Consider the following 56,281-nt stretch of genomic DNA (forward strand, 5'->3'; position numbering starts at 1 on the left):
GAGCGTGTTGGCGGGGGCGTTGGCGACGCCGCGCAGCCTGGGGGAGGCGCCGAGCAGCCAGTCGGCGAAGCCCCAGATGAGGAAGCCGCCCTCGGCGTGCAGCGTGCGTTGCATCTCCGTGTACAGCTCGCGGCGCTTGGCCTCGTCGGGGCTGGCGATGGCCTGGTCGTAGAGGGCGTCGAACTCGGGGCGGGCCCATTTGGTGGCGTTCGTGGTGGAGCCGGTGAGCAGCCGCTGCGAGATGTGGGTCTCGATGGGCATGGCGCCGGAGCGGTAGCAGCAGATGGTGCCCTGGTTCAGCACGTCGGCCCAGTAGGTGTCCTTGTTGCCGACCTTCGCGGTCACCTCAAGCCCGGCCTGTCTGGCCTGGTCGGCGAAGACGCTGGCCGCCTCAAGGAAGCCGCTGGCCGCCGCCGAGGTGTCGAGCTGGATCTTCATGCCCTTGGCCCCGGCCTTGTCGATCAGCCACCTGGCCTTCTCCAGGTCGGGGACGCGTTGCGGAATGTCCCCGGCGTAGTAGAGGTAGTCCTTGCCGAACAGGTCGTTGCCCACCTGCCCGGCCCCGCTCAGCACGCTGTCGATCAGCTGCGACCGGTCGGCCAGCAGGAACATGGCCTGCCGTAGTTGGGGATCGTCGAACGGCGGCCGGTCCACCTTCATCGCGAACGCCTGCATGCCGCTGTTGTTCAGCCGCACGATCGACATCGCGCCGCCGCGCTCGTGGGTGCGGGCGGTGGCCGGGGTCAGGTCGTGGGCGTACTCGGCCTGCCCGCCCAGCACGGCGTTCACCCGGGCGGACTCCTCGTTGGCGATGAGGTACTCCAGCTCGTCCACGTACGGGGCGCCGTCCCAGTAGTCCGGGTTCCGCTTGAGCAGCAGCGAGCGTCCCGGCTGGAAGGAGCCGAACGTGAACGGCCCCGACCCGACCGGCCGGCTGAAGTCCTCGGCTCCCTCGGGCACGATGTAGGCGCCGAAGGCCGCCAGCACGTTGGGGAACTCGGCGTAGGGGCGCTCAAGCCGGAACTCCACCGTACGGTCCCCGACGGCGCGGCTGTTCTTGAGGTCGATGAGGGCGAGGTTCGCCTTGGCGCGGAAGGTGCGCTTGTCATCGGCGATGCGGGCGTAGCTGTGCAGGACGTCGGCGGCGCGTACCGGCCTGCCGTCGTGGAAGGTGGCCTCGCGCAGTGTGATCCGCCAGGTGGTGAGCTTGGCGTCGGACTCCCACTTGGAGGCCAGGCGCGGCACGATCGCCACGTCGGTCCCGTAGTCGGCGAGCTTGTCGAACATCGCCTTGGACCGCGACGCCTCAAGGAACAGGTTGGCCAGGTGCGGGTCCAGGCTCTCCTGGGCGCCGCCACCCGCGAACACCGCCCGCAGCCTGCCGCCCCTGACGGGCCGGGTTGACGTGGTGCCGCCGCCGGTGGGCTGGGCGGCGCATCCGGCCAGGGCCAGCGCGGTTGCGGACAGGAAGGCACGACGGTCTAGGCGCATGGCCGATAATGGTAACGATTTTCATTTATGGTGCAAATCTGGCATCGGGTCAGGGGGCGGGGGCGGTGCTCTCCCTGGCGACCAGGCGGGCCGTCGCGTCCTGGAAGGAGCCGGGCGACCCTCCGTCGAGCAGGCTCACGAGGGTGCGCGCCGTGTGCACCCCGTACGCCTGCACATCCCTGGACAACGCGGTAAGCGTCGGAAAGACCATTTCGCACAGTTGCGAGTCGTCCCCGGCCACGATCGACAACTCCTGCGGCACCCCGACGCCGAGTTGCCTGGCCACGCTCACCCCGGCGGTGGCCATGACGTCGTTGTCGAAGGTGATCGCGGTCGGCGGCGTGGCGGCGGCGAGCAGGTCGCGGGTGACGCGCGCGCCGGCCGCCCAGGTGTAGTCGGTGTCCACGACGGCGACGGGCGCGAGCCCGTGCCGCGCCATGGCGGCGTGGAAGGCGGCGGTGCGGACCTGCGTGTGCTCCAGCGCGGGCAGCCCGGCGACCCGGGCGATGCGCCGGTGACCGAGCCCGACCAGGAAGTCCACGGCCTCGGTCACCGCCGCCGCGTCGTCGTTCCAGACGGCGGGCATCCCACCCGGCCGGGGGCGGCCGACGAGCACGGCGGGGATGCCCATCGACTCCAGCACAGGCAGCCGCGCGTCCTGGCTCCACAGGTCCATCACGATCAGCCCGTCCACCCGCCGCTCGGCCCACCAGTCGTTGATGGCCTCGATCGAGCGGAGGTGGTCGGGCACGACCTGCAACAGCAGCGCGGTACGCGTCAGTGCCAGCTCGCTCTCCATCCCCGCGATGAACTTCATGAAGAACGGCTCCACCCCCAGCGTGTCGGCGCTGCGGGCGATGATCAGCCCCACGGTGTTGGCCCGCGACTCCGACAGGCCCCGGGCGGCGGCGTTGGGCCGCCACCCCATCTCGGCCGCGATCGCGAGAATGCGCTGCCTGGTGGACTCGGACACGCCGGGACGGCCGTTCAACGCGAAGGAGACCGCCCCGATCGACACGCCCGCGCGCTTGGCGATATCGCTGATCGTCAGCCGTTTCACGCGCCTATCGTAGGCGGACATCGGGCAGGGTCACTTGGTCGCTCCGGCGGTGAATCCGTTGTACACGAACCGCTGCAGCGCCAGGAAAATGACCAGCGTCGGCAGTATCACCAGCACGGCTCCGGCGGAAATGACCTCCCAGTGCGCGCCGAACGGCCCTTTGAACCGGAACAACGAGGTGGATATCACGCCCAGCTCCTCCGACGGCATGTAGAGAAACGGGATATAGAACTCGTTATAGACGGTGATCCCCTTGATGATGACGACCGTCGCGATGGCGGGCTTGAGCAGCGGCAGGATGACCCGCCGATAAATGGTGAACGAGGTCGCGCCGTCCATCCTGGCGGCCTCGTCCAGCGACACCGGAATGTTCCTGATGAACTGCAGGAAAATGTAGATGGCGACGATGTCGGTGCCCATGAAGAGCAGGATCGGCCCCCACCGGGTGTCGAACAGCCCGAAGGTGTCGATCACCTCGAACGTGGCCACCTGCGTGGTCACCCCGGGCACCAGCGTGGCGATGAGGAACAGCGCCAGCACGACCTTCTTCAGCCGGAAGGCGAAACGGTCGATCGCGTACGCCGCCATGGACCCGATGAGAATGGTCCCGGCGATCGAGAACAGCAGGATGAACGCCGTGTTCCCGAACGCCGCCAGCATGTTCCCGTTCGCGAAGGCGATGCGGTAGTTCTCGAAGTTGAACCAGCTCGCGGGCAACGCCAGGATGTCGCCCGCGGCCATCTCCGCCGGCGTCTTGAACGACGTGCCGAACATCGTCAGCAGCGGCAGCAGCACGACCGCCGCGGCCACGACGAGCGAGAGATACTTCAGCGCCGTCAGGGAAATGCGCGCTGTCACGACCCCTCCTCCGGGACGACCCGCCGCTGCACCCAGGTAATCAGCAGGATGATGACCAGCAGCACCACGGCCGCGGCCGAGGCCAGCCCGGTCTTGTTGAACTGGAAGGCCAGCTTCACGGTCTGGATCACGAACGTCTTGGTCTCGCCCGACCCGCCGGTCATGATGTACGGGATCTCGAACACCGACAACGCCCCCGCCACACCCAGGATGACGCTCAGGCTGATGATCGGCCGGATGCTCGGGATGATGATGTGCCACATGATCTGCGGCCGGGTGGCCCCGTCCAGCATGGCGGCCTCGTGCAACTCCGACGGCACGGACTGGATGGCGCCGAGGAAGAGCACGAAGTTCAGCCCCATGAAGCGCCAGACCGAGACCCCGGACAACGAGACGTTGGCCAGGTCCGGATCGCCCAGCCAGAGGATCTCCGAGTCGATCCCGACGAGCCCGAGCACCTGGTCGAGCGTGCCGCCTGGCTGGAACAGGTACAGGAAGACGAACGCGACCGCGACGCCGTTGAGCAGGTACGGGAAGAAGATGACGCCCTTGAAGAAACTACGCAAGCGCGTGTTGAAGCTGAGCACCGCCGCGAAGTAGAGCGCCAGCGCGATCTGCACGAAGGAGGCGACGAGGTAGAACAGGCTGGTGGCGAAGACGGAGAAGAGCTCGGGCCGGGTGAACAACTGCAGATAGTTCTCCAGGCCGACGTAGGTGCGGTCGGGGCTGACGCCGTCCCAGTCGGTGAAGCTGTAGGAGATCATGCTCACCACGGGCACGTACGTGAACGTCACCAGCATGATCAGCGGCGCGGCCAGGTACAACCAGGGGGTCACCCGCCCCCACCGGCGCGGCGGCGTCGCCGCGTGCCGGGCCGGTGGGGTCGCAGGTCTGCGCGTACGTACGGAGGTGCCGGTCATCGGGCTATCCGCCGATGGCCATGGCATCGGCCCACTTCTTGGCCAGTTCGCCGAAGGTGCCGTTCAGGTCGCCCTTGGCGGCTCCGCGGCCGATGTCCACGAGCTTCTGGCGGTACTCGGGCTTGGTCAGCCCCACCTCGGCGGCGTTGTCGATCGTGGTGACCTTGCCGGACTCGGCCTGGGAGAGCTCGAAGAACTCCACCCCCGCCTCCTCGAACGGCTTGAGCGCCGTCGGCAGCGGCGCGCCGCGCACGCTGGAGATGCCCTGGATGTCGGCGGTGAAGGTGGACTTGTCCAGCACCCAGTCCACCCAGGCCCGCGCCGCCTGCTGCTGCCCCGAGTTCTTGTTGATCGCGTAGACGTAGTCGGGGGTGGTGGGGGCGCAGAACTTGCCGTTCACCTGCGTGGGGAAGGGCATGTATCCGATGTTGTCCGCGCTCTTGCCGGCCTTCTCGGCCGCGGCCCGCATCTGCACGATCGACCAGGAGCCGAGGTACATGCTGGAGATCTTGCCGTTGGCCAGCAGCCCCTTGCTGTCCTCCCAGTTCGTGGTGGTCGGATCGGGCTCGGACAACTTGCGGTTGACGATGTTGAACAACAACGTGTCGGAGACGTTGAGGTCGCTGCCCGCCGCCCAGGGGTTGTCGGACGTGGCGAGCTTGTCGTTGGCCTTGGGGTCGCAGGTGATCGAGCCCATGGCGCCCTGCCAGCCGCTCAGCGGCCAGCCGTCCTTGTAGTTCGTGTAGTACGGGATCGTTCCCGTCTTGTCCTTGACCGTCTGCAACGCGGTGAGGAATTCGTCAGGCGTCTTCGGCCAGTCGGTGATCCCGGCCTTGGTCCACAGGTCCTTGTTGTAGACGAAGCCGTTGACCACGGCGAAGGAGGTCAGGCCGTACACGTTGCCGTCCACGGTGCTCTTCTGGGTGAACTGGTATTTCTTGCTCAGTTCAGCGGCGGGGCCGAGCGAGGAGAAGAACTTCGGATAGTCGGTCGGGCTGATGGTGGTGGGGATGAGTAGGACGTCACCGTAGTTCTCGGTGTTCATCCGGATTTTGACTTCACCTTCGTAATCGGTGATCCCGTCGAACTTGACCTTGATCCCGGGGTAGGTCTTGTTGAACTCGGCGGCGTACTTCGCCAGCGTGCCGTCGGTCACCATGTCGGTCCTGTTGGTCAGCATGGTGATCTCGCCGGTCGCCTTGGCCGGGTCGGCGGGGGCGGAAGCGCTGGCAGAGGGCTCGCCGGTGCTCGTGCCGCCGCCGCAGGCGGCGATCAGGAACACCGAGACCAGCGTGACGCCGGCCAGTGCTTTGCGTTGCATGTCCATGGTCTCCGTCCTCAGGGGGTTTCGCGCGGTGCCCCATGGACGAGGCGGGGCGCGATGAGGAACTAAAGCGCTTCAGTTCAGGTTTGGACGAGATCGTCCGCCGCGAATGCCGACAATGTAAAGCCCTGTTGCTTAACCGTTACATAAAACCAACCGTTGACCCGGCTCATGGCATACACGTAGAGTCTGGCGGGCTTAATCGGTTTAGTAGGGAGACTCAACGTGTACCGTCCGCTGCACGACGGCTGGATCCTCCGACCAGTTGGCGGAGATCCCGGCGAGATCCCGGCGGCCGTGCCGGGCAGTGTCCACACCGACCTGCTCGCCGCCGGGCTGATCGAGGATCCCTACCGCGACGACAACGAGACGCGGCTGGGCTGGATCGGCCGTACGGACTGGGTCTACACGACCACGTTCGACTGGCACGACGACGGCCACGAGCGCGCCGACCTCGTCTGCGAGGGCCTGGACACGGTCGCGACCGTGCTGCTGAACGGGCAGGAGCTCGGCACCACCGCCAACATGCACCGCACCTACCGCTTCGCGGCCCGAGAGCTGCTGCGGGAGGGCGCGAACCAGCTCGAAGTGCGTTTCCGCGCGCCCTACGCCTACGCGGAGGAGCAGCAGGAGCGGCACGGCGAACGCCCCGGGCCCTACGACGAGCCGTATCCGTTCATCAGGAAGATGGCCTGCAACTTCGGCTGGGACTGGGGCCCCACGCTGGTCACCAGCGGCATCTGGCGGCCCATCGGGCTGGAGAGCTGGTCGGGCGCGCGCCTGGCCGAGGTGCGCCCGCTGGTGCGCGGCGACGGCGTGGAGGTGCGTGTACGCGTCGAGCGCACCGGGGACGCGCCGGTCACCGTCACCGCCGAGGTGGCGGGCGTCAGCGTCGAGGCCAAGCTGGCGCAGGGCGAGAGCGAGGCCGTGCTGAGCCTGGACGTGCCGCACGCCGAGCGCTGGTGGCCGCGCGGCCACGGCGCGCAGCCGCTCTACGGGCTGACCGTGCGCGCGGGCTCCGACGAGTGGCGGCGGGAGATCGGCTTCCGCACGGTCGAGCTGGAGACGGACGCCTTCCGCCTGATCGTCAACGGCAAGCCGGTGTTCGTACGCGGCTTCAACTGGATCCCCGACGACTGCTTCCCCACTCGCGTCACCTCCGAGCGCCTGGCCGAGCGCTTCCGGCAGGCGATCGGCACCGGCGCGAACGCGTTGCGCGTGTGGGGCGGCGGCGTCTACGAGTCCGAGGACTTCTACACCCTGGCCGACCGCGAGGGCCTGCTGGTCTGGCAGGACTTCCCGTTCGCCTGCTCGGCCTACCCCGAGGAGGAGCCGTTCCGCTCCGAGGTCGAGGCCGAGGCCAGGCAGAACGTGGCCCGCCTGGCCGCGCATCCCAGCCTGGTGTTGTGGTGCGGCAACAACGAGAACATCGAGGGCCACCAGCACTGGGACTGGCAGGAGCCGCTGGGGGACAGAAGCTGGGGCTCCGCGTTCTACTACGACGTGCTGCCCTCGGTGGTGGCCGAGCTCGACCCGACGCGGCCGTACTGGCCGGGCAGCCCCTACTCCGGCGACCCCGGCCGCGACGCCCGCGACCCCTCGACCGGGACCGTGCACATCTGGACCGTGTGGGGCGGCGACCTGGGCTACCAGCACTACGCCGACTACACGCCGCGCTTCGTGGCCGAGTTCGGCTACCAGGGGCCGCCGACGTACGCCACGCTGCGCGCCGGCTCCTCCGACGAGCCGCTCACCCCCGACTCCTCGCACCAGAAGGCCCCCGGCGGGCAGGACAAACTGCTCAAGGGCCTGCGCGGGCACCTGCCGCAGCCGGAGAACTTCGCCGACTGGCACTACTACACGCAGCTCAACCAGGCCCGCGCGATGACGTTCGGGGTGGAGCGGTTCCGTGCGCTCATGCCGTACTGCATGGGCACGATCGTCTGGCAGCTCAACGACTGCTGGCCGGTCACGTCCTGGGCCGCCGTGGACGGCGAGGGCCGCAGGAAGCCCCTGTGGTACGCGCTGCGCCGCTCCTACGCCGACCGGCTGATCACCCGGCTGGGCACGGAGGTCGTGCTGGTCAACGACACCGACGAGGAGTGGGCGGGCACGCTGGAGCTGGCCGCGCGCGACCTGTCGGGCGAGGTGCTGGCGGGGCGCGGGGAGCAGGTTACGGTGCCCGCCCGCGGCACGCTGCGCCTCGACCCGCCGCAGGACGAGCGGGCGCGGTTGCTCACGGCCGAGCTGGGCGGTGACCGGAAGGTGTTCGCGCTGGCCGAGGATCCGGAGATGGGCTACCCGAAGGCCAAGGCCGTCACGTTCGTGGAACGGGTGGCGGACGGGTACACGGTCGAAGTCAGCGCCGGGACCATCATGCGCGATCTGGCGATCTTCCCCGACCGGCTCGACCCGGACGCGACCGTGGACGACCAGCTCGTCACGCTGCTGCCGGGGGAGAGGGTGACCTTCCACATCAGGACGGACAAGGAGCTGGACGAGGGCGCGCTCGTGTCGTACCCGGTGCTGCGCTGCGTCAACGAGCACTGAGGAAAACCACAGGACGGAACGGGCGAGCGCACCATTCCGGCGGCCGGGGCCGCGAACCTAGCGTTCCTGGTCATGAGAGGAAAGTTGATCGACGTCCCCCGCCGTGTGCTGGCGGGGGTGTCGGCGCTGCTCGTGTTGAGCGCCGTTGTTCTGCTGACCGCCATGTCGAACAGCACGATGCAGCCGTTGCCCGCCGGGGCTCCGGCGGCGGAGTTCAGCGCCGAGCGGGCCCTGCGGCATCTGGAGCGGTTCGCCACGAAGCCCCGCCCGATCGGCAGCGCGGCCGGCGACCGGGCCAGGGAGTACCTGGCCGGGCAGTTGCGGGCGGCGGGGCTGGAGGTGGAGGTCCAGAGCGCCGTGGGGGCCAACTCCTCGACGGGGCTGGCGGCGTTCGGGCAGGTGGACAACATCGTGGCCACCCGGCGCGGCACTGATTCCACCGGCACGGTGGTGATCGCGGCTCACTACGACTCCGCCGCGATGGGCCCCGGCGTCTCGGACGACGCGGCGGCACTGGCGGCGATGCTGGAGACCGTACGGGCGCTGGGGGATGTGAAACTCCGCAATGATCTCGTCTTCCTGATGACGGACGGCGAGGAGGACGGCGTGCTCGGCGCCGAGGCGTTCGCCAGGGAGCATCCGCTCGGCAGCAAGGGCGGGGTGTTGCTGAACTGGGAGGCGCGCGGGGTCAGCGGGCCGTCGCTGATGTTCGAGACCTCCAAGGACAACGCCGGACTGGTCGAGACGTTCGCCGGGGCCGTGCCGTACCCGAGGGGCGACTCGGTGATGGTCGAGTTGTACCGGTTGATGCCGAACAACACCGACTTCACCCCGCTGACGGCGGCCGGGTTCACCGGCATGAACTTCGCCTACATCCAGGACTCCTCGCGCTACCACACCGCCGACGACTCACTCGCCTTCCTCAACCGGGGCAGCCTGCAGCACCACGGCACGAACATGCTGGCCCTGGCGCGCTCACTCGGCGCGGCCGACCTGCCGACGCTGGGCACCGGCCACGACCTCACCTACTTCCGGCTCTTCGGAGTCATGATCACCTACCCGAACGCGCTGGTCTGGCCGCTGGCCGGGCTCGCTCTGGTGGTGGTGGCCGGGCTGGCGCTGCTCGCGTGGCGGCGGCGGGTGGCGGGCCTGGCCAGGATGACGGTCGGCGCGGTGACGGCGGTCGTGCCGATCGTGCTGGCGGTGGTGCTGGCCCAGGGGTTGTGGGAGGTGCTGGTGGCGATGCGGCCCGACTACTACGGGATGGGCGGGCTGCTGCACCGGCCCGAGGCGTTCCGCGCGGCCGTGATCGTGATGACCGGGCTGGCGGTGCTGGGGTGGTACCTGGTGCTGCGGCGCAGGGTCGGGCCCGCCGCGCTGGCCATCGGGGCGCTGGCCTGGCCGGCGGTGCTCGGAGTGGTGTGCGCGCAGATCGCGCCCGGCGCCTCGTTCGTGCTCACGCTGCCCGCGTTGTTCGCCGCCCTCGGTGGGCTGGCCGCGCTCGCACTGCGCGGCGCGGTGTGGCGGGTGGTGGTGCTGACGGCGGGGCTGCTGGTGTCGGCGGCGTTGTTGCCCGCGCTGGCTCTGATGGTGTTCGACGGCATGGGGCTGGCGCTCGGCGGGGCGAGCGCGGTGGTGCTGGTGTTGTTCGCGCTGACCGTGTTGCCGGCCCTGGAGTTGTGGCTGCCCGAGCCGGAGCGCCCGCTCGGCCGTCCCGTGGCGTTCGGGGTGCCGCTGGCCGCGGCCACGCTGGCGGTGGTGCTGGTTCCCGCCGGGCTGGCGCTGGACGGCTTCGACGCGGGCAATCCCCGCCGTACGCACCTGGCCTACGTGATGGACGCCGACAGCGGGAACGCCGGCTGGGTCAGCGCCGACCTCAACCCCTCCGACTGGACCAAGCGGTACGTCTCCGGCTCCGACACCTCGTTCCTGCCGCCCGGCTACGTCCGTGGAGATCTGCGGACCGGCCGCGCCCCGGCGGTGCGTATCGACGGGCCCCAGGTGAGGGTGCTGCGGCAGAGCGGCGACACCTACCGGCTGCGGGTCAGCGCGGGCAAGGGCGCGCGCTCGCTCACGCTGCGGATCGAACGGCCGATCGTCGAGGCCACCGCCAAGGCCGACGGGATGCGGCCGGTGACCATACCCGTCACCGGGACGCGGGCGAACACCTGGCCGGGCGAGGTGCGCTTCCGTGGCATACCGGAAACGGGCGCGGAGATCACCGTGCGGGTGTCGGGTACGGGTGGGTTCCGGGTGACCGCGATCGGCGAGCGGGACGGGTTCGCGGCGGTGCCCGGGTTCACGCCCATGCCGCCCGGACTGGTGGCCGCGACGCGCGAGGATGGCGGCATCGTCGCCGTGACACGGACGTACCAGCTCTGAGCGGCGTCGTCGCGATCACCCGGACCTACCCGCTTTAGCGGATGATGGCGCGTTTGAGGATCTTGCCGGTGGGGCTCATCGGCAGCTCGTCCACGCACGACACCCGGCGGGGGTATTTGTAGGCGGCCACCCGCTCGCGTACGTAGTCGCGCAGGTCCTCGCAGCTCACCGGCGCGCGCAGGGCCACCACGGCCTCGATCTCCTCGCCCAGCTCGGGGTGCGGCACGCCGAACACGGCCGCCTGCCGCACCGCCGGGTGCTCGTACAACACCTCCTCCACCTCGCGCGGATAGACGGTGTAGCCGCCGCGGATGATCACGTCGCGGCGGCGGTCCACCAGGAAGAAGTAGCCGTCCTCGTCGGTACGCCCGAGGTCGCCGGTGTGGAACCAGCCGTCCCTGATGACCTCCGCCGTGGTCTCCGGGTCGTTCCAGTAGCCCTTCATGACGTTGGGGCCGCGCACCACGATCTCGCCGATCTCGCCGGTGGGCAGCTCGCGGCCGTCCTCGTCGACGATCTTCATCTCCACGCCCCTGATGGGCCAGCCGATCGAGCCCGGCCTGCGGTGCCCGCCGCCCCGGTTGGTCGCGGAGACGGGGGAGGTCTCGCTGAGGCCGTACCCCTCGATGATCTCGCAGCCGAACCTGGCGTCGTAGGCGCGCAACACGTCCAGCGGCAGCGCCGCCCCGCCGGACGCGCAGACCCGCAGCATCGACATGTCGGATGCGCCCGGATGGTCCAGCAGCGCGATGAACATGGTCGGCACGCCCTGGAAGACCGTCACCCCGTCGCGCCTGATGACCTCCAGCGCCCGCCCCGCCTCGAAGCGGCTCAGCAGCGTCAGGCGCGCGCCCGCGTGCACGGTCGCGTTCAGCGAGCAGGTCTGGCCGAAGGTGTGGTAGAGCGGCAGCGCGCCCAGCACCACGTCGTCCACGCCGAGCGCGTGCATGCGGGCCACGGTGGCGGCGTTGCCCGCCAGGTTCGCGTGGGTCAGCTCGATGCCCTTGGGCCGGCCGGTGGTGCCGGAGGTGTAGTGGACGACCGCGGTGTCGCCGTCGGCCGTGGCGGCGACCTCGTGCTCGGCCGCGACGCCGCGCAGCAGCCGGCGGAACTCGCCGGGGACCACGAAGAAGCAGTCCGCCTTCGTGCCCGCCGAACCAGCCTCGGCCGTCTCGGCGAAGGCGTGCCAGGCGATCAGCAGCCGCGCCCCGCAGTCGCCCAGGTACGCGGCGATCTCCCGCCGCTTCAGCAGCGGGTCCAGCGGCACCACCACGGCCCCGACCCGCAGCACCCCGTAGTAGACGACGCCGAACTCCGGCACGTTCGGCAACATGATCGCGACCAGGTCGCCGGGGCCGATCCCGCGGCAGCGCAGCAGGGCGGCCAGGCGTGCGCTCAGCTCCTCCAGCACGCCGTAGGTGAGCTCCGCCTCGTCCAGCGTGAGAACCGCTCTGCCGCCGAGCCGGGCGGCGGCGGTGTGGAGCCGGTCAGCGAGGTTCATGGGAAGACCGTACGTCCGATCTCCCACGGCGCTCATTGGTCGCGGCGGCCAGTCTTTCCCGTCCCGCATTGGTGGGCAGAGTGTCCTGGAGGGCGATCGCGACGAGCAACTCGACGAGGTCGTTGATCGAGCGCAGGCTCCGCCCGGTGCGCTCCTGGATCCTGCGCAGCCGGTACTGCGCGGTGTTGGGATGGATCTGCAACTGCTCGGCCGCGGCCCGCAGGTTCAGGTCGGCCGCGGCGAAGGCCCTGATCGTGGCGGTCAGCACGCCGCCGCGCGCCCGGTCCTCCGACAACAACGACGTGATGCGCGGGTCCACCAGGTTACGCGCGGTGTCGTCGGCCTTCAGCGCCAGGTAGTGGAACGGCGTGATCCTGGGCAGCGCCGCCAGCCCGCCCTCCTCGGGCACGAAGTCCAGCACCGCCGCGGCCTCCTGGTAGGCGCGCGGGATCTGGGCGGCGCCGGCCGAGACGGTGCTGACGCCCATGGCCAGCCTGATGCCCTCGGCGGCCAGGCTCGTGACCAGCGCCTGGAGCCGGTCGCACAACTCCTCCGGACCGGTGCCGGGGCCGAGCACGGGGATGGCCACGATCTCCGACTGGCGCACGACCGACAGCGTACGTGCGCCGTTCCCGGTGATCCTGGCGACGGCCGCGCACGCGGAGTGCCGCGCGTCGATCCCCGCCTCGGGCACGCCGGGCAGCCCGGCGAGCACCGCGATCACCACGAGCAGCGGCGTGCGCGCGTCCGGGGCCAGCCCGTACGCCTGCGCCGCCGCCAGCTCCCTGCCCCGCGTCGGCACGGCCCCGGCCAGCAGCGTCTCCAGCAGGTCCCGGCTCTCCCGGGCCGCCTCCGCCGCCGTGTACTGCTGGAACTCCATGTACGCGTTGGCCGCGTGCGTACTGGCGAAGTCGCAGTACCGCATCAGCGGAGCCGCCAGCGACAACGCCGCCTCGCACCCGGCGAACCGGTGCCCGGCCCGCTCGACCACGGCCTCCCAGAACACCTGCTGCCCGACCCTGAAGGCGTTGATGTAGTCGGCCAGCGCCACCCCCGCCCTGGCCCGGCGCATCGCCGCGCGCCGGGTGAAGGTGATGTCCTCCAGCGTCACGGTGCGATCTTCGAGCAGCACGCCCAGCTTGGCCCGGTAGTGCTTGACCACCTGGTCCCGCACGTCGGCGTGGAAGGCCGGGCCCTGCGCCTCGTAGGCCGGGATCTCCTCGCGCATCGTCGTGACGGCGACGTCGGCCAGCTCCTGAAGGTCGCGCAGCAACTCGGACAGGATTCGGGTGCGTTCCGCGCGTACGGCGGCTTCCACGGTGCTCGAACCAGTGGACATGCCGGGATGATCCATGGCTATCGCCGCACGGTCAACGGGTCGTAACCGGTCCGAGACCCAGCATGTGCGTCGCGGACAACTCGCCGCGGACATCTTGGGTCACCGTGCCCAATGCGGCCCCTGACGAGCGGCTCCTACGCTGAGCCCAACTTCAGAACATTGTTCTCCAGGAGGCCGGATGCTGGAGGTACACGATCTTACCGTTCGCTTCGGCGGCATCACCGCGCTGGACGGCGTGGGGTTCGAGGTGGCGGGCGGTGAGATGGTGGGGCTCATCGGGCCGAACGGCGCCGGCAAGACCACCCTGTTCAACTGCATGACCCGGCGCTACGACCCCGACGCGGGCACGATCTCGTACGAGGGCCGGGACCTGACCGCCGTGGCCCCGCACGCCATCGCCGGGCTCGGCATCGCCAGGACCTTCCAGAACCTGGGCCTGTTCCCGCGCCTGTCGGTACGGGACAACGTGCTGGTCGGCGCGCACCACCGGGGCCGGGCCGGCTTCTTCTCCGCCGCGCTGCGGCTGCCGTGGGTGGGCCGCGAGGAACGCACGCTGCGTGCCGACGCCGACGAGGTGCTGGCCCGGCTGGACCTGGCCGAGGTGGCCGCGCACCCCGCGACCGGGCTGCCGTTCGGCACGCTCAAACGGGTGGAGCTGGCCCGCGCGCTGATCGGCCGGCCCCGGTTGTTGCTGCTGGACGAGCCGGTGAACGGGCTGAACGCGGCGGAGGTGGAGGAGTTCGCGGGCACGCTGGAGTCGATCCGCCGCGAGTACGGCCTGACGGTCATCGTGGTCGAGCACCACATGGGCTTCGTCATGGGGATCTGCGAGCGCATCGTCTGCCTGGACTTCGGCCGCAAGATCGCCGAAGGCCCGCCCGAGGAGGTCCAGCGGGACCCGGCCGTGATCGAGGCGTACCTGGGGACGGCGGCATGACCGATCTCGTGGTGGAAGACCTGGTCGCGGGCTACGGCGACGCTCGCGTACTGCACGGCGTGCGGTTCACCGTCCGCCAGGGGGAGGTCTGCGCGATACTCGGCCCCAACGGCGCGGGCAAGACCACGCTGCTGCGGGCCCTGTCCGGCATGGTCAGGGCACGCGGCACGGTCACCCTCGGCGGCACGAACCTGACAGGGCGTTCGCCCGACGCGGTGGCCAGGCTCGGTGTCGCGCACGTGCCCGAGGGCCGCGGCACGTTCATGCCGCTGACGGTCGAGGAGAACCTGCGGCTCGGCGCGTACGTGCGGCGCGGCCCCTCCGTCGAGGAGGACCTCGAACGCATCCACACCTACTTCCCGGTGCTGAAGACCCGGCTCAAGCAGGCGGCGGGCAGCCTCAGCGGCGGCGAGCAGCAGATGCTCGCGCTCGGCCGGGCCCTCATGCTGCGCCCCCGGGTGCTGCTGCTCGACGAGCCGTCGCTCGGCCTGGCCCCGCTGGTCACCCGGGAGTTGTTCCGCATCGTCCAGGCCATCAACGAACAGGAGCGGACCACCGTGGTCGTCGTCGAGCAGAACGCCCATCTCGCCCTGGGCATCGCCCAGCAGGCGCACGTCCTGGAGACCGGGCGGATCGTGTTGTCGGGCACGGCCGAGGAGATCCGGGCCGACGAGCAGGTCGCGCAGTCCTACCTCGGGTACCGGGTGTAGCGCGATGGCCGGATTCCTGCAACAGGTCGTCGAGGGGCTCGGCGCGGGCGCCATCTATGCCAGCCTGGCGCTGGCCCTGGTGCTGATCTACCAGTTCACCGGGATCGTGAACTTCGCCCAGGGCGAGCTGGCCATGTTCTCCACCTACATCGCCTGGCAGTGCGTGGCCGCCGGGATGCCGTTCTGGCTGGCCCTGGTGGTGACGCTGGCCGTGTCGTTCGCCGGCGGGATGCTGATCGAACGAGTGATCATCCGCCCGGTCGAGGGAGCGCCCGAGCTGACCATCGTGATCGTCACCGTCGGCCTGTTCATCTTCGTCAACGCCGCGGCCGGCTGGATCTGGACGTTCCTCATCAAGGACTTCCCGAACCCGTTCCCCGGCGGCGCGCTGGAGGCGGCCGGGATCGACGTGAACTTCTCCACACTCGGCGTGCTGGGCGTGGTGGCACTGGTCATGGGCCTGCTGTACCTGCTCTTCCAGCACACCAGGATCGGGCTCGGCATGCGCGCGGTGGCCGCGAACCCGGCCTCGGCGCGGCTGGTCGGCATCCGGGTGGGGCGCACGCTCGCGCTCGGCTGGGGCCTGGCCGCGACCGTGGGCGCGGTGTCCGGGGTGCTGGTGGCGCCGCTGCTGTTCCTGGAGCCGAACATGATGGGCGGCGTCCTCATCTACGCCTTCGCCGCCGCCACGCTCGGCGGCTTCGACAGCCCGCTCGGGGCCGTCGTCGGCGGGCTGGTCGTGGGCGTCGCGGAGACGCTCGCCGGGGCCTACGTCGGCGTCATCGGGTCCGACCTCAAGGTGGGGGTGCCGCTGGTGATCATTCTCGGGGTGCTGCTGCTGCGGCCCCAGGGGCTGTTCGGACGAGCGGTGGTGGAGCGGGCATGAGCGCGAGCAAAACCGCGGTGAAGCCCCCGCGGACCGCGGCGCTCGGGAAGGGGCCCGACCGGCGCTGGACCTGGATCGGCCTGGCCGTGCTGCTGGCCGCCGCCGTGTACGCGCCCTTCCAACTCGTCCCCTTCCACGTCTTCCAGCTCACGATGGTGCTGGTGTACGCGGTGGCGCTGCTCGGGCTCAACCTGCTCGTCGGCCATGCCGGGCAGATCTCGCTCGGGCACGGCGCGTTCTTCGCCGTCGGCGCCTACGCCTCGGCCATTCTGCTGGACCGCTGGGACCTGCCGTACCTGGTGACGCTGCCCGCCGCGGCGGCCGTGGCGTTCGTGCTGGGCCTGGCCCTGGGCGTGCCGGCGATGCGGCTGCGCGGCCTGTACCTGGCCCTCGTCACGCTCGCCATCGCGATCTTCCTCGTGCCGCTGCTCAAGCGCTTCGAGGAGCTGACCGGCGGGTCCATGGGCCTGACCCTGACCAAGCCCGCCCCGCCCGCGTGGAGCGGCCTGGCCGAGGACCAGTGGTTGTACTTCCTCACCCTGGCCATCGCCGTGGCCGCGTTCCTGCTGGCCGCCTCGCTGCTGCGGTCACGGGTGGGCCGGGCGCTGCACGCCGTCAGGGACAACGAGACGGCCGCCGAGGTGATGGGCGTGCGGCTGTCGTTCTACAAGACGCTCGCGTTCGCCTGGAGCGCCATGTTCGCCGGTGCGGCCGGATGCCTCTACACGTGGGTGATCGGGTTCGTCTCGCCGGACTCGTTCACCGTGAACCTGTCGATCACCCTGCTGGCCGGCCTCGTCGTCGGCGGGCTCGGGTCGCTGGCGGGGCCTGTGCTCGGCGGGCTGTTCGTGATGTTCGTGCCGAGCATCTCGCAGGACATCAACGACGCGGCGCCCGGCGTCATCTTCGGCCTGCTGATCATCGCGGTGATGTACGTGGCACCGACGGGGCTGGCCGGACTGGCCGGGCGCCTGATCAAGAAGATTCCCCGGAAGGAGTAAGAGGGATGCGAGTTTCTGCGATCGGCTGCACGGCGCTGCTCCTTTGCGCCGTCGCCGCCTGTGGGGGCCGCTCGGACACGGGCGGCACCGGTGGAAGCACCGCGGGCACGGCCGCGGCGGGTCAGTGCGCGGGCCAGCAGACCACCGGCATCACGGACAAGAGCATCAAACTGGGCGGCATCTACCCGCTGTCCGGCCCCGCCTCCGCCTACGGGGACATCCCCAAGGGCATCAAGGCGTACTTCGACTACGTCAACGCCGAGAAGAACGGCATCGGCGGGCGCAAGGTGGAGTTCGTCGTGCGCGACGACGGCTACCAGCCGCCCAAGGCCGTCGAGGAGGCCCGCAGGCTGGTGGAGCAGGAGCAGGTGTTCGCCCTGTTCCAGACGCTCGGCACCCCCTCGACCGCGGCGACCTGGGACTACGCCAACCAGCGCAAGGTGCCTCAGGTCTTCGTGGCCACCGGCGCCTCCCTGTGGGGCACCGACACCGCGCACCCGTGGACGATCGGCTGGCAGCCCAACTACATCTCCGAGGCGCGCGTCTACGCCGCGTACCTGAAGAAGGAGAAGCCCGAGGCCAAGGTGGCCGTGCTCTACCAGAACGACGACTTCGGCAAGGACCTGCTCGGCGGGTTCAAGCGGGCCCTGGAGGGCACGCAGGTCAAGGTCGTGGCCGAGCAGAGCTACGAGGTGTCCGACCCCAGCGTGGACCCGCAGATGCGCAACCTCGCCGACTCCAAGGCCGACGTGCTGCTCAACATCACCACGCCCAAGTTCGGCTCACAGGCGCTGGCGGCCGACGCCAAGAACGCCAAGTGGAACCCGTTGCACATCGTCAACAACGTCGCCGCCTCGATCACGGTGCTCAAGCCGGTCGGCTTCCCGAACGTACAGGGCGTCGTGTCGGCCACCTACTACAAGGACCCGAACGATCCCCAGTGGGCCAACGACGCCGAGATGACGCTGTACAAGCAGAAGATGCAGCAGTACGCGCCCGGCGCCGACGTGAACGTGCCCTACCACACCTTCGGATGGGCGGTGGCCAGCAGCTTCCACAAGGCCATGGAGGCGGCGGGGTGCCCGACCCGCGAAGGGCTGCGGGACGCCGTGCGCAACCTCAAGGGGGTCAAGGTGGACATGCTGTTGCCCGGGGTGACGCTGGACACCGCGCAGGGTGACGGGTTCCCGATCGAGTCGATGCAGCTCATGACGTTCAAGGGTGAGCGGTGGGAGTTGTTCGGCGAGGTGATCGACACCCGCAAGGAGTTCGGCCCGCTGACCGGCTGAGGATGCCCGGCGAATGTCCGGTTGATGCCCTGGTATGGCCCCTTTCCCCGCTCAAGAATCGGACGAGTTTCCATCCGAGTTGGAGAGAGGGGCCCGATCCGCAATGCGTGCACTGAAGAACGCCGCCTTCACCGCGGGGCTGTTCGCGATGACCATGTTCACCCTTCCTGCCATCGCCAACGCCGCCACCACCGCACAGTCTCCGCAGGAATGCCTCGCCTACCTCAACAGCCACGGCTATCCCACGACCCAGGCCAGGATCGACGCCTGCAACTCGCTCGTCAACGCCTTCTGCATCGAGATCCTTGAGGACAGCCAGGTCGCGTCCGAGCACGCCAGGGCCGCCTGCGACCTCCGGCGGGACTAGCCGTCAGGGCTTGATCGTCCCGGCCCCGACCAGCTTCAAGGCTTTATGGTTCCGGCCCTGACCAGCCAGTCCACCGCTTCCGCGGTGGCCTCCAGCGGGGAGTACCGGGGCCGGTGCCCCAGCAGCCGCGCCGCCTTCTCCATGCTGCAGTGCGGGCTGTGCGCGATGTGGTCGTAGGTCAGCTTCGCGTCGAACTCCGGCACCGTCTCGCGCCACTGCTCCAAGGGCAGGAACGTCAGCCGCGCCTTCCTGCCGAACCATCCCGCCGCCGCCTCGGCGTACCCGCGCAGCGTCAGGGCGGTGGCGGCGACGGAGTGGAAGCTCTCCCCGACGGCCGCCGACCGCCCGGCCATGGCATCCATGAACAGCCGGGCGACGTCGTCGGCGTGCACGTGGTGCACGGTCTCCATGCCCAGGTTGGGCAGCGTCACCTCGGCCCCTTCCGCCAGCGCCTGGAACACGGCCGGATTGATGTTCCCCTGCGGATTGACCGGCGCCCATCCGGGCCCGACGATGTGCCCGGGGTGAATGATCGTGGCCGGGAAGCCGTCGCGCTGGGCCCGGTCGAGCAGGAACGCCTCGATGGCCGCCTTCCGCACGCCGTACTCGCCGAAGGGCTCCCGCCGGCTGTCCTCGGTCACCGGCACCTCGGCGCTGGGCCCGTGCACCCAGATCGTCCCGCAGTGCAGGAAGTGCCGCACCCGCCCCGCGAGCGCGTCGGCGAGCGCCCTGGCGCTGTCCTCCTTGAAGCAGATGAGGTCGATGACGACATCGCCTCCGAGCTCGGCGATCCGCCGCCCGAACGCGCCGTCCGCCTCCTCCGCCTCCCGATCGGCGGTGACGGTCTCGACCTGCTGCCAGGCCCCATGAGCCGTGTACGGCTCCCGCTGCCCCCGGCTCACATTGACGACCTCATGCCCCGCCCCGACCAGCCTCGGAATGAGGTACGTCCCGATGTGTCCACTCCCACCGATCACCACAACGCGCATGCGGCCAGCCTAAACCCGCCCTTTCATTGACGGGAGCGCCGGTGGGCCTTGACCCGTTCGCGGGTGGCGCAGCGGCGTGAGCAGTAGTGGCGTTCTGGGCCGCTGCCCTGGGCGATGAAGACGTTCTGGCAGGCGGTTGACGTGCAGACCCTGCCGGGTGGTCGCTGGCGGTCCCAGACGAGGACGGTCAGCGCCATGCAGGACGAGGTCAGGAACCATTCGCCCAAGGGGCCGTCGTCGTCGCGATCGAGATGCGGGTGCCAGGGGGTGGTGCCGCCGTGCGAGGTCAGGCGGAGCGGTCCCGTGTGCTCCCGCAGGAGGCGGTTGAGTGCCGTGGCGGCGGCGTCGGCGTCGCCGGCGGCGAAGACCTCCCGCAGCAGTACGGCGGCCTTGCGCATGTCGGCGACATCGCCGGCGGTCAGGTCGATGGGGTCCAGCTCACCGTATTGGCGAAGCACCTCGCCGATGGTGGCGGGGGTGGTGGCGCGGTCGTCGGCGAGGGCGTTGACGAGGGCGGCGGTGCGCCGCGCCATCGACAACACGGAATGCCGGGTGGACCAGTCGTCAGTCGGCATTCCTGCAATGTAACGCATATTGCTATTTTTTGCGTTACGTCAGTAACGTCCCGCAGGTGAGAAGTCGTTACTCCATCGGCCCCTATCTGGCCGGAGCAGTGGCAGCCCGCGCAGGGGATGAAATGTCGGGACCTGCCCTGATGCTGGCGGGATTCGCCATCGCCGGCTCGGCCGCCGAAGCCTCACTGCTGCTCGCGGGCCTCACGGCCGCCGCGGCGGTCGGCGGCCCTGTGCTCGGCGCGCTCCTGGACCGGGCGGCCCGGCCCGGCCGCCTGCTGGCCGGCGCACTCCTGCTGTACGCGGCCGGCCTGGGCACGATCCTGATGGGACTCGGCCATCTCCCGATCGCCGTCAGCGTCCTGATCGCGGTGTTCACCGGCCTGCTCGGGCCGGCCCTGTCAGGCGGCTGGACCGCCCAACTGCCCCGCGTGGTGCCGCCTGCCGGCCTGCCCAGGGCGAACACCCTCGACGCGATGACCTTCAGCCTGGCAAGCCTGACCGGACCGGCTCTCGCCGGCATCGTGGCCGAGTTGGCGGGGGCGCCGACGGCCGTGGTGCTCTCCGTGGTGCTCATCGGCGTGGCGGTCCCCAGCGCGTGGACGCTACCGGCACGTTCCGGTCCACCCCTGGACGGGCGGCCGGGCTCGGTGCTCGGCTCCCTCATCTCCGGAGCCCGGATCATGGTCGAGAACCGGCACCTGGCCCGAGCGACCCTCATCTCGGTCATCTGCTGCATGGCCGAGGGCATGCTGGTGGCTTGCCTCCCGCTGCTCGGCGTACAGGTGCTGGGCGACGCCGACCGCGGCGCACTGCTCCTGTCGTGCGCGGCCGCCGCCGCCCTGGCCGCCAACGCCGTACTCTCCCGGCTGCCCCGACCCATCACCCCGGACACGATCATCTGGGCCGCCGCCCTCATCCAGGCCGCCGCCCTGTCCCTGGCCACGATCGACCAACCAGCGCTGCTCATCGCCGCCATGCTGCTCGTCGGCATCGCTCAGGGCCCCCAGCTCACCGCCTTGTTCGCGGTCCGCCACCGCGAGGCCCCGGACTCCCTGCGCAGCCAGATCTTCACCACCGGCGCCAGCTTGAAGATCACCGCCTTCGCACTCGGGGCGGCGACCGCGGGCCCGCTGGCCACCTGGTCCCTCCCCACGGCCCTGGCCCTGTCCGCCACCCTGTCGGCTGTCGCAGCCCTCACCTTCCGGCTCATCCGTGCACGCCGCCGCGTTCACGCGTCCCGGTGATCCTCGGCGGTGGGGGTATCAGGCTCAGGCGGGTGGGGCGATCGGGGGTTGGCGCTTGTGTTCGGTGGCGTGGTAGCGGTGGACGATGGCCTCGTAGGTCGCCTCGTCGACCGGCTTGCCCTCCAGGAAGTCGTCCATGTCGTCGTAGGTGACGCCGAGGGCCTCCTCGTCCGGCTTGCCGGGAGCCAGTGTCTCCAGGTCGGCGGTCGGGGTCTTCTGGACCAGCGCGGAAGGTGCGCCCAGGGCCTGTGCGACGGCTCGTACCCGCCGCTTGGTGAGACCGGTCAGTGGCACCACGTCGGCCGCCCCGTCGCCGAACTTGGTGAAGAACCCGGACACCGCCTCGGCCGCGTGGTCGGTGCCCACCACCAGGCCCGCGTGCGCGTTCGCCACCGCGAACTGGGCGATCATCCGCTGCCGGGCCTTGATGTTGCCGTGCACGAAGTCCTGGTGGTGCGCGTCGCGGAACACCGTGCCACAGGCCAGCACCGCCTCCAGAGCCGCGTCGCTGGCGGGCTTCACATCGACGGTCAGCACCTGGTCGGCCCGGATGAACTCCAGTGCCCGCTGCGCGTCCTGCTCGTCGGCCTGCGTCCCGTACGGCAGCCGCATCGCGTAGAACGTCGCCTCCCGCCCGCCGGCACGTACGCGTTCGACCGCGAGCTGGCACAACCGTCCCGAGGTCATGGAGTCCACGCCGCCGCTGATGCCCAGCACCAGCGAGCGCAGGCCCGTGGAGGTCAGCTGGTCGGCCAGGAAGGCCACCCGGCGCTCGATCTCCCGCTCCGCGTCGAAGGACGCGCTCACCTGGAGATCCCGGGCGATCTCCTGCTGCAAGGACGTGGCCACCGTATCGGTCAAGATCGCTCCTCGATATTGGGGACGAAAGCACTCTAGAGGACGGCGGTGAGCGACCGATCACCAGGGAGTTCGTCAGCCGCGCCGCTCGCGCAGGACCTGCACGCCCTCCCCTTCCAACTCGTCGCAGTACGCGCTCCGCCCCGTCATCGCCATGATCAACGCCACGGTCCGCCCCGACACAAGAGCTCCCTGACCGCACTCGAACGGCCCGTCCGTGGCCACCAGTCGCAGCCCGCCGATCCGCCCCTTGGCCTGGACCACCAGATCCGACCCCTGGTAGTAGTCGGCCAGCCGGGTGAGCGTCGCGATCGGGTATTCGCGCTGGATGCCCAGCGGCCGGCGGATGTCCTCGCCGTGCACGATCGTCTCCCCGAGGGTCGCGATCACCGGCAGTGGCGGCGAGGTCGTGCTGGTCACGACCTGCCGGAAGTTCTCGTACGTCTCCGCCCCGGACGCGCCCAGCTTCTCGGCCAGGCGCATCGCCACCTGCTTGTCGAAGTCCCACCGGCAGCGGATCACCCCCGCCATCCACCGCAACGGCGTCAGGGACGCGGAGGAGGCGAGGTGGGCGAGCACCTCGCGGACGGTCAGACCGTCGCAGAGGGACGCCGTCGCCCACCGCTCCTCCGTCAGACCGGCGAGGTCGGTGGCCAGGGCCCGGCGCTCGGCGTGTACCAACTCCCAGTCAGCGCTCGCGCGGCGGCGGCGTCGGCGGGTCTCGGTCATCACGGGCTCCTTCACGAGTTCAGGTGGTTCTGAGGAAGGACTCCGGACGTCCGGAAAACTCATCGGTGGTAGGGCCTAAAACCCGAGCGCCATCCTGACCGCTCCCGACGGGTCCTCGCCGCGCCAGGCTACGTGCTGGTCGGGACGGACCAGGCACAAGGGCTCGCCGGGCAGGTCCACGACCTGCAACGGCACCCCCAGCTCACGGGCCTCCGCCACCGCCACGGCGGCCCCCGGCAGGCTCTGGTCGCCGACGAGGCTGAAGGCGGGCCCCAGCCGGTCGTACAGCGACTCACCCGGCGACAACCAGCGGTGCGGCAGCCGCTCCCCGGTCCCGGCGGCGACGATGGGCGAGCCGTCGTAGCCGTACCCCAGCACCAGCTCCAGGCTGTGGAACTCGCTGTCCTTGGTCCTGAGCACCGCCTCCGCCACGGCGGGCCGTACCCGCTCGAACTCGGCCTCGGTGCCCATCAGCGCCGGGTCGGCCAGTTCGGGGGCGAGGGTGGACATGTTCGCGGCGGCCACCTCGATGGTGTCGGCGGCGATCGGGCGGCGCTCGCCCTCGTAGGTGGCCGTCAGCTCATGCGGCGCCCATCCCCGCAGTACGGCGGCCAGCTTCCAGCCGATGTTGACCGCGTCCCCGATGCCGGTGTTGAAGCCGTGCCCGCCATAGGGCGGGTTCTGGTGCGCCGCGTCGCCCGCCAGGAACACGCGCTCGCTCGCGTACCGGTCGGCCAGCAACATCCGCGCCGTCCACGGGTCGGTGGCCAGGATCTCCACCTCGATGTCGGCTCCGGCCAGGTTCCGCACGAGTTGTACGGGGTCGGCGTCCTCAGCGCGCACGCCCTGCGCGATGCACCACCACGTCTCCTTCAGGTCCAGCCGGCCGACCATGCCGGGCTGGGCCGGGTTCAGCACCCAGTAGTGCACGGCGGGTCCGTGTGGCATACGTTCCGCCAGGCCGGGGGCGCGGAAGACGATGTTGAAGTTGGGGCGGGCGTCCTGGCGGCCCTCGTACTTCGAGCCGATGGCGGCCCTGGTGACGCTGCGCGGGCCGTCGCAGCCCACGACGTACTGGGCGCGTACCTCGCGTTCCTCGCCCGCACCCGAGGTGATCAGGACGGTGACGCCGTCGGCGTCCTCACGCAGGTCCGTCACCTGCCAGCCGGTCAGCAGCGCGTCGCCGGCGGCCTCGCGCAGGACCTCCTCCACCAGCGGCTGGGGGGCCTGCTGGCCCGGTTCGGCGGCCAGGTCGGAGCCGGTCAGGTCGAGGCCGAAGCAGCCGCCGATCCTGGTGATCTCCCGGCCGAGCAGGCTGGTGGCGAAGACCGCCTCGTCCGACCACGACACGGCCAGCGGCGCCCGCGCCCGTAATGTCTGCGCCAGCCCCCACCTGCGCAGCAGCTCCATTGTGCGCGCGGAGGTCGTCTTCGCGCGCGGGCGCAACCACGACACGGACTCGCGCGGCTCGACCACCAGGCAGCGTACGCCGTGATGGGCCAGCTCAACGGCGGTGGCCAGGCCGACGGGCCCGCCTCCGGCGATCAGCACGGGGACTTGCTCAACCAGATCCATGGCCGTCCTCTTCCTCATCTTGATCGCAGGTATATTCCTGGGGCCGTTCCGCCCACGTCAAGGAAAGAAGCCGAGCGCGCAACGATTGAAGATCGCGGCTGGTGGACCGTGCCCGCGATCAGTAGCGTGCAACGAAAAAACCGGGATCATCCAGGGGATGGCATGAGCGATACCTCGACGATGCCGCTGCACATGCGGCGGGTGGAGTTCCATCCGGCGCCTGAGCTGGCCGCCGCGCGGGACGAGGAGCGGGTCACGAGGATGACCACGGCGTGGGGCCAGGACGCCTGGCTCGTGACGCACTACGCCGACGTGCGGGAGGTGCTGGGGGACGCGGAGCGGTTCAGGGTCGCCCCGCAGATGATCGCCCGGCTGCCCGGCGCGCCGGAGATGACCGAGGAGCAGAAGGCCAAGGTACGCGCGGGCAACCTGCTCGGCCTCGACCCGCCCGAGCACACGCGGCTGCGCAAGATGTTGACGCCCGAGTTCACCATTCGCCGGATGAACCGGATGGAGCCGCGCATCGAGCGCATCGTCGAGGACCACCTGGACGCCATGGAGGCCGCCGGGGCGCCCGCCGACCTGGTGCCGGCGTTCTCGTTGCCGATCCCGTCGCTGGTGATCTGCGAACTGCTCGGGGTGCCGTACGAGGAGCGCGAGGGCTTCCAGCAGCGCACCGCCAGGATGCTCGACATGACCCTGCCCGGCCAGGAACGCATGATGATCCAGTTCGAGCAGCGCGCGTACATGGAGGGCCTGGTCGCCCGCGTCAGGGCCGACCCCGGCGAGGAACTGCTCGGCATGCTCGTACGCGAGCACGGCGACGACCTGTCCACCGACGAACTGGTCGGCATCGGCGGCCTGCTGCTCTTCGCCGGGCACGAGACCACCTCCAACATGCTCGCCCTGGGCACCCTCGCCCTGCTGCGCCACCCCGAGCAGCTCGCCCTCCTGCGCGAGCAGCCCGAGCGGATCGACGCCACGGTGGAGGAGTTGCTGCGCTGGCTGAGCATCGTCAACTCCGGCGCGACCAAGATGGCTACCGCGGACACCGAGATCGGCGGCCGGGAGATCAAGGCGGGGGAGCTGGTGATCTGCTCCCTGCCCGCCGCGAACCGCGACCCTTCGCTCGTGGCGGACGCCAACGCCTTCGACCTCACCCGCGGCGCGCCCGGCCACGTCGCCTTCGGTCATGGCGTGCACCACTGCCTGGGCGCGCCGCTGGCCCGCATGGAGCTGCGCATCGCCCTGCCCGCGCTGCTGCGGCGCTTCCCCGGCCTGCGCGTGACGGACACGGCCGCGCAGTTCCGCACCTCGTCCGTCGTGTACGGGCTCAGCTCGTTCGAGGTCGCCTGGTAACACCGGTCGTCGGGAGCCTGGAACGTCCGTACTCGGGAAGTCGCCCGGGAACGCTCGTACTTGGGAAATTGTCGGCTCGGGCAGATAACGTGCAAGCGTCATGTCTGTTGACGTCGCGGCTCATGAGCTGATCGGCAGGGAGCACCCGGCCGCGCTGCTGCGTGCCGAGATCACCCGGGTGATCGACAGCCACGGCGGCCTGGTGCTGGTCACCGGCGAGGCGGGCATCGGCAAGACGACGCTCGTCACCAGCGCGGTCGGCAAGGCCAGGCGATCCGGTGCGCTGGTGGTGGGCGGCGCGTGCTGGGATGCCGGCAGTGCCCCGGGCTACTGGCCGTGGGTGCAGGTCATCAGGGCGCTGCGGCGCGCGGCCGAGCCGGCCGAGTGGGCGGCGGCCGAGGAGGCGGCGGGCGGCAGCCTGACGGCCCTGCTGGGCGAGAGCCGCCCGCACGACCCCGGCGGCCGCATCGGCGGAGCGGCCGAGTTGTCCGGCGACCACGCACCGGGCGACTCGTTCCGGCTTCTCGACGCCGTCACCTCCGCCCTGGTCACGCTCTCCCAGACGCGCCCGGTGCTGATCGTCATCGACGACCTGCACCTGGCCGACCCCGCCTCGCTGCGGCTGATGGAGTTCGCCGCGCGGCAGACCTGGTTCGAGCGGCTGCTGCTCATCGGCACCTACCGCGACGACGAGGTGGAGCCGGTCGACCATCCGCTGCGCGACCTGCTGTCCCCGCTCGTGGCCAAGGCCACCACGATCACGCTCACCGGGCTCGACGAGCAGGGTGTGGCCGCGCTGATGTCCCGTACGGCGGGTCAGCACCCGCCGCCCGAGCTGGTGACGGAGGTGCATCGGCGTACGGGCGGCAACCCGTTCTTCGTCGAGCAGACCGCCAGGTTGTGGCGCAGCGGCGGCTCGGCGGGCGCGGTCGCGCCCGGGGTGCGCGACGCGTTGTTGCGGCGGCTGTCCCTGCTGCCGCGCCAGGTGTCCGACCTGCTGCCGGCCGCGGCGGTGCTCGGGCGGGAGTTCCACCGCCAGGTGCTCGCCGAGATCGGCGCCGCCCCGGTCGCGCACGTCGATCGGCTGCTGGAGCTGGCCGTGACGGCCAGGCTGGTGACGGCCAGGGGCGGCGGCGTGTTCGCGTTCGCGCACGACCTGGTGCGCGAGACCCTGTACGACTGCCTCGACGACGCGCCCGACCGGCACGCCGCCGTGGTCGCCGCGGTCGGGAGCTCGCCGGCGCTGGCGGACCGGCTGCCGCCCAGCGACCTGGCCAGGCACGCCCACCTCGCCGGCGACCGGCTCGATCCCGACCGGGCCATCGACATCCTGCTCGGCGCGGCCCGCGAGGCCAGGGGCAGGCTGGCGCACGAGGAGGAGGCCGTACACCTGCGCAGGGCGTACGACCTGAGCATTGCCGTCAGCCCGCGCAGACGCGGCTTGATCGCGCTGGACTTCGGCAAGGAGCGGCACCACGCGGGGCGGCGCGAGGAGGCCAGGCGCGCCTTCGAGGTGGCCGCCGACATCGCCCGCGACCTCGACGACCCGGAGTTGCCCGCCAGGGTCGCGCTGGTCTTCCACAGCCACTACGGCCTGGAAAACTCCCTCGATCTGCTCAGGCGGACCCATGCCAGGCTGGTCGGCGGCGGCCCGGTGCCCGACGAGGGGCTGGCCATCGCGCTGGCCCTCCACCTGTACAACGTGGCCAGGCAGGGAGGCGACGACGACGCGCTGGCGTTCAGCCTGTGGACGCACCACGACATCATCTGGGGGCCCGGCACGGCCAAGGAGCGGGTCGCGTTAATGGGCGAACTGCTCACCGTGGCGCGGCGCACCGGCGACACCGACCTCGAACACTTCGCCGGCGCCCTGCGCTGGGTGGCCATGATCGAGCGGGGCGACCCGCGCTACTTCGAGGAGTTCCACGCCTACCTGGCCACGGCCCGGCGCAGCGACCGACCGCACCTCGCGATGACCGCCGACGTCGACGCGAGCATCATCGCCGGCCTCGAAGGCCGTTTCGCCGAGGCCGAGACCCTGCTCGCGAGCATCGACCTGGAGATCGAGCACGAAGGTTTCACGTTCATGCTCCAGCACCACCGCTGGGCGCTGCTGTCGCTCCAGGGCAGGCGCGAGGAGCAGGTCCAGGTGCTGCGCGAGCTCAGGGGCAGCGGCCACCCCTGCCTGTCGCTGCTGGAGGCCCTGACCGCCCTGCAGGCCGGCGACCTCGACGTCGCGCTGCGCCTGCTGCCCGAGCAGGAGCCGGACAACCGCATGATCCAGCCGCTCTGGCTGCGACTGCAGGCCGTGGTGGCCGCCGTCACGCAGGACGCCGAGCTCTGCGCCCGGATGCGTGAACGGCTGGCGGGCCTTCGGGGGCAGTGGGCGGTGTCGTTGTTCGGCTGGGACATCGGTGGACCGTACGATCTCTGGCTCGGCCTGGTGGACGCCGCCGAAGGACTTTGGACACCGGCCGTCGAGGAGCTCACCGCCGCCATCCGCGCGGCCGACGCGATGCGCGCACGGCCGTGGTCGGTGCTGGCCCGCGCCCACCTGGCCGAGACGTTGTTCGCCCGTGCCGCGCCCGGGGACGAGCAGGCCGCCCATGCGCTGTTCGACGAGGTGCGGGGGGAGGCTCGGGAGCTGGGGATGCGTCAGGTCCTGGAGTACGTACGGCCTGAGCCACCGTCCGAGGTCGGCCCGCGACACGGCGGCGAACCCCTCGGGCCGGCTGCGGAAGGCCCTACCGGCCTGCTGGGGAGCGCTTGGCGGGGAAACGTGCGAACGGCGTCGCACGCTGATGGCTCACCTGAGCAGCACCACATCTCACCCGGGCACCACCTCACCGCAGGCAGTGCGGGGAGTGGGCAGTTTCGGCGGGAAGGGGCGGTTTGGTCGCTGGTGTTTGCCGGTCGGGCGGCCCACCTGCCCGACGCCAAGGGCCTGCGTGACCTGCACACCCTGCTGGGCCATCCCGGCGAGGACCTGCCCGCCGTGGTGCTGCTCGACCCGGAGGGCGGCGAGGTCGTCGTCGCGGCGAGCCGCATGGGCGGGGACGAGGTGCTCGACGAGGAGGCCAAGGCGCGGTACCGGCGCCGGCTGGCCCGGCTCGACGAGGAGATCGACCTGGCCACCGGACTGGGCGACGACCGGCGGGCGGCGGAGTTCGACGAGGAGCGGGCGGCGTTGCTGGCCGAGTTGCGGGCGGCGGCGGGGCTGGGCGGGCGTACCCGGCGGCTGGGCGACGAGGCGGAACGGGCCCGCAAGACGGTCACCGCCCGGATCCGCGACACGCTGCGCAAGCTCGACCACGCCCACCCCGAACTGGCCGCCCACCTGCGCGCCTCCATCTCCACCGGCGCCACCTGCCGCTATCGGCCTCAGGAGAAGATGACGTGGCGTCTTTAATGAGCTGCCAGCGGCAGGCGGCGTAGATATCGTGCGATTCATGGGTGATTCTCGACATCACGCCGTTCTCATTCCGGGCAAAGCCTATGGACCACTGACCGGGCTGTTGTTCTACGCGGGTGTGGCAGCCGTACGGCGCGGGGCCGACCTTGAGCGGATCTCGTGGGACCCGCCGGAAGACCTCTCCCCGTCGGAAATGCCATCCTGGGTCCATGAACAGGTGACACCGGTCGTGGACAAGCTGCCCGCGCCGCTGCTGATCGGCAAGTCGCTCGGCTCGTTCGGCGCCGGGGTGGCGGCGGAGCGCGGCCTGCCGGCCGTGTGGCTGACACCGCTGCTGACGATGCCCGCCTGCGTGGCCGCACTGCGCCGGGCCACGGAGCCGTTCCTGCTCATCGGGGGCACCGCGGACGCGGCGTGGGACGGTGCGGTGGCGCGGGAGCTGACTCCGCACGTGCTGGAGGTGGAGGGCGCCGACCACGGCATGATGGTGCCGGGGCCGCTGCAGAAGACCACCGATGTCCTCGGCCGGGTGACAACGGCAATGGAAACCTTCTTCGACGAAGTCGTCTGGCGTTAGTGATGGCCATCTGGCGTTAGGGATGGTCGCCTGGGTCGGCGAAGGCCGCCTGGGTTGGCGAACGCCCGCCTGGCGGCAGAGAAGGCCGCCTGACAAGGGCGAATGCCGCCCGGCGTTGGCGTAGGTCGCAGGGCGTTGGCGAGGCTCGAAGGCAATACTTCGATATCAAGCGAATTGCTACCGATCGCTAAGCGTCAGCGCGACAATCGGAACGTGAGCGACGAAAACCAGCAAATCGGGCCGTACACAATCATGCGGCGCCTCGGCGCGGGCGGCATGGGCATCGTGTACCTGGCCCGGCTCGGGGACGCGCCACCGGTCGCGCTGAAGGTCCTGCGCCCCGGCGCGGACGACGACTTCAGGCGTCGCTTCACCAGGGAGGTCGAGGCGGCGCGCAGCGTGGCCCGCTTCTGCACGGCGCCGGTCCTGGACGCGGGCATCGACGGGGAGACCGCCTACCTCGTCACCGAGTACGTCGACGGCCCCGACCTGGCCGAGGTGATCCGCGAGCGCGGCCCCATGGCGGGCGCGAACCTGGAGGCGCTGGCCGTCGGCGTGGCCACCGCGCTCACCGCGATCCATCAGGCCGGAGTCGTACACCGCGACCTCAAGCCCGCCAACATCCTGCTCAGCACGGTCGGCCCCCGGGTGATCGACTTCGGCATCGCCCAACTCGTGACCCCGGATGCGACCAAGTCGGCGACGATCGTGGGCACGCCCGCGTACATGTCACCAGAACAGGCCACCGGCGAGCAGGTCACGACGGCGAGCGACGTGTTCGCGTGGGGTGGCGTGGTCGTGTACGCGGCGACGGGCAAGGCGCCGTTCGGCGTGGGCGGCGCCCCCGAGGTGCTGTACCGGGTGGTGCACTACGCCCCAGACCTGGGCAATTTGGACGAGCGGCTGCGCCCGCTGGTGGAGCAGGCGCTGGCCAAGGACCCGGCACGGCGGCCGACCCCGCAGCAACTGCTCGACCGCCTGCTCGGCCGCGAGTCGATCAACATGGCCGCGGCCATGAACCTGGTCAGCGAGTCGTGGATGCCGACGGAGGAGTCCCGCGTCTGGCGCGCGAAACCCGCCCGGTCACAGTGGGCGAGGTCCCGATGGGTACGCCCGGCGGCGGCGATCACCGCCGCGCTGCTGGTCGCGGCCGGTTCTGGCATGGCACTGTGGCGTCCGTGGGATCCGGCACCCGCGGCCTCCGCGGCCGGCACCGGCACATCGCCCACCAGCCTCCCCGTCACCAGCGTTCCCACCACAACGGGCCTGGCCACCCGGAACGCGTTCGTCACGAACGCGGACGGTGAGCGGGTCCCCGTCCAGGTCTCGATCGACAAGCTCACACGCTGGCGCGACCTGGCGCGACTCGAATGGACGGTCAAGAACTTCAGCACCAAGGAGCAGAGCCTGGAACTGTTCCACGTCGTGGGGTCGGGGTGGGACGTCCATGGGGTCACGCTCGACCCCGACGGCTCGGGCAAGGCGCTGCAACCGATCTACACCGACGGCGAGTGCACCTGCACGTACTGGGCCAGCTATGCCAACGCGATCGGCGCCGGCGAGTCGCAGGCGTTCTTCGCCGAATTCCGCGGAATTCCCGACGACGCCACGAAGGCCAGCCTCGACCTGCTGGAACTCGGCGACTTCAAGGGCATTCCGATCGAGGACAACCCCTGAACTAACGCGTTCCCCCACGTTCCAGGATGCCGCGCAGGCTGTCATAGTCGCGCTTCGTCTCGGACGCGAGGCTGATCGCTATGACCAGGCAAGCGAGCGCGGCGGCGCTGGTGGTGGAGAAGAAGCGCTTGCGTAAAGGACAACCGTTCAGGCGGCCCGGCGGCTTCTCGCTCCTTCCGCCGCCTTTCGCGCATGGCCGCCTCGTGCAGCCGCTTCTCCCGGATCTTCGCTTTCGAGCGGTTCTTCGCCAATCGCCCTATCCCCGTGCCCGTACGTCGTCCCCCTGCCCTGACGACGACCCACGCCCACCGGACGGTTCCACCGGCAGGGCGGGCGCGTCCGGTGGCCGCAACCATTCGGGCGTACGCCACTGCTGAACATTCGACCAATCGCAGGCGCGCATGGACAACGACGCGAAATCGGACTCCAACTGCAGGCACAAACCGCTGGCGACGTGCCTGACCTCTCCCCAGTACAGCCAGTGGTTGAAGGACGTGCGGTGGGTGAAGCGCCAGAGCTGATCGCGACCGCCCGAACAACTCTCACGTACGGGCCGCGACCCCAAGACCCCCAAACACGTGTCCATGACCTTCACCTCATAGCCGCCCCGAGGATCCCCCCGGTAGGTGAAGGCCTGATTGGCCCGGCCATGGCAACCCCAGGAGACCAGCTCGGACATGCCGGCCGCGGCATCCAGGCACACCCCGTTCACCGCACTGGCCACCGAACCGCCGATGCTGGGCAGGCGGTCGGTGACCGACCAGAGCTGGGCGAGCTTGCCGGCCGCACAACTCCGCAACACCAGCGAGGTGCCCGCCTCGGTCGAACCCATGTTGGGCTCCACACACATCCCACCCCGCGCGGTCGCAAGGGCCCCGTCACGACCCAGCCGCCAAAGCTGCGCGTCGGACCCCTCACAGGCCGCCTCGGTGATGAAACCACCCTGAACCACGTTCCGAGCCTCCGGGGTCAGGCACAACCTGTTGGCACGGTCACGAATCTGGTGGAAGTAGGTCCCGTCGAGCTTGTGCGGTTCAAAATCCCACCGATAGTACGAAGGACTCTTACTGATGACCGACGGCCCCACCCTCGCCCGGGCCGGAGCAGACTCCGAGCCGGTCACGGCCAGATACCTGCCGATGGCGTGCTGGGACAGGATGGTCACGTTCGTACGCCGGAGCGAGTCGCGTACTTGTGCCTCCGCATGCTGCACGTACCCGACGAAGGCCAGGGTGGCAAACAGGGCGGGCACCGCCGCGACGGCGATCAGTTTGAGAACACGAACAGGCACGGACGAGGGAGGATCGACCAACTCGCGGTAAGCCTCCAGCCATTCGCCGACCTCCGCTTTCGACACGTCGTGCAGAACGAGGAAGGCCCGGACAATGGGCTCGGCCTGCTCAACCTCGCGCAGCCAGAGGGTGCCCTTCTCCTTCTGCGTGATGAGCCGCAACTCCTCCCGCCCGACGTTGACCTCCCGCGCGGCGGCACGCCTGTCAAGCTCGCCAAAGTTCGGCGACCTCGCCTTCTCCCGCGCCTCCCTCAGCAGCCCCTTGTACGACTCCAGATCCTTGGCACCGAACGGATCGACCCCACTCGCCCGGAGCCTCACCCGCCGCCCCCGCAGATAGTCACGCAACGCCGGCACCGCTCCGGCGACAAAGGACAGCAGCACGGTCGGCGGAATGAACGACGGATTGAGCGTGGGCTCACCCTCCGTGGACAGGTTCAGCAAAATCCCGGCCGCCACGGTGCAGACCGCAGTAAGCCCGCCGAACGCGCCGATCTCCAGGACGAGCTCACGTACGTGCCTGCGCATCCACCCTCCGTCCACCACTGTGGGTCGCACAATGCTAACGGAGTGTGCTGATTCGTGTACCCCTCAGCGCCAGGCCCCTCGAACCAGGCGAACATCCTCGAACGACCCCTCGGCAACCCGGCGGGAGACCTCCTCCCATTCGCGGATCACACGGCGCCTGCCCTCGGGATTCGCGGGCCAGCTCGCGCGGGTGACCGGTTCTCCGGCGTACAGAGGTTCCCAGGTGATGCCGTGGAAGGAACCTATGGCCGGCATGAGCGTCTTCAGGAGGTGAATGGCTCGGCGGTGGTACCACTTGCAGACAGCCGTGATGCCCAGACCCGCCTCCAGTGCCTCGCACAGGAACGGCGCCGCGTACTCGACGTTCTGCCAGGTGTTGAGAGATCGGTCCTCACATCGGATGGCTTTGTCCGGCACACCCCTTTCGAGAAGGAAACGGTGGAAGGTGCGTGCTTCGTTGATGCCGTCGTGGCGGTTGACCCCGCCCGTACAGATGATCAGTGGCGCGAGGCCACGGTGGTACAACTTCACCGCTATCTCGGCAGGCCGGATCTGGTTGGTGCCGAAGAGGACGAGCGCGGTGGGGCGGTCGTCGGGCGGGGGAGCTTCGGTGTCGACGAACGCGGTGATGGCCGAGACTTGCTCGGCTGTGATGTCGTCGGTCACCGGCGTTCCTCATCATGCTCGGCGAATCGCGACGGTTGCCCGGTGGGGTAGCCGGCCGCCTCAAGGTAACGGACGTGATAGTCGCCGGTCAGGCGAGCATGCGGGAAGTCATGTGTCAGAGTCTTGTCGAGCTTGCCCGCGAGCACCATGGTCGGCCATGTCGGACGGCTGCCCGCCAGCGCCCTGCAGCCGGCGTTCACGGCCTCGTCCAGCCGCCCCAGCCCGGCCTGGGCAAGTCCCAGAATGAGCAGGGACCGCGCATAGCCGGATGGTTGTTCGCCATGCTGATTCGCCGCTGATCGGTGGACAGTGCTGATCACGCGATCGGCGGCGGCCACGGCCTCACCATAACGGCCCACGAACAACAAGGACGTCGCGGTGTACGGCGGGTCTTCCGCCAGGTTCACGGAGTACACACCTGTCACGGGTACGTCGCCGGGGAGGGCCGCGATCGCTCTGCCTGCGTGTTGTCGGGCGCGGGTCATGCTCTCGACGTCGCCGGCCATTGCCGCCGCACGCATTTCCTGGGAGGCAAGTTTGGCGTGGATTGCCGTACCAAGCGGAATGCTCTTTCGAGCCTGGGCGGCCAGCATCGCTGACTGGCGTGGTTGACCTTGGTACCAGGCAATCATCGCCTGGGTGAGCGCGGCCCATGCCGCCAGCTCGGGATGTGCCGCCTCCCGGCTGCATCGCCTCGCGTCGGAACACCACAGTCGAGCCGCCGCGTGCTGGCCCATGTCGCACGCGGCCACGGCGAGAAGATGCGACAGTCGGCCGATAGCGAGAACGAGCTCTGCACGCGGGGATGCGTACCCAGCGCGGTCGAGATGTCGGCTCGCGTATGACCTGATATGGAGGAGTTCGTCGTACACGGCCTCAGCGGGAAGAGCGCAGATCGCCAGCGCGTAGTGGTCGATGAGCTCGCCGAGGTTGTCAACGACGCTGCCGAGATAATCATGGGTGATCGCATCGAGCGCCTGAATGACGCAACTGTCCCGATGCAGGGCTGCGGCCGCGGCCCCCGTCTTTTGCAGGAAGGTCCGGCGCAGCACCTGGTTCACCTGCCCCTTGTCATCGCTCGGACCAGTGTAAGAAGCGGCTGCCGCCTTCCTATTCGGTGCTCTCCGCAAGGTCTCGAGATCGACCTTGAGAAGGTCCGCCAGAGAGGGCAGCCAGGCACGCGGGCGCACCCGGCCCTGCTCCCACCGCCCGATTTCGTGCCGGGTGAGCGTGAACGTCCCAGTGATGGCGCATAGCTCGTCCGCCAACTGCTGCTGCGTCAAGCCGGCCATCTCGCGTAGGTGTTTCAACAGGTCCGGAAGCGGAAGGTCCGGTGCTTCCACCTAATGATCCTTTTCTGGCGGCGTGTGGGCACGCTGTGGGCGCGCACAGTGTGCCCCTCCATCGTGCCTGCCATCGGCGCATGCTGTACATGTATCGCCCCAGCTCAATGGGCGAAACGAAGCCGCGTACATCTCTGTGGCCAACGGAGGGATGCCTGATGACCGTTGTACCCGAATTCGACCACACTGCTGGCCTCCGCAAGTCGCATGAGCCGGCACTCCGATGATGATCGTGGCGTGGCATCCGGCTGTTGAAGTCCGGAGTGGCGCTTGTCGCGTTGCGTGCCACGTCGCGTGTGTGCGGCCCGGTGACGACTTCCCCGCCGCACGCACCATCCGGCGCAGGCCGGGCGTTCCTGCCAGAGGCGCCACCGCCGCGCCCGGCCTGCGCCGTCTCACCAGCCCTCCAGCCACGGATAGGACCCCATGTGACCAGTGAGAACGCCGTAGCGAGTGACTTCCCAGGGTGGGCGATCATGGAAGGTGCCGGTGGCGGCTATATCGCCTACCGCACGGTTCTGGTGCCCGAGAGCAGTGGGCTCTGCAACGTACGTTGCGGCGCCACTCTCCCCGAGTTGTTCGAGCACCTGGAACAGGAGACGCGGCGCCAGGGACGGGTGCTTCTGCCGAGGAGGCCGCTTGGCCCGTACCTGGGAGAGAGTGGCAGGCGATGGCATCCGGCTGAGCCCGGAGCAAGCGTGTTCGCCGATGCGATGCGTGCCACGCCGCATGTGTGCGGCCCGGTGACGACTTCCCCGCCGCACGCACCATCCGGAGCAGGCCGGGCGCTCCTGCCAGAGGCGTCACCGCCGCGCCCGGCCTGCTCCGTCTCACCACTTCCACACCGAGGATGAACGTGCGGAGAAGAGCCGCATGACCCGTGAGAATGCCGCAGCGATGAGCAGAAGGTTCCCCGGGTGGGCGTTCATGGAGGGTGCTGGGGGAGGGTTTATCGCCTACCGCACGGTTCTGGTGTCCCGAAGCAGTGGGCTTTGCAACGTACGTTGCGGTGCCACTCTCTCGGAGTTGGCCGAGCACCTGAAACAAGAAACTCGTCGGCAGGAGCGTCCGACCAAGCCAAGGAGGGCGTCGTGAGGCGAGGGACACGACCATCCTCGCCTCAATCGGCAACCGCTGCTCACTTGCGGTTGTACAGCCGCATCGTCAGCGTTCCGAACACCGCGATGAACAGCGCCGACGACACCAGCACCCACGTGATCGCCCCCATGTCAGGCGTCCCGCCCATCAACGACCGCACCGAAGTCACCAGCGGTGAGATCGGGTTGAGGCTCACGAAAACCTGCAGCCACCCCGGCATGGTGGACGGATCGACGTAGACGGGGCTCAAGAAGGTCAGCGGGAACAGCACCAGCATGCTGACCCCCATCAGCGACTTCTCACTGCGCATCAGCAGGCCGAGCATCGTCCACAACCAAGAGAACGCGAACGAGAACACCAGCAGCAGTGCGATCCCGATCACCGCCCCCACGACCCCGCCCTGCGGACGGAAGCCCAGCACCAGGCCGACCAGCAGGATCACCGTGGAGGCCAGGAAGTAGCGCAGGACGTCGCCGAGCAGGTAGCCGACCATGGTGGACGGGCGCCAGATGGGCAGGGTGCGGAAGCGGTCGAAGACGCCCTTTTCGATGTCCTTGTTGACCTCAGCGCCGGTGTACATAGTGATCATCACGACGCTCGTCACCATGATGCCCGGCAACAGGAACTGCAGGTACTCCGTCGGCGAGCCCGCCAGCGCGCCACCGAACAAGTACGTGAACAGCAGCGTCATCATCAGCGGAAACGCCGTCACGTCAAAGAGTTGCTCGGGCACGTGCTTGATCTTCAACATGGCCCGCCAGCCGAACGTCATCGACGCCGACCAGGCGCTGGGCCGGGGTGGACGGGTGGTGGGGGCCAGGACGGTGGCCAGGGTGTCGGCGGCGGGCGCGTACGCGGTGCCGCTCTCGGTGGTGGTGCTCATGCGGCGACCTCCTTGGCAGGGTGGTTGGCGGTGAGGGCGAGGAAGACCTCGTCCAGGCTGGGCTGGCCGAGGGAGAAGTCGTCGACGACGATCCCGGCGGCGGCCAGGCGGGCCAGTGCGCGGGCGGCCTGCTCGGCCTCCCCACTGGAGCGGGAGTCGGTGCCGGTGATGCGGGCGGTCAGGGCTACCGGGTCCGCTTCGAGGTAGACGGTCGTGCCCAGGGAATCGGCGAGTACGCGTTCCGCCTCGGGACGGGTGGCCGCGTCGCGCAGCCGGACGTGGACGGAGCCGGAGCCGACGGACGACTTCAGCTCCCCCGGAGTGCCCTCGGCGATGAGCCGGCCGTGGTCGATGACCGCGATGCGCTGCGCCAGCCGATCGGCCTCCTCCAGGTACTGCGTGGTCAGCAGCACGGTGGTGCCGTGGGCCACGACGATGCGCACGATGTCCCAGACCTGGTTGCGGCTGCGCGGGTCCAGGCCGGTCGTGGGCTCGTCGAGGAAGAGCAGGTCGGGCGTGTTGAGGATGCTGGCCGCGATGTCCAGCCGCCGCCGCATGCCCCCCGAGTACGTCTTGACCTGCCGCCCCCCGGCCTCCGTCAGCCCGAATGCCGCCAGCAGTTCGGCCGCCCTGTCGCGGGCGGCGGGTTTGCGGTGGCCGAGCAGCCGGGCCAGCAGGACCAGGTTCTCCGTGCCAGTCATCTCCTCATCCACGGAGGCGTACTGGCCGGTCAGGCTGACCCGCTGCCGTACGGCATCCGCCTCGCGCACCACGTCGTGCCCGAACACGGTCGCCTCGCCGCCGTCGGGCCGCAGCAGCGTGGCCAGCATGCGTACGGCGGTCGTCTTGCCCGCGCCGTTGGGCCCGAGCACCCCGTACACGGCGCCGGCGGGCACGGCGAGGTCGAGGCCGTCCACGGCGCGCGTGTCGCCGAAGACCTTGACCAGGCCGGAGGTTTGTATCGCCAGTTCTGACATGGGTGTTCCTTCCTCTCATGAGACGTATGGCTGGTCGTGTCGTCCCGCGCGCAGGGTGCGACCCCACCACGTGAGCTGGTCGAGCATGGCCGCGACCGCCCGCAGGCGATCGTCGGTGTCGCGGGATTCCTCGCGGAGTTCGGTGTCGAGCAGGTCGATCCCCACCCAGTCGCGCATGGTCATGGCGTGCAGGGCGGAGAAGACGGTGCGGAGTTGTTCGGCGGCGTAGTGGCCGTACGAGCCCAGGCCGTAGGCGACGATGCCGACCGGCTTGGCGTGCCACTCGTCGTAGGCGAGGTCGATCGCCTCCTTGAGCGAGGCGGGGAAGCTGCGGTTGTACTCGGGCGTCACCACGACGAACGCGTCCGCCGCACCGACCGTCGCGGCGAAGCGCCGCGTGGACGGCGTGGGCTCCTGCGGGTAGCAGGCCGGGAAGTCGTAGGCGGCCAGGTCGAGCACCTCGACGTTGAGGTCCTCGCGCCGCCGCGCCCGCCGGGCGAACCAGGCGCCCACCGTGTCGCAGACGCGGCCCGCCCGGGTACTGCCGATGATCACGGCGACGTTGAGCGGTCCGGCCGTCATCGTGTCACCCCCTCTCACGAAGGAGGCGCTAGACGGCCCGCTAGATCAAAACTAGCGGGCCCCGGCTGTGCGGGTCGGTGTCCAAAGTCCGCCAGCGCGAGGTGGTGCGGGTCGGTGTCCAAAGTCCGCCGGTGCGAGGTGGTGCGGGTTGGGGCCAGTAGTCCGCCGGTGCGAGGTGGTGCGGGTCGGGGTCAGAAGCCCGTCAGGGCGCGGCGGCAGGCGCGGGAGGTCTCCGCCAGGGTCTCCTCGTCGGTCCTGCCCTCGCTCATCGAGACCGCCGCCGTCCCGCTGACGGCCCCGATCGCGGCCCCCACCATCGCGTACGCGGTCATCCGGTCGATCCCGCAGGCCCCGACGAGCGCGGCGGCCAGCCGTTCCAGCCGCGCGTTCGACCGGTCGATGGTCGCCTGTGGGGAGAAGATCGGCAGCTTGTACGCATCCCCGACCAGCCCTGCCGTGAGCCCCATCTCCCAGCTCTCCGCGAGCATCTCGTCGAAGGCCCTGGCCAGCAACTCGGCCGGCGCCTCCCCGGGCCGCCTGGCGAGGATGGCCGCGACGCCCGCGTCCACACGCTCGACGCTGTTGGTACGGATCACGTCCGCCTTGTGCCGGAAATAGGTGAAGAACGTGCGCGTGGACACTCCGGCCGCCGCCGCGATCTGGTCGACGGTCGTGGCCTCGTACCCCTGCTCGTCGAAGAGCCGCCCGGCGGCGTCCATGAGCGCCTGCCTGGTCTGCCGCTTCTTCCGCTCGCGCAACGACATGCATCGATCATATTGCATCCAGTGCATATTTACAGGACTGCAAGTTTTGCGTAGCGTGCGAGCCATGGATTCTGTCATCTCGGTGTCCGGCCTGGTGAAGACGTACGGCCGGACCCGGGCCCTGGACGGGCTCGACCTGCGGGTCGGAGCCGGAGAGATCCACGGCTTCCTCGGCCCGAACGGCGCGGGGAAGACGACCACGCTGCGCGTGCTGCTGGGGCTGCTGCGGGCCGACGCCGGCGAGGTGCGGCTGCTGGGCGGGCACCCCTGGCACGACGCCGTACGCCTGCACCGCCGCCTCGCCTACGTACCCGGCGACGTCACGCTGTGGGACGAGCTGACCGGCGGCCAGATCATCGACCTGCTCGGACGGTTGCACGGACGGCCGGACACCCGCCGCCGCGACGAGCTGATCGCACGGTTCGAGCTGGATCCCGGCAAGAAGGCCCGCACCTACTCCAAGGGCAACCGGCAGAAGGTGGCACTGGTCGCCGCGCTGGCGGCGCGGGCCGAACTGCTCCTGCTGGACGAGCCCACCTCCGGCCTCGATCCGCTGATGGAGGAGGAGTTCCGCCGCTGCCTGGCCGAGCGGCGGGCCGAGGGCACCGCGATCCTGCTGTCCAGCCACGTGCTGGCCGAGGTGGAGGCCCTGTGCGACCGGGTGAGCATCGTACGCCGGGGGCGCGTCGTCGAGTCGGGCACCCTGACCGAGCTGCGCCACCTCACCTGGACCTCGATCACCGCCCGGCTGGAACGCCCGCCGGAGCGGCTGGACGGCGCCCACGGGCTGGAGGTCCACGGCACGGAGGTTCACGGTACGGAGGTGCGCTTCCGCGTCGAGAGCGGGCGGGCAGGTGAGGTGCTCACCCGGCTGACCGCGTACGGGCTGCTCGACCTCACGGCACGACCGGCCACGCTGGAGGAGCTGTTCCTACGGCACTACCGCGAACCGGTGACCCCGTGAGTACGGGCGCCGTGAACGCGGGCCCCGTGAACGCAGGCCATGCGAATGCGGCCACGATGAACGCCGGCACGATCGCCTTACTGATCCTGCGCCGCGACCGGCTGCTGCTGGCCGCCTGGATAGTGGTGGCCGTCGCGCTCCCGGCGTTCAACGCCTACTCCCTGGCCGCCCTGATGCCCGCCGAACCGCACCGGCTGGCGTTCATCGCCGCCGCCGAGGCCAACCCCTTCACGAACGCGCTGCTCGGCCCCGTCCCAGGCACCTCCATCGAGGCACTGGTCGGCTGGCGGTCGAGCGTGCAGAGCCTGCTCATCGGCGGCCTGGCCGGGCTGCTGTTCGCGATCCGGCACACCCGCGCGGAGGAGGACGCGGGCCGACGGGAGCTGGTGGCGGCGGGCGCGGTCGGCAGGCATGCCGCGATCAGCGCCGTCGTGGCCGTGGTCGCCGCCGTGAACCTCGCCGTCGTCGTAGGGCAATGTCTCGTTCTGGGCCTCGGGTTCGGCTATCCGCCGGGCGGAACGCTGCTGTTCGGGCTGACGGGCGCGGCGGGCGCGACGATGTTCGCCGCCTGCGGCGTGCTGGCCGCGCAACTGTGCCAGAGCGCGCCGCTCGCGCGGGCGACCGGCGTGGGAGTGCTGGTGGCCGGGCTCGTCCCGGGCCTGGTGGTGCCGGAGGAACTGGTCGCCTACCTGCCGGCGGGGTGGCCGCGGGTCGCGCGGGCGTACGGGGCGGGGGAGCAGTGGTGGGTGTTGTGGATCCCGCTGGCGCTCGCGGCCGTGCTCACCCTGCTCGCGTTCGCCGTCTCCGCCCGCCGCGACCTGGGCACGGGCCTGCTGCCCGAGCGCGCGGGACCCGTGCGGCCCGCGCCGCGCAGCACGATCGGGCTGGCCTGGCGGTTGTACGGGGGGCAGGTGGTCTCGTGGACGATCTCGCTGGGGGTGGCGTCGGCGGGGGTGGGCTGGGTGTCGGCGTCGTTCGAGGTCGGCACGCTGACGGGGGACACCCTGCTGGAGGTCTTCACGTACGTGTTCTGCCTGGTCGTCGCCTGCCTGGCGGTGACCGGGGCGCTGCGTCCGTACGGGGAGGAGAGCCGTGGCCGGGCCTCGCCCCTGCTGGCCACCTCCACCGGCAGGACCCGCTGGTTGTCCGGGCACCTGGTGCTCGGCCTGGCCGCGCCCGCCGCCATGTTGCTGGCCGTCGGCGCGGGCACGGGCGCGGGCCACGCGCTCGCCGGCGGCCGGCCGGAGGCGGTGCCCGTCCAGATCGGCGCGGCGCTGCTCTTCACGCCCGCCGCCTGGGCCGTCGCGGGCGTCGCGATCGCCGCGTACGGCCTGCGCCCCCGCGCCGCCGTGCCCGTGGCCTGGGCCGTGGTGGTGCTCTCGGCCGTCTGCGTGGCGATGTGGGAGGCGGGCGTGCTCGGCGGCACGGCGTTCCTGTTCACGCCGTTCGGATACGCCCACCCCTCGATCTCACCCGGCTTCGCGGCCCCGGCCGGGTTCGCCCTGGCCGCCGCCGCCCTCGTGACCGTCGGCGGCGCCGCCTTCCACAGACGGGATCTGCTCGCGTGAGGCGGGCAGGCTCAGCGTGAAGACCGTGTTCCCCGGCACGCTGGCCACGTCCACCACCCCTTCATGCGCCGCCGCCACCGCCGACACGATCGCCAGCCCCAGCCCGCTCCCTCCGGCCAGCCGGGACCTGGACCCGTCGCCCCGCGCGAACCGCCCGAACACGTGCGGCAACAACTCCGGCGCGATCCCCGGCCCGTCATCGGCCACCCGGACGCTCACCCGCTCGGAATCCATCAGCACCGTCGCGGTCACGGTGGTGCCGGGCGGGGTGTGCGTGCGGGCGTTGGCCAGCAGGTTCGCCACGACCTGGTGCAGCCGGTCGGCGTCCCCGAGGACGAGGGCGGGCTGGTCGGGCAGGCCCACCAGCCAGCGGTGACCGGGCGCGGCCGCGTAGGCGTCGCTGATCGCGTTCACCACGATCGGCGACAGGTCCAGCGCCACCCGTTCCAGCGGGCGGCCCGCGTCCAGCCGGGCCAGCAGCAGCAGGTCCTCGACCAGGGTGGACATCCGGCCCGCCTCGGAACCGATGCGGCCCAGCGCGTGCGCCGTCTGCGGGCCGTGCGGCTCGCCGCTGCGCCTGGTCAGCTCGGCGTAGCCGACGATCGAGGCCAGCGGGGTACGCAGTTCGTGGCTGGCGTCGGCGATGAACCGGCGCAACCTGGACTCGCTCTCGTGCCGCACCGCGAAGGCCGTCTCGACGTGCCCGAGCATGTGGTTGAACGCGCCGCCGACCTGCCCGACCTCGGTACGCGGGTCGGTGTCCACCTCGGGCACCCTGGCCAGCCTGACGGCGTCGCCGGTGGCCAGCGGCAGCTCCGACACGCGGGCGGCGGTGGCGGCCAGGCGGCCGAGCGGGCGTACGGCGCGGCGTACCAGCAGGGTGCACGCGATGGCCATCAGCGACACGCCCGCCAGCGTCACCGCGGCCTCCACCACGATGAGCCTGGTCAGCGTGGACCGCAGGCCGCTCAGCGGCAGCCCGACGACGAGCGCGTCGCCGTCGCGCGTACGGGCCGCGGCCATCCGGTAGTCACCCATCGGCCCCAGGCCGATCGTGACGGGTCTGCCGGTCACGGCGGCGACCGCCGGCGGCGCCGGCACCTCCTGTACGGTGTCCACCCCCGTCAGCACGGCGGCCCGGCGGACCTCGCCCAGCCGCACCCGCGCCCCGAACGTCTCCATCGCCTGCCCCGGCGACAGCAGGAACGTCACCTCCCTGGCCTCGGGCGGCGCGCCGGGCGACTTCGGGGCGCCGACCGAACGCCGGGCCGCGGCCCTGACCTGGAGATCGAGCTGGTCGGTGAGGAAGTCGTTGAACAGCAGCGTGGTCGCGGTGGCGACGACGGCCGAGACGACGGCGAGCAACGCGATCGAGGAGACCACCAGCTTGGTCTCCAGCGACATGGCCCTCTTGCGGACCCTGAAGGTCATCCGGCCGGGCGCAGGGTGTATCCGACGCCGCGCACCGTGTGGATCATCGGCTTGCGCTGGGCGTCGATCTTGCGGCGCAGGTAGGAGATGTACAACTCGACCACGTTGCTCTGCCCGCCGAAGTCGTAGGCCCACACGCGGTCGAGGATCTGCGCCTTGCTGAGCACCCGTCCCGGATTGTGCATCAGGAAGCGCAGCAGCTCGAACTCGGTGGGGGTGAGCTTGATCTGCTTGCCGCCCCGCCGTACCTCATGGGTCTCCTGATCCAGCGTGAGGTCCCCGACCGCGAGCCCGGCGTCCGGCCGGGTCTGCGCCGCGCCGGAGCGGCGCAGCAGGCCGCGCAGCCTGATGACGACCTCCTCCAGGTGGAACGGCTTGGTGACGTAGTCGTCGGCGCCCGCCCGCAGGCCGATCAGCCGGTCCTGCATCGAGTCCTTCGCGGTCAGGAACAGAACGGGCACGCCCGGCAGCACCGCGCGCAGCCTGGGCAGGAGCACGATCCCATCCATGTCGGGCAACATGATGTCCAGGACGATCGCGTCGGGACGGAACCCGCGGGCCGCCCTGATGGCCTCGCTGCCGTTGTGCGCGCAGCGGACGTCCCAGGACTCCTGGCGCATGACCATGGACAGGAGCTCGGTCAGTGAGGGTTCGTCATCCACGACGAGGATGTTGATCGAGCTGCCGTCGGGCCGGCGCACAGGCGCGGACTGGTACGTGTGCATAGTCGTGACAATGGCGGGTGTGCATGAGTGTTTGATGAGATGTCGCTTATGAATTGACTGTGAGTCGTGGCGCGGCGAAGCGTGGCCACTTGACAACCAGCCCTTCGACCAGCGGTTGAAGGCCCGGCACACGAATGTGCCGGGCCTCCGCATCCCTTTACGAGTTCCCTTTACGAGCTACCCGGAGCCCATCCCCCTCCCTGTCAGACGAGCTTTCCGGACCAGACGGCCGAGGCCGAGGTGTAGACCCCGTAGGTCTCGGCGTCGAAGTACGGCGAGGAGATGTAGTCCACCCGGTTGTTCTCGTCCTGGTCGTAGAAGCTGCTGGTCACACCGTTGAGGTAACCGGTGCGCTTGGAGCTGCTGTACTTCAGCAGCCACGGCCCGCCGTCCGCGCCCGCGGTCATGGCGCACTTGAGGCCGACGTGCTCCTCGATCTTCTTGGCGGCCGAGCCCACGGTCTTGGCCGTGGTCGTGCCGTAGCACCACTTCGGCGTGACACCCGTGTACGGCTTGTTGCCGTCGGGGTGCGCGGCCTGCGGGTAGCCGAAGACGTAGTGCGCCTTCTTCAGCGGCTGGTTCCAGGCGATGCCCTGGCCGCCGACGTTGTCACCGAGGCGGCCCGCGTCCTCGACCTCCAGCGTGGGACGCCTGGAGTCGGTCGAGGCCTTGATCGACACGCCGTTGTAGACCGAGACGAAGGCGTAGTCGCGGTCGTAGTCCTCGTACACGCTGTAGTCGTAGTGCACGAACGCCTGCTTGCCGACGTAGACGCCCCACGGAGCCTTGCCCTGGTAGTAGCCGGGCACGAAGACCCAGTTGTCCAGGAGTTGCTCGTCGTTGGCGGTGTCGTACACGCAGTGCCCGGCCGTGGCGACCACGTTCTTGTACTTGCCCTGGATGGACGAGGCCGAGCACCAGCGCTTTTCGCCGTCCTGGTCGACGAAGAAGACCTTGCCGACGGTCTTCGGCAGGTTCACGTTCTTCGACTTGGAGGTGCTGGTGGTGGTGCCGGTCGGCGCGACCGAGCCCGCCTTGGTGTCGGTGGAGGCGCTGCCGGTGGTCTTGAGCTTGTCGACCTTGGTGGTGTCCTCCTCAAGGTAGGTCGCGGCTTCCAGCGCCGCGCCGTTGTTCTCCAGCCAGAACCGCGCGATCCCCTTGGCGGTCTCGGTGCTGACGCTCTCGGACGGCTTCACGTGCTGCCTGTCCTGCGCCTGTGCCGTGCCGGCGAGCGAGGCGCCGAGCATCGCCGCGGCGGCGAGCCCGCCGCCGAGGGGGATGAGGGTGTGCTTGATCTGCAAGGGATTGCTCCTTGTTCGTCGCGGGAACGCGCTGAGCGTTCGGTGCGTCTATGGGGCAGGAACGTATCCCTCTTTACTGAGGCTTTAAGGAAACGAATCCGATAAAACGCTGAAAATTGCATAAGAGAACTTATGTGTTGCACGTCACCGCGCTCGGCAGGGGCGGTCTGCCTGCGCTTATGCAATTCATAAGCTCGTGTCAGCGCTTTCTCAGGTTGGCCCGGCAGAGTGCATGCCGTGGATGACCTTCGGGGCTGAATTCCAGAGGTTCGGCCAGGTCCGTCCAGGATTGGATTCATCAACAGTGCGCTTCGCCAAGCCCTTCACCGTGACCATCGCCAGCGCGGCCCTGATCGCCCTGCCCTTCGCCGGCTCCGCCCTCGCGGACGGCGCCAGGCCGCACCCCACCGCCACCGCCAAGGCTCCGCAGCCGGCGCACTCCGCCCCGGCCAAGCAGGACCGGCACGGCAAGGAGGACACGTACAAGCACGCCAAGCACAAGACCACCTCCCTGAAGGTGGCCGTCAGCAGCAGCCGCGTCCGCGCCGGCTCCTCGTACGCGGTGACGATCACCACCAAGGGCCTGTCCTCCGGCACCGCCACCCTCACCACCCCCGAGGGCAGGACCTACCGCGTCCCCCTCTCCTCGGGCCGCGCGCGGAAGAACCTGACGGTCCCGTCGAGGACGCGCGCCGGCACCAAGACCGTCACGGTCAAGGTCGCCGGCAAGACCGCCACCGCGTCCTTCACGGTCACCGCCGCCTCCAAGCGCCACCACGGCAGGTAAACCGGCAGGTCGCAGCGCCCCGGCCACCGGCCGGGGCCCGTTCGCGTTTCCCGGGCGCCGGTGGATGGGGCCTTATCATGAACTGCCGGTGACATTTCCGCAGGTGAAGTCATGAGGTAGTGTCACTTGCGTTGGTTAGGGAACCTGACCGAGCGTGTTGACGAGCCCGGAGCCCTCCATGGACATCAGCCCCCCGCTTACAGAGCCGGCAGGGGCATCGGCGCGCCCGTCCGAGTACGCCGAGGAGACGCAGGGCCGTCTGCGCAAACTCAGCCTGGAGATCGTGATCGGCGCGCTCTCCGCCGTCGGGTCGCTGCTGGTGGCGCGCGACGCCCATTCCTGGTGGGACGCGCTGCTCATGGCCGGGGGCCTGCTGGTCACCCTGCTGGTGCTCAAGCGGTGGGGCGCGGGCCGGTTCCCCGGCGTCGCGCTGCCCGCCCTGATCGTCACCGCGGCCATCTGGCTGGTCGGAGTGCTGGCCGCGGACATCACGACACCGGTCTACAGCTTCGCCATCGTGGCCACCCTCGCCCTCGTCGAGCTGCGACGCCACCGGCCGGCGGTGATCGCGGGAATCACCGCCGTCACCATCGTCGTGCTCGCGGCGAGGGTGGTGACGGCGCGTGAGGAACTGGCCGGCGTCCTGCTCAAGTTCGTCATCGTCTCCGCGGGCGTCGCCGTGGGCGGCATCATCCTGACGATCCTCGCCGCCGGGGTGCACAACCTGATCGGGGAGCTGGAGAAGGCGCGGGAACGCGAGGCGGAGATGGCCGTCATGCGCGAGCGCGTACGTTTCGCCGGCGACCTGCACGACATCCAGGGCCACACCCTGCACGTGGTCAAGCTGAAGGTCACGCTGGCCAAGAAGCTGCTGCACAGCGACCTCGCGCGGGTGGAGGAGGAGCTGGAGGAGGTACGCGCCCTGGTCGGCGACACCATCACCCAGACCAGGGAGCTGGCCTACGCCCAGCGGCGGCTCAACCTGTCCGCCGAGCTGGAGAACGCCAAGAACCTGTTCGAGGCCGCCGGCATCAGCGCGCACGTCGATCGTGCGGCCGGGGTCGTCGATCCGCGTGCGAGCGAGTTGCTCGGCCAGGTCCTGCGGGAGACCACGACCAACATCCTGCGCCATGCCGAGGCGGGGGAGGTGCGGGTCACCCTCTCGGAAACGGGCGTCACCATCGTCAACGACGGCGCGCAGGACGGTCCGCTGCCGGCGCTGCGGGGGCTTGCCGCACTCAGGGAACGCGTGGTGGGCGAGGGCGGCGAGTTGACGGTGGAGCAGGAGAACGGCTGGTTCAGGACCGCCGTCGCCTTCCCCTGAACCTCTCCACGCAGGTGCGTCAGCCGACGGTGCGTGGCCGGTCAGCGGGGCGTGTCACGTTCCGGGCGTGAACATTGATCCTTTCATCGACGCCACCGCGCAGGCCGCACTCGTCCGCGAAGGACAGGTGACGCCTCTGGAACTGGTCGAGGCCGCCATCGAGCGGATCGAGCGGCTTGATCCACAGCTCAACTCGGTCGTCGTGCCGCTGTTCGACAAGGCACGCAAGGAGGCGGCCGGTGCCCAGGACGGGCCGTTCCGCGGCGTGCCGTACCTGCTCAAAGACCTTGGTCCCACCTCGGCGGGCGACACCTACTCGGCGGGTTCCGCCGGGATGAGGGCGGCCGGTTACCGCGCGAGCGGTGACTCCTACTTCGTGCAGCGGATGCGGGCGGCCGGGTTCGTCCTGGTGGGCAAGACGAACGTGCCCGAGCTGGGGCTGGCGGCGACCACCCAGCCGGCCGCGTGGGGGGCGTGCAGGAATCCGTGGGACACCGGCAGGACCACCGGCGGTTCCAGCGGTGGATCGGCGGCCGCGGTCGCCGCCGGGCTGGTGGCGGTCGCGCACGGCAACGACGGCAGCGGCTCGATCCGCAATCCGGCCGCCCAGTGCGGCGTCGTGGGGTTGAAGCCGAGCCGCGGCAGGGTCTCCCAGGGGCCGCCGGCGCGCGGGCTCGATGCCACGATGGGCGGGCTGGTGGCCGACCACTGCCTGACCAGGTCGGTGCGGGACACCGCCGCCGTGCTCGACGTGGTCAGCGGCCGCCGGCCGGGCGACTGGTTCGCGGCGCCCACCCCCCAGCGGCCGTTCGCGCAGGAGGTGGGCATCGACCCCGGACGGCTGCGGATCGGCGTGCTCACGGACGGGGCTGGCGTCGAGCAGGCCGAGGTGACCCGGCGGGTCGCGGACGTGCTCGCTGACCTGGGACATCACGTCGCCGACGGTCATCCGGCCCGGCTGCGCGAGCTGGCCGGCGAGGTCATCCTCCCGGTGGTGCTGACCGCCCTCGCGGCCGAGGCCGAGCACCTGGAGACGCTCGCCGGCGGGCCGGTCGAGCTGGAACCCGTCACCCGGATGTTGCTCGAGTACGCCAAGGGGATCACCGGGGCCGGGTTGTCGGCGGCGATGGGAACCCTGCGCGAGGTGGCCGGCGACGTCGAGCGCTGGTGGGAGGAGGACGGCTGGGACCTGCTGCTCACCCCGGCATCGGGTGTCGGTCAGCCGCTGCTGGAGGAGATGGCCGCCACGCCGGAGCAGCCGTTCCCGCCGCTGTCCGATCCCCTCACCAGGTTCCTCATGCCCTTCAACGCGACGGGCCAGCCGGCGATCTCGCTGCCGCTCGGGACGACCTCCGACGGGCTGCCCGTCGGTGTTCAGCTGGTCGCGGCCTATGCGCGGGAGGATCTGCTGCTGCGGGTGTCCGCCCAGCTCGAAGCGGCGCTGCCCTGGGCGGGCCGGCACCCGGCCGGGATGTCCTAGACGAAGGCGGCGACGCCCTCGTACTCGGCCCGGGGCGCCTGGCCCGTCGTCTCGTACTCCAGAAGCAGCAGGCCGTTCGGCGTCGCCTCGTGACCGACCAGGCGCAGGCCGCACGTGGCGCCCGTGCGGGTCACGAGGCGGCGGCCGGTGCGGAGCAGCGTGGGCGCGATCACCAGGCGGAGCGTGTCCACCAGGCCCGCCGCCAGTAGCGCGTCGCCCAGGCGGGCGCTGCCGTGGATCTGCAGTTCGCGGCCCGGCCGGGCCTTGAGCGCGGCGACGGTCTGAGCGGGGTCGCCGTTGAGCACGGTCGTGGGGTGCCAGTCGCCCTCGGTGAGGGTGTTCGACACGACGTACTTCGGCAGCGCGTTCATGCGCTCGGCGTACGGGTCCGCCGGGTCGGTGATCTTCGGCCAGTCGCGCGCGAACGCCTCGTAGGTGCGCCGCCCGAACAGCAGGCCGTCGGCGAGGCCGAGCTGCTCGGAGGTGCGGCGGACGAACGTCTCGTCGATGTGCGGCACGAGCCAGCCGCCCCGGGTGAAGCCGTCGCTGGTGTCCTCGTCCGGCGAGCCTGGGCCCTGGCTGACCCCGTCGAGCGTGACGAACTCGGTGAGGACGATCTTCATCGGTGACCTTCCGCGTACGCGGCCAGTTGATCGCAGACCGTGCCCCAGCCCTCCATGAAGCCCAGCTTCTCGTGATCGGCGCGGGCCTCCGGGTCGCCGTGGCGGGCAAGCATCCGGTAGTTCGTGCCGTCGGGGTGGTCGCTCAGCGTGATGGTGGCGGTCACGGCGACCGGGGCGGGGCGCGCGGGCCGCCAGTCGCTGGTGATCGCGTTGGTGAACACGATCCGTTCGAGTTCGTCCACGGCCAGGAAACACGCGTCCAGATGCGGGACGAACTCGGCGCCGTCCTCGCTGAACCGCGTCACGAACGCTCCGCCGGGCCGCAGGTCCAGCTGGTCCACCCGGCAGTGGGACGGCGCGGGCAACCACCACTGCTCCAGCCGGGACGGGTCGGTCCAGGCGCGCCACACGGTCGCGCGCGGGGCGCGGATGATCCGCTCCACGCTGAGGTCGAGGTCGGGGTTCATATGCCGTTCTCCTCCTGGTCGGTGATGAACTGTTCGAGGCGGTCGGTGCGCTCTTCCCAGATCCGGCGCTGCTCGGCGAGCCAGCCGTCCACGAGGGCGAGGCGCTCGCGGTTGAGCACGCACGTGCGCACCCGGCCGGACTTGACCGTGCGGATGAGGCCGTTCGACTCCAGCGTCCGCACGTGCTTCATGAACGAGGGCAGCGTCATCGGGAAGTCGCGGGCGAGGTCGCCGACGCTCGTGGGCCCCCGCCCGAGGCGCCGGACCACGGCCCGCCGGGTGGGATCCGCGAGGGCGATGAACACGCCGTCGAGCTGCGCCGAATACTGTGCCATGCGGCTAAGTATTGCGACCCAAAACAGTTAGCGCAAGGGCTAAGTGTTACGCCGGCTCGCCGTGAGGAGGTGTCCGGATGTGGACACTTGATCTTGTGAACCGGGGGTGTGCTTGGAACGTCCCAATACGTTCCCGTCGTGAGGAGTCGCGCCATGGGCTACCCGCCCCAGCAGCCGCAGGACCCGTACGGGCAGCCGTATCAGTCCGGGCAGCAGGACCCGTATGGCCAGCCGTATCAGTCCGGGCAGCAGGACCCGTATGGCCAGCAGTACCAGTCAGGGCCGCAATACCCGTCCGGGCCGCAGTACCAGTCAGGGTCGCAGTACCCGTCCGGGCCGCAGTACCAGTCAGGGTCGCAGTACCAGCAGCCGTATCAGTCGCAGCCCTACAGCCAGCCGTACATGCCGGTTCCGACAGGTCCGCAGTACAGCCCGGTGCAGTACACGACGGTCCGGGAGCGCGGCTTCAACCCGATCACCGCCATCGTCCATGCGTGCCTGTGGTTTTTCCTGCACTGGTGGCTGGCGCTGTTCACGCTGGGCTTCTGGCTGATCGTTGCGATCCCGGTGACGTTCTTCGGCTGGCGGGTGACCCGGACGATTCCCGTCCAGCACTATCAGCAGCCGCCGTACCCGCCTGCTTACTGAACGGCGGCCCGTTCCGAGTCGCTGCGCAGGACGCAGAACTCGTTGCCCTCGGGGTCGGCGAGGACGGCCCAGCCCGTGCCGTCGGGGTTGCGGCGGTCGGTAACGAAGGTGGCGCCGATGCCCAGCAGGCGTTCGATCTCCTCCTCCCGCGTGCTCTGCGGGCGCAGGCAGAGGTGGAACCGGTTCTTGACCGTCTTGGGCTCGGGCACCTGGTTGAAGTGGAGCAGCGGGCCCTGCGGCAGCAGGACCTGCGTCTCCTCGTCGCCAGGACGGTCCTCGGGGTGCATGGAGCAGCCGGTCACCTCGCTCCAGAACCGGGCGAGTTCGTAGGCGTTCGCGCAGTCGATCGCCACGTTCTGTACAACCGAGATCATGCTCCACAACTTACCGAAATGCCGGTCAGACCATCAGCAGAGTCTTGCCGGGCACCGTGCGGGCCTCCATGGCCTTGTGGGCGTCGGACGCTCGCTCCAGCGGGTACGTTCCGCCGATGGCCGGCGTGATGTGCCCCGCCGCCGCGGCGGCCAGGGCCCGTTCCGTGCGTTGCCGTGCGCCGGCCGGATCGGACATGCCGAAGAGCTGGTCGAGCCCGATCACCGTGACGCCGCGCCGCGCCGCCTCGTCCGGATCGATCACCGAGGCGCCGCCGCTGGAGGCGCCGTGCACGGAGAACGTGCCCCCGCGCGCCGTGGCCTCGAACGCCGCCCTGCCGATCGGCCCGCCGACGCCGTCGAAGACCACGTCGGGTCCGTTTCCGCCGGTCGCGGTCCGTACGAGGTCGGTCCAGCCGTCCTGCCCGTAGTCGACCACCACCTCGGCCCCCAGCTTCCTGGCCAGCTCGGCCTTAGGTTCGCTGCCGACGGCGGCGATCACCCGGCCACCGGCGGACCTGGCGAGCTGCACCAGCAGGCTGCCGAGACCCCCGGCGGCGGCCTCGACCAGTACCCAGTCACCCTCCTGGATGCCGGCCCGATTGACCAGGCCGACCGCCGTGCTGCCGTCGTTCAGCAGCGCCGCCGCCTCGGCCAGGCCCAGTTCGTCCGGCACCGGTACGAGGTTTCCCTCCTTGGCCACCGCCAGCTCCGCGTTCCCGCCGGAAGAGGTGGCGGTACGCGTCACCACCCGTCGTCCCGTCCACCCGGGGTCAACGCCCTCGCCCACCGAGGCGACCCGCCCGGCGACGCCGCCACCGGACACGTACGGCGGCTCAGGGAGCGGCGGGCCGGGGCTGATCCCGCGCCGGAGCTGCGTCTCCACAAAGTTGATCTCGGCGAACTCGACCGCCACGACGACCTGCCCCGGCCCGGCGACCGGCTCCGCGGTCTCCTGCGTCACCAGGACCTCGGGTCCACCGAAACGGGTTACCCACACTGCTCGCATGGTGATACTCCTTCCACTCGGGTCTCGCTCACACAGCTTGCTACCTCAACCAAGATTGAGGTCAAATGTGGCGATTAGGCTTACCCGGTGGAGATCCGCGACAGAACCCCGCTCGACCTGGACGCCTGCGTCAAAGCGCTCGCCGAGGTTCAGGCCGTCGATCGTTATCCCGTGGACTGGCCGTCCGACCCGGGCCGCTGGCTGACCCCGGCCGACCTGGCCAGGGCCTGGATAGCGGAGCCCGTACCGCAGGCCGGGGTGGTGCTCGGGCATGTCGCCCTCACCGAGGATCTGGAGATCACCCGCCTGTTCGTCGCGCCCGCCGCCCGTGGCGGCGGCCTGGCCGCCCGGCTGATCGACACGGTACGAGCCGCCACCCACCTGCCCCTCAAGCTGCAGGTCTCCTCCGAGGGGCAGGCCGCGATCAGGTTCTACGAACGCTCCGGCTGGCGCAGGATCGGCAGCGACCGCGCGGACTGGCTCAACGCGGCCGGCGAGCCCGCGCTGGTGCACCATTACGTGAGCCCGCCTTGAGCGCACCTGCCGTCAGGGGAGGCGAGATGATCTACTGCTGGCATGCCTCTCCTGATGCTCGACCTCGACGGCACCCTGATCGACAGAGATGACGCGTTCCGGGCCGCCGCCGTCGCTTTCCTGACCGGCCATGGTCTGCCGGAATCCGATTTGTCCTGGGTGCTCACCACTGACGCCGGCGGCTACGCCGACAGGGAGGCGATGAAGCGGTCCCTGATCGAGCGTTACGGTGATTCCGTCCCGGAGGAGGGCGTCCGGCAGTTCATCGACCATGGCGTGGTCGATCGCGTCACCCTGTCGGAGCCGGTCCGCGATGTGCTGGCCAAGGCGATCGCCGTCGGCTGGACCTGCGTGGTCGTCACCAACGGCCGCACGTCGCAGCAGCGCAAGAAGCTGCGCAACACCGGCCTTGACGAGATCGTGCACGGCTGGGCGATCTCCGAGGAGGTCGGTCACGCCAAGCCCGATCGGCAGATCTTCGAGGCGGCGGCGGCAGCGGCCGGGAGTTCGCTCCAGGACGCGTGGATGATCGGCGACTCGGCGCAGAACGACATCGGCGGCGCGCACGGCCTGCAGATGCAGAGCATCTGGATCTCGGCAGGCCGGCCATGGAACGAGAAGTCCTTCCGGCCCACGCACATCGCCGATGACGTGGTGGGCGCGATCAACCACGTACTCGGGCGACCGCGCCGATTGGCGTGATGAGGAGCCCGCGCGCATGCGGGCAATGTCACAGCCGTGAGACTCTCATGCGGCAGCGGTGCTGGAGCGCAGCACGAGGGTGGTGGGCACCTCCATCCGCTCGGGCGCCTTGCCGGACAACAACCAGGAAAGGGCGAAGGAGCCCAGGTCGGGCCAGGGCTGGCGGATCGTCGTCAGGGCGGGTTTGACGTGCGCGGCGGCCCATGAGTCGTCGAAGCCCACCACGCTCACGTCGTCGGGAACGCGCAGGCCGTGCTCGTTCAGCGCCTCGTAGACCCCGACGCCCATCGCGTCAGAACAGGTGAAGATGGCGGTCGGCGGCTCCGGGAGCGCTCCCAGGAGTTCGCGGGTGGCGGTCAGCGCGTTCTCGCGCTGGAAGTAGCCGCACACCTCCCAGCGCGGGTCGATCGGCAGCCCGGCCGCCGCCATGGCCTGCCGGTATCCGGCCACCCGCTCGATCGCGCAGGGCACTCCCGGGCGCCCGGCCACGATGGCGATGCGCTCGTGGCCGAGGCCGATGAGGTGCTCGGTGGCCTCGCGGGCGCCGTCGAGGTTGGCGGAGGCCACGACCGACACGCCGGACGGCGGCTTGCGGCGCGGATCGACGATCACGGCGGGGATCCCGTGGTCGGTCAGCCAGGCCCGCTGGGTGGCGGTCGGCGACGTGCGTACCAGCAGGACGCCCGCGCTGTCCCGCGCTCCGATCCGGTCCAGCCAGGCCGGCGGCGGCTGGCCGTTCTTGGTCCGGTCGACCACGGCCGAGACGATCAGGTCGACGCCCAGCCGCCACGCCGCGTCCTCCACGCCGCCCAGGATGGCCAGCGCGTACGGCGAGTCCAGGCCGGGCAGCATGACGTCCACCATGCTGCCCCGGGTGGGCCGCACCCGTTCGCGGGGATAGCCGCGCCGCTCCAGCACCTCGGCGACCAGGCGCCTGGTCTGCTGCGACACGTCGGATCGGCCGTTCAGCGCCTTGGAAACGGTTGCAATCGAAACCCCGGCCTCGCGAGCGATCACCGCCAGTTTCGGCAGCGGATGGGGGGTGTCCGGGGCCGTCATGTCCCCACTCTCCTCCGACGGGCGGGTGAAAGGCCAGGCCGCGGCACCGAAAATTTCGAAATTTCGGCGTTTGCCCTGATAGTGGGGCCCGCCGGGTTCATATGCCATTGACGTTGCGTTCCCGCTAACGCAACGTTTCCTGCAACCGATTGCAGACCCGGACCCACGCGAAGGAGTCGAATACGTGGCCGTAGTCTCGGCACCCCCGCCTCGCAGCAAACCCCGCCGAGCAGGCGCGTTAACCCCATATTGGCTGATCGCCCCGTCCGTGGTCGCGATGCTCGGGTTCCTCGTGTATCCGATGGCCAGCGTGCTCTACTACAGCCTCCAGCACTACAACGTCACCCAGCCCTGGGACAACGGCTTCGCGGGCCTGGAGAACTTCCGCACGCTGCTGTTCGAGGACCCGATCTTCTGGCAGAGCCTCGGCTTCAGCCTCAAGTGGGTGGTGGTCGAGGTCGTGCTGCAGTTCCTGCTCGGCCTCGCGCTCGCGCTGATCGTCAACGAGAGCTTCGTCGGCCGCGCGATCTCGCGGGCGCTGGTGTTCTCGCCGTGGGCGGTCTCCGGCGTGCTGACCACCGCGATCTGGGTGCTGCTGTACAACCCGTTCACCGGCGTCTCGCGCTACCTCGCCGACATGGGCCTCATGGAGTACGGCGCCGCGCCCCTGGCCAACCCCGACACCGTGTTCTGGGCGGCGGTCGTGGCCGAGTTGTGGCGGGGCGTGCCGTTCTTCGCGATCCTGCTCCTGGCCGACCTGCAGTCGGTCTCGAAGGAGTTGTACGAGGCCGCCTCCGTGGACGGCGCGAACCGCGTGCGCAGGTTCTTCCACATCACGCTGCCCCACCTGCGCGACGCGATCATCCTGTCCACGCTGCTGCGCTGCGTGTGGGAGTTCAACAACGTGGACCTGCTCTACACGCTGACCGGCGGCGGCCCGGCCCACCAGACCACCACGCTGCCGCTGTATGTGGCACAACTGGCCGCCCAGTCGCACGACTTCGGCTACGCCACCGCGCTGACCACGGTCGCGTTCCTCATCCTGACCTTCTTCTCCATCGCCTACCTGCGGCTGAGCAAGTTCGGAGCCAAGTCATGACGATGGTGGACGAACGTCCCGTGATCACCCGCGGCAAGCCGGCCCCGGGGCCCAGGAGCGCCGACCGCACGCCGCGCTGGCAGATCTACCTCCCGCTGGGGTTGTACCTGCT

Annotated in this window: 51 protein-coding genes (2 of these 51 running past the window's edge); 23 read left to right on the forward strand and 28 right to left on the reverse strand. The window is 70.1% G+C overall.

Features of this window, described 5'->3' with window-relative positions; genetic code table 11:
- The 5 genes in view from AB0I81_RS44580 to AB0I81_RS44600 are tightly spaced (at most 49 nt apart) and all read right to left on the reverse strand, a layout consistent with a single transcriptional unit that may run on beyond the window.
- Positions 1–1,491, reverse strand: the 5' portion of a protein-coding gene (locus AB0I81_RS44580; protein WP_360671035.1) for an ABC transporter substrate-binding protein. 36 nt of this gene lie to the left of the window's left edge; the window shows 1,491 of its 1,527 coding nt (coding positions 1–1,491); its start codon is at positions 1,489–1,491; its stop codon lies off the left edge, out of view.
- A gap of 49 nt (positions 1,492–1,540) precedes the next feature.
- A complete protein-coding gene (locus AB0I81_RS44585; protein ID WP_360671038.1) occupies positions 1,541–2,551 on the reverse strand; it encodes a LacI family DNA-binding transcriptional regulator in 1,011 nt (336 codons plus the stop codon).
- 30 nt (positions 2,552–2,581) lie between these two features.
- Complete coding sequence (locus AB0I81_RS44590; protein ID WP_360671041.1) at positions 2,582–3,409, reverse strand: carbohydrate ABC transporter permease; 828 nt, start codon at positions 3,407–3,409, stop codon at positions 2,582–2,584.
- The gene (locus AB0I81_RS44595) at positions 3,406–4,329 is read right to left on the reverse strand and encodes a sugar ABC transporter permease (RefSeq protein ID WP_360671044.1); all 924 of its coding nucleotides are present in this window, start codon (positions 4,327–4,329) and stop codon (positions 3,406–3,408) included. Before AB0I81_RS44595 ends, AB0I81_RS44590 begins: the two co-directional genes overlap by 4 nt.
- Positions 4,330–4,333: 4 nt before the next feature.
- The gene (locus AB0I81_RS44600; protein WP_360671047.1) at positions 4,334–5,650 is read right to left on the reverse strand and encodes an extracellular solute-binding protein; all 1,317 of its coding nucleotides are present in this window, start codon (positions 5,648–5,650) and stop codon (positions 4,334–4,336) included.
- Positions 5,651–5,878: 228 nt separating this feature from the next.
- On the opposite strand from AB0I81_RS44600, the gene AB0I81_RS44605 reads away from it, so the two are divergent.
- Positions 5,879–8,203 (forward strand): glycoside hydrolase family 2 TIM barrel-domain containing protein, encoded by a 2,325-nt coding sequence (locus AB0I81_RS44605; protein ID WP_360671049.1) that lies wholly within the window; start codon positions 5,879–5,881, stop codon positions 8,201–8,203.
- Between the two features lie 72 nt (positions 8,204–8,275).
- On the forward strand, positions 8,276–10,585 hold the full coding sequence (locus AB0I81_RS44610; protein WP_360671052.1) for a M28 family peptidase: 2,310 nt from the start codon (positions 8,276–8,278) through the stop codon (positions 10,583–10,585).
- Between the two features lie 34 nt (positions 10,586–10,619).
- On the opposite strand, the gene AB0I81_RS44615 is transcribed toward AB0I81_RS44610, so the two are convergent.
- Positions 10,620–12,086: a long-chain fatty acid--CoA ligase gene (locus tag AB0I81_RS44615; protein WP_360671055.1), complete on the reverse strand. Its 1,467-nt coding sequence runs from the start codon at positions 12,084–12,086 to the stop codon at positions 10,620–10,622.
- Positions 12,073–13,425 (reverse strand): helix-turn-helix domain-containing protein, encoded by a 1,353-nt coding sequence (locus tag AB0I81_RS44620; protein ID WP_360671058.1) that lies wholly within the window; start codon positions 13,423–13,425, stop codon positions 12,073–12,075. The genes AB0I81_RS44615 and AB0I81_RS44620 overlap by 14 nt, the downstream gene beginning before the upstream one ends.
- 178 nt (positions 13,426–13,603) lie before the next feature.
- Here AB0I81_RS44620 and AB0I81_RS44625 point away from each other — a divergent pair, with 178 nt between their 5' ends.
- From AB0I81_RS44625 to AB0I81_RS44650, 6 genes are all read left to right on the forward strand, one after another.
- A complete protein-coding gene (locus AB0I81_RS44625; RefSeq protein ID WP_360671060.1) occupies positions 13,604–14,362 on the forward strand; it encodes an ABC transporter ATP-binding protein in 759 nt (252 codons plus the stop codon).
- Entirely contained in the window at positions 14,359–15,072 is a 714-nt protein-coding gene (locus AB0I81_RS44630; protein WP_360671063.1) for an ABC transporter ATP-binding protein, read from the forward strand. Before AB0I81_RS44625 ends, AB0I81_RS44630 begins: the two co-directional genes overlap by 4 nt.
- Before the next feature lie 4 nt (positions 15,073–15,076).
- Positions 15,077–15,958, forward strand: a complete 882-nt coding sequence (locus tag AB0I81_RS44635; RefSeq protein WP_360671065.1) for a branched-chain amino acid ABC transporter permease — start codon at positions 15,077–15,079, stop codon at positions 15,956–15,958.
- On the forward strand, positions 15,955–16,959 hold the full coding sequence (locus tag AB0I81_RS44640) for a branched-chain amino acid ABC transporter permease (RefSeq protein ID WP_360671068.1): 1,005 nt from the start codon (positions 15,955–15,957) through the stop codon (positions 16,957–16,959). Before AB0I81_RS44635 ends, AB0I81_RS44640 begins: the two co-directional genes overlap by 4 nt.
- Positions 16,960–16,964: 5 nt before the next feature.
- Positions 16,965–18,248: an ABC transporter substrate-binding protein gene (locus AB0I81_RS44645; protein WP_360671071.1), complete on the forward strand. Its 1,284-nt coding sequence runs from the start codon at positions 16,965–16,967 to the stop codon at positions 18,246–18,248.
- Positions 18,249–18,351: 103 nt separating this feature from the next.
- Entirely contained in the window at positions 18,352–18,615 is a 264-nt protein-coding gene (locus AB0I81_RS44650; protein WP_360671073.1) for a hypothetical protein, read from the forward strand.
- A 35-nt stretch (positions 18,616–18,650) separates the two neighbouring features.
- On the opposite strand, the gene AB0I81_RS44655 is transcribed toward AB0I81_RS44650, so the two are convergent.
- Together AB0I81_RS44655 and AB0I81_RS44660 are read right to left on the reverse strand one after the other, a co-directional pair.
- Complete coding sequence (locus tag AB0I81_RS44655; RefSeq protein WP_360671076.1) at positions 18,651–19,604, reverse strand: NAD(P)-dependent oxidoreductase; 954 nt, start codon at positions 19,602–19,604, stop codon at positions 18,651–18,653.
- A 23-nt stretch (positions 19,605–19,627) separates the two neighbouring features.
- A complete protein-coding gene (locus AB0I81_RS44660) occupies positions 19,628–20,179 on the reverse strand; it encodes a CGNR zinc finger domain-containing protein (RefSeq protein ID WP_360671078.1) in 552 nt (183 codons plus the stop codon).
- A 98-nt stretch (positions 20,180–20,277) separates the two neighbouring features.
- Here AB0I81_RS44660 and AB0I81_RS44665 point away from each other — a divergent pair, with 98 nt between their 5' ends.
- The gene (locus tag AB0I81_RS44665; RefSeq protein ID WP_360671480.1) at positions 20,278–21,423 is read left to right on the forward strand and encodes an MFS transporter; all 1,146 of its coding nucleotides are present in this window, start codon (positions 20,278–20,280) and stop codon (positions 21,421–21,423) included.
- Positions 21,424–21,447: 24 nt separating this feature from the next.
- Here AB0I81_RS44665 and nadE read toward each other — a convergent pair whose 3' ends face one another.
- The 3 genes from nadE to AB0I81_RS44680 all read right to left on the reverse strand — a co-directional run bounded on the left by nadE (position 21,448) and on the right by AB0I81_RS44680 (position 24,585).
- Complete coding sequence (gene nadE / locus AB0I81_RS44670; protein ID WP_360671081.1) at positions 21,448–22,284, reverse strand: ammonia-dependent NAD(+) synthetase; 837 nt, start codon at positions 22,282–22,284, stop codon at positions 21,448–21,450.
- A 72-nt stretch (positions 22,285–22,356) separates the two neighbouring features.
- The gene (locus AB0I81_RS44675; RefSeq protein WP_360671084.1) at positions 22,357–23,010 is read right to left on the reverse strand and encodes a maleylpyruvate isomerase family mycothiol-dependent enzyme; all 654 of its coding nucleotides are present in this window, start codon (positions 23,008–23,010) and stop codon (positions 22,357–22,359) included.
- 75 nt (positions 23,011–23,085) lie between these two features.
- Complete coding sequence (locus AB0I81_RS44680; RefSeq protein WP_360671086.1) at positions 23,086–24,585, reverse strand: FAD-dependent monooxygenase; 1,500 nt, start codon at positions 24,583–24,585, stop codon at positions 23,086–23,088.
- 162 nt (positions 24,586–24,747) lie between these two features.
- Here AB0I81_RS44680 and AB0I81_RS44685 point away from each other — a divergent pair, with 162 nt between their 5' ends.
- From AB0I81_RS44685 to AB0I81_RS44700, 4 genes are all read left to right on the forward strand, one after another.
- The gene (locus tag AB0I81_RS44685) at positions 24,748–25,944 is read left to right on the forward strand and encodes a cytochrome P450 (protein ID WP_360671089.1); all 1,197 of its coding nucleotides are present in this window, start codon (positions 24,748–24,750) and stop codon (positions 25,942–25,944) included.
- Between the two features lie 100 nt (positions 25,945–26,044).
- The gene (locus AB0I81_RS44690) at positions 26,045–29,353 is read left to right on the forward strand and encodes an AAA family ATPase (protein ID WP_360671092.1); all 3,309 of its coding nucleotides are present in this window, start codon (positions 26,045–26,047) and stop codon (positions 29,351–29,353) included.
- A 40-nt stretch (positions 29,354–29,393) separates the two neighbouring features.
- Positions 29,394–29,933 (forward strand): hypothetical protein, encoded by a 540-nt coding sequence (locus AB0I81_RS44695; RefSeq protein ID WP_360671095.1) that lies wholly within the window; start codon positions 29,394–29,396, stop codon positions 29,931–29,933.
- A 213-nt stretch (positions 29,934–30,146) separates the two neighbouring features.
- Entirely contained in the window at positions 30,147–31,610 is a 1,464-nt protein-coding gene (locus tag AB0I81_RS44700; RefSeq protein WP_360671098.1) for a serine/threonine-protein kinase, read from the forward strand.
- A 256-nt stretch (positions 31,611–31,866) separates the two neighbouring features.
- On the opposite strand, the gene AB0I81_RS44705 is transcribed toward AB0I81_RS44700, so the two are convergent.
- The 7 genes from AB0I81_RS44705 to AB0I81_RS44735 all read right to left on the reverse strand — a co-directional run bounded on the left by AB0I81_RS44705 (position 31,867) and on the right by AB0I81_RS44735 (position 39,742).
- Complete coding sequence (locus AB0I81_RS44705; protein ID WP_360671101.1) at positions 31,867–33,429, reverse strand: RICIN domain-containing protein; 1,563 nt, start codon at positions 33,427–33,429, stop codon at positions 31,867–31,869.
- Between the two features lie 63 nt (positions 33,430–33,492).
- Positions 33,493–34,095, reverse strand: a complete 603-nt coding sequence (locus tag AB0I81_RS44710) for a YdcF family protein (protein ID WP_360671103.1) — start codon at positions 34,093–34,095, stop codon at positions 33,493–33,495.
- Entirely contained in the window at positions 34,092–35,438 is a 1,347-nt protein-coding gene (locus AB0I81_RS44715) for a helix-turn-helix transcriptional regulator (protein WP_360671106.1), read from the reverse strand. Before AB0I81_RS44715 ends, AB0I81_RS44710 begins: the two co-directional genes overlap by 4 nt.
- Positions 35,439–36,576: 1,138 nt before the next feature.
- On the reverse strand, positions 36,577–37,419 hold the full coding sequence (locus tag AB0I81_RS44720) for an ABC transporter permease (protein ID WP_360671109.1): 843 nt from the start codon (positions 37,417–37,419) through the stop codon (positions 36,577–36,579).
- Positions 37,416–38,396 carry an ATP-binding cassette domain-containing protein gene (locus tag AB0I81_RS44725; protein WP_360671112.1) on the reverse strand — a complete coding sequence of 327 codons (981 nt, stop codon included), beginning with the start codon at positions 38,394–38,396 and terminating at the stop codon, positions 37,416–37,418. The genes AB0I81_RS44720 and AB0I81_RS44725 overlap by 4 nt, the downstream gene beginning before the upstream one ends.
- Before the next feature lie 15 nt (positions 38,397–38,411).
- A complete protein-coding gene (locus AB0I81_RS44730; protein WP_360671115.1) occupies positions 38,412–38,978 on the reverse strand; it encodes an NAD(P)H-dependent oxidoreductase in 567 nt (188 codons plus the stop codon).
- Between the two features lie 191 nt (positions 38,979–39,169).
- Complete coding sequence (locus tag AB0I81_RS44735; protein WP_360671118.1) at positions 39,170–39,742, reverse strand: TetR/AcrR family transcriptional regulator; 573 nt, start codon at positions 39,740–39,742, stop codon at positions 39,170–39,172.
- Between the two features lie 64 nt (positions 39,743–39,806).
- On the opposite strand from AB0I81_RS44735, the gene AB0I81_RS44740 reads away from it, so the two are divergent.
- A complete protein-coding gene (locus AB0I81_RS44740) occupies positions 39,807–40,706 on the forward strand; it encodes an ABC transporter ATP-binding protein (protein ID WP_360671121.1) in 900 nt (299 codons plus the stop codon).
- A gap of 56 nt (positions 40,707–40,762) precedes the next feature.
- Entirely contained in the window at positions 40,763–42,274 is a 1,512-nt protein-coding gene (locus AB0I81_RS44745) for a hypothetical protein (RefSeq protein ID WP_360671123.1), read from the forward strand.
- On the opposite strand, the gene AB0I81_RS44750 is transcribed toward AB0I81_RS44745, so the two are convergent.
- From AB0I81_RS44750 to AB0I81_RS44760, 3 genes are all read right to left on the reverse strand, one after another.
- The gene (locus AB0I81_RS44750) at positions 42,176–43,705 is read right to left on the reverse strand and encodes a HAMP domain-containing sensor histidine kinase (protein WP_360671126.1); all 1,530 of its coding nucleotides are present in this window, start codon (positions 43,703–43,705) and stop codon (positions 42,176–42,178) included. The genes AB0I81_RS44745 and AB0I81_RS44750 overlap by 99 nt on opposite strands.
- Positions 43,702–44,430 (reverse strand): response regulator transcription factor, encoded by a 729-nt coding sequence (locus AB0I81_RS44755; protein WP_360671129.1) that lies wholly within the window; start codon positions 44,428–44,430, stop codon positions 43,702–43,704. Before AB0I81_RS44755 ends, AB0I81_RS44750 begins: the two co-directional genes overlap by 4 nt.
- Before the next feature lie 203 nt (positions 44,431–44,633).
- Positions 44,634–45,731, reverse strand: coding sequence for a hypothetical protein (locus AB0I81_RS44760; RefSeq protein WP_360671132.1), 1,098 nt, complete (start codon positions 45,729–45,731; stop codon positions 44,634–44,636).
- Between the two features lie 328 nt (positions 45,732–46,059).
- Here AB0I81_RS44760 and AB0I81_RS44765 point away from each other — a divergent pair, with 328 nt between their 5' ends.
- From AB0I81_RS44765 to AB0I81_RS44775, 3 genes are all read left to right on the forward strand, one after another.
- The gene (locus tag AB0I81_RS44765) at positions 46,060–46,518 is read left to right on the forward strand and encodes a hypothetical protein (RefSeq protein WP_360671135.1); all 459 of its coding nucleotides are present in this window, start codon (positions 46,060–46,062) and stop codon (positions 46,516–46,518) included.
- Between the two features lie 178 nt (positions 46,519–46,696).
- Positions 46,697–47,842 (forward strand): histidine kinase, encoded by a 1,146-nt coding sequence (locus AB0I81_RS44770; protein ID WP_360671138.1) that lies wholly within the window; start codon positions 46,697–46,699, stop codon positions 47,840–47,842.
- 67 nt (positions 47,843–47,909) lie between these two features.
- Complete coding sequence (locus AB0I81_RS44775; RefSeq protein ID WP_360671140.1) at positions 47,910–49,322, forward strand: amidase; 1,413 nt, start codon at positions 47,910–47,912, stop codon at positions 49,320–49,322.
- On the opposite strand, the gene AB0I81_RS44780 is transcribed toward AB0I81_RS44775, so the two are convergent.
- Genes AB0I81_RS44780 through AB0I81_RS44790 form a run of 3 tightly spaced genes read right to left on the reverse strand, consistent with a single transcriptional unit; the run spans position 49,319 to position 50,747 of the window.
- Positions 49,319–49,945 carry a dihydrofolate reductase family protein gene (locus AB0I81_RS44780; protein WP_360671142.1) on the reverse strand — a complete coding sequence of 209 codons (627 nt, stop codon included), beginning with the start codon at positions 49,943–49,945 and terminating at the stop codon, positions 49,319–49,321. The two genes, AB0I81_RS44775 and AB0I81_RS44780, sit on opposite strands and share 4 nt — an antisense overlap.
- Positions 49,942–50,412 carry an SRPBCC domain-containing protein gene (locus tag AB0I81_RS44785; protein ID WP_360671145.1) on the reverse strand — a complete coding sequence of 157 codons (471 nt, stop codon included), beginning with the start codon at positions 50,410–50,412 and terminating at the stop codon, positions 49,942–49,944. The genes AB0I81_RS44780 and AB0I81_RS44785 overlap by 4 nt, the downstream gene beginning before the upstream one ends.
- Positions 50,409–50,747, reverse strand: a complete 339-nt coding sequence (locus tag AB0I81_RS44790) for a metalloregulator ArsR/SmtB family transcription factor (protein WP_360671148.1) — start codon at positions 50,745–50,747, stop codon at positions 50,409–50,411. The genes AB0I81_RS44785 and AB0I81_RS44790 overlap by 4 nt, the downstream gene beginning before the upstream one ends.
- Before the next feature lie 153 nt (positions 50,748–50,900).
- On the opposite strand from AB0I81_RS44790, the gene AB0I81_RS44795 reads away from it, so the two are divergent.
- A complete protein-coding gene (locus tag AB0I81_RS44795) occupies positions 50,901–51,395 on the forward strand; it encodes a hypothetical protein (protein ID WP_360671151.1) in 495 nt (164 codons plus the stop codon).
- Here AB0I81_RS44795 and AB0I81_RS44800 read toward each other — a convergent pair.
- Together AB0I81_RS44800 and AB0I81_RS44805 are read right to left on the reverse strand one after the other, a co-directional pair.
- Entirely contained in the window at positions 51,389–51,769 is a 381-nt protein-coding gene (locus tag AB0I81_RS44800; protein WP_360671154.1) for a VOC family protein, read from the reverse strand. The genes AB0I81_RS44795 and AB0I81_RS44800 overlap by 7 nt on opposite strands.
- Positions 51,770–51,794: 25 nt before the next feature.
- Positions 51,795–52,775, reverse strand: coding sequence for a zinc-binding dehydrogenase (locus AB0I81_RS44805; protein WP_360671157.1), 981 nt, complete (start codon positions 52,773–52,775; stop codon positions 51,795–51,797).
- Between the two features lie 87 nt (positions 52,776–52,862).
- Between AB0I81_RS44805 and AB0I81_RS44810 the strand changes: the two genes are divergently transcribed.
- The gene (locus AB0I81_RS44810) at positions 52,863–53,309 is read left to right on the forward strand and encodes a GNAT family N-acetyltransferase (RefSeq protein WP_360671160.1); all 447 of its coding nucleotides are present in this window, start codon (positions 52,863–52,865) and stop codon (positions 53,307–53,309) included.
- Positions 53,310–53,351: 42 nt separating this feature from the next.
- A complete protein-coding gene (locus AB0I81_RS44815) occupies positions 53,352–54,011 on the forward strand; it encodes an HAD family hydrolase (protein ID WP_360671163.1) in 660 nt (219 codons plus the stop codon).
- Positions 54,012–54,056: 45 nt separating this feature from the next.
- Here the strand turns inward: AB0I81_RS44815 and AB0I81_RS44820 are convergent, their stop codons facing one another.
- Positions 54,057–55,070, reverse strand: a complete 1,014-nt coding sequence (locus tag AB0I81_RS44820) for a LacI family DNA-binding transcriptional regulator (protein WP_360671166.1) — start codon at positions 55,068–55,070, stop codon at positions 54,057–54,059.
- A gap of 277 nt (positions 55,071–55,347) precedes the next feature.
- Here AB0I81_RS44820 and AB0I81_RS44825 point away from each other — a divergent pair, with 277 nt between their 5' ends.
- On the forward strand, positions 55,348–56,169 hold the full coding sequence (locus AB0I81_RS44825; protein WP_360671483.1) for a sugar ABC transporter permease: 822 nt from the start codon (positions 55,348–55,350) through the stop codon (positions 56,167–56,169).
- Positions 56,166–56,281, forward strand: partial view of a carbohydrate ABC transporter permease gene (locus AB0I81_RS44830; RefSeq protein ID WP_360671169.1) — the beginning only. It continues 757 nt past the right edge of the window; only the first 116 of its 873 coding nucleotides appear in the window; its start codon is at positions 56,166–56,168; the stop codon falls past the right edge of the window. Before AB0I81_RS44825 ends, AB0I81_RS44830 begins: the two co-directional genes overlap by 4 nt.

Source organism: Nonomuraea sp. NPDC050404, assembly GCF_040655495.1.
GTDB lineage: Bacteria > Actinomycetota > Actinomycetes > Streptosporangiales > Streptosporangiaceae > Nonomuraea.

Bases quoted from the DNA above. Each gene is read 5' to 3' on its own strand.
- AB0I81_RS44655 (WP_360671076.1), bottom strand. From the start codon at position 19,604: ATGCGCGTTGTGGTGATCGGTGGGAGTGGACACATCGGGACGTACCTC.
- AB0I81_RS44595 (WP_360671044.1), bottom strand. From the start codon at position 4,329: ATGACCGGCACCTCCGTACGTACGCGCAGACCTGCGACCCCACCGGCC.
- AB0I81_RS44690 (WP_360671092.1), top strand. From the start codon at position 26,045: ATGTCTGTTGACGTCGCGGCTCATGAGCTGATCGGCAGGGAGCACCCG.
- AB0I81_RS44650 (WP_360671073.1), top strand. From the start codon at position 18,352: ATGCGTGCACTGAAGAACGCCGCCTTCACCGCGGGGCTGTTCGCGATG.
- AB0I81_RS44640 (WP_360671068.1), top strand. From the start codon at position 15,955: ATGAGCGCGAGCAAAACCGCGGTGAAGCCCCCGCGGACCGCGGCGCTC.
- AB0I81_RS44780 (WP_360671142.1), bottom strand. From the start codon at position 49,945: ATGAAGATCGTCCTCACCGAGTTCGTCACGCTCGACGGGGTCAGCCAG.
- AB0I81_RS44735 (WP_360671118.1), bottom strand. From the start codon at position 39,742: ATGTCGTTGCGCGAGCGGAAGAAGCGGCAGACCAGGCAGGCGCTCATG.
- AB0I81_RS44720 (WP_360671109.1), bottom strand. From the start codon at position 37,419: ATGAGCACCACCACCGAGAGCGGCACCGCGTACGCGCCCGCCGCCGAC.
- AB0I81_RS44820 (WP_360671166.1), bottom strand. From the start codon at position 55,070: ATGACGGCCCCGGACACCCCCCATCCGCTGCCGAAACTGGCGGTGATC.
- AB0I81_RS44750 (WP_360671126.1), bottom strand. From the start codon at position 43,705: ATGACCTTCAGGGTCCGCAAGAGGGCCATGTCGCTGGAGACCAAGCTG.
- AB0I81_RS44825 (WP_360671483.1), top strand. From the start codon at position 55,348: ATGCTCGGGTTCCTCGTGTATCCGATGGCCAGCGTGCTCTACTACAGC.
- AB0I81_RS44600 (WP_360671047.1), bottom strand. From the start codon at position 5,650: ATGCAACGCAAAGCACTGGCCGGCGTCACGCTGGTCTCGGTGTTCCTG.
- AB0I81_RS44790 (WP_360671148.1), bottom strand. From the start codon at position 50,747: ATGGCACAGTATTCGGCGCAGCTCGACGGCGTGTTCATCGCCCTCGCG.
- AB0I81_RS44755 (WP_360671129.1), bottom strand. From the start codon at position 44,430: ATGCACACGTACCAGTCCGCGCCTGTGCGCCGGCCCGACGGCAGCTCG.
- AB0I81_RS44805 (WP_360671157.1), bottom strand. From the start codon at position 52,775: ATGCGAGCAGTGTGGGTAACCCGTTTCGGTGGACCCGAGGTCCTGGTG.
- AB0I81_RS44815 (WP_360671163.1), top strand. From the start codon at position 53,352: ATGCCTCTCCTGATGCTCGACCTCGACGGCACCCTGATCGACAGAGAT.
- AB0I81_RS44635 (WP_360671065.1), top strand. From the start codon at position 15,077: ATGGCCGGATTCCTGCAACAGGTCGTCGAGGGGCTCGGCGCGGGCGCC.
- AB0I81_RS44705 (WP_360671101.1), bottom strand. From the start codon at position 33,429: ATGCGCAGGCACGTACGTGAGCTCGTCCTGGAGATCGGCGCGTTCGGC.
- AB0I81_RS44625 (WP_360671060.1), top strand. From the start codon at position 13,604: ATGCTGGAGGTACACGATCTTACCGTTCGCTTCGGCGGCATCACCGCG.
- AB0I81_RS44730 (WP_360671115.1), bottom strand. From the start codon at position 38,978: ATGACGGCCGGACCGCTCAACGTCGCCGTGATCATCGGCAGTACCCGG.
- AB0I81_RS44620 (WP_360671058.1), bottom strand. From the start codon at position 13,425: ATGTCCACTGGTTCGAGCACCGTGGAAGCCGCCGTACGCGCGGAACGC.
- AB0I81_RS44745 (WP_360671123.1), top strand. From the start codon at position 40,763: ATGAACGCCGGCACGATCGCCTTACTGATCCTGCGCCGCGACCGGCTG.
- AB0I81_RS44660 (WP_360671078.1), bottom strand. From the start codon at position 20,179: ATGCCGACTGACGACTGGTCCACCCGGCATTCCGTGTTGTCGATGGCG.
- AB0I81_RS44740 (WP_360671121.1), top strand. From the start codon at position 39,807: ATGGATTCTGTCATCTCGGTGTCCGGCCTGGTGAAGACGTACGGCCGG.
- AB0I81_RS44685 (WP_360671089.1), top strand. From the start codon at position 24,748: ATGAGCGATACCTCGACGATGCCGCTGCACATGCGGCGGGTGGAGTTC.
- AB0I81_RS44795 (WP_360671151.1), top strand. From the start codon at position 50,901: ATGGGCTACCCGCCCCAGCAGCCGCAGGACCCGTACGGGCAGCCGTAT.
- AB0I81_RS44630 (WP_360671063.1), top strand. From the start codon at position 14,359: ATGACCGATCTCGTGGTGGAAGACCTGGTCGCGGGCTACGGCGACGCT.
- AB0I81_RS44695 (WP_360671095.1), top strand. From the start codon at position 29,394: ATGGGTGATTCTCGACATCACGCCGTTCTCATTCCGGGCAAAGCCTAT.
- AB0I81_RS44615 (WP_360671055.1), bottom strand. From the start codon at position 12,086: ATGAACCTCGCTGACCGGCTCCACACCGCCGCCGCCCGGCTCGGCGGC.
- AB0I81_RS44675 (WP_360671084.1), bottom strand. From the start codon at position 23,010: ATGACCGAGACCCGCCGACGCCGCCGCCGCGCGAGCGCTGACTGGGAG.
- AB0I81_RS44770 (WP_360671138.1), top strand. From the start codon at position 46,697: ATGGACATCAGCCCCCCGCTTACAGAGCCGGCAGGGGCATCGGCGCGC.
- AB0I81_RS44785 (WP_360671145.1), bottom strand. From the start codon at position 50,412: ATGAACCCCGACCTCGACCTCAGCGTGGAGCGGATCATCCGCGCCCCG.
- AB0I81_RS44680 (WP_360671086.1), bottom strand. From the start codon at position 24,585: ATGGATCTGGTTGAGCAAGTCCCCGTGCTGATCGCCGGAGGCGGGCCC.
- AB0I81_RS44800 (WP_360671154.1), bottom strand. From the start codon at position 51,769: ATGATCTCGGTTGTACAGAACGTGGCGATCGACTGCGCGAACGCCTAC.
- AB0I81_RS44725 (WP_360671112.1), bottom strand. From the start codon at position 38,396: ATGTCAGAACTGGCGATACAAACCTCCGGCCTGGTCAAGGTCTTCGGC.
- AB0I81_RS44610 (WP_360671052.1), top strand. From the start codon at position 8,276: ATGAGAGGAAAGTTGATCGACGTCCCCCGCCGTGTGCTGGCGGGGGTG.
- AB0I81_RS44645 (WP_360671071.1), top strand. From the start codon at position 16,965: ATGCGAGTTTCTGCGATCGGCTGCACGGCGCTGCTCCTTTGCGCCGTC.